Source organism: Desulfovibrio sp. SGI.169 (assembly GCF_050313595.1).
Lineage (GTDB): Bacteria > Desulfobacterota > Desulfovibrionia > Desulfovibrionales > Desulfovibrionaceae > Desulfovibrio.
In genome coordinates, this window is record NZ_JBNPLS010000010.1 from 1 (window position 1) to 54787 (window position 54787).

Here is a 54787-nt window from a genome sequence, read left to right on the forward strand (position 1 = left end):
CGTGGCCAGATAGTTTATCATGTCGTCAAGGCTGGAACCTTCCGGCAAAAGGCCACGCCGCACAAGTTCATGGGCCAGGCTGTCGTTGCTCAATGTCTCCCTGGCGCGCGCTTTCGCTCCGCGTGTTTTGGCAAACACTCCCTTGCCGTAACGCGCCGCGATGGCATTTACCGTGTCCTGGCCGTACGCCTCGCGAATCGCGGCGCGATCAAGCAGGCCATAGACAGTGTCCGCGATGGGGTTGCCACGTCTTCCTTCGCTCTCGATCTGACGCAGATCCATTGCTTCCCGGCCAGGCGCGTCATACAAAAAGGCAGCACGCACGCTTTCAAATTCGTCCGGGCTCATATCCCGGAATCCGGCCAACCGGCTTTCCAGCCATGCCCCAGGCTCCATGCCGAACATGGGGGCCATCACTTCGGCGTGCGCTCCCAGGACATCGCTCACGGCCTCCGCATCCTGAACGGAAAAACCCGCCCCTTTTAGCTGCTCCCTGAATTCTCCAGTCCAGTCCCGCCAGCGCTGCCGTCGGGCAATATCCATATCAGCATCGTCAACGAGCCCCAGAAACGTCTCAGCACGCGTTATCAGCGGCCTGCCCGGCCCCCCTTCCTTTCCGAATCCAGACAGAAAAAAATCATCAGGAGTTTCTTCAAAGGCGTGCCAACCGGAATTGAGAAAATCGTTGTCCAGGCTTCCATATTCACTTTCCACGGCCAGACGGGCTTTTTCCCGCTCGTCGGCTTCGCGTAACAGTTCTTCATGCCGCAAGCGAGCCTGCCGGGCCAGACGGTCTTGCGCCTCAATTCGACGGTTACCCAGATACCCGTGTATGCCGCCGCCGAGAGCGCCAAGACCGCCGCCCAGCGCAGCGCCGAATGCCATATCCAGAAGAAAATCGGTGAATCCCAGGTCTTCACCGCGCGCCCGAAGGTCGGGGAAAACAATGGCATCAGAAAGCGCCGCGCCCGCCGCTCCCTCCACAACTCCAGCCTTGGCCCCGGACTTGACGGCGGTTTTAATGCCTGTTTTTCCGGCTATAGATGCCGCATGCATGCCGCCACCCAACGGAAGCGCATTCACCGGGTCCGGCAGACTGCCCAGCAAGGTGGCTCCGAAGCTCAACGCTTTCATGCCCAAGCCGTACACTTCATCCCCATTGGCAATAAGCGCTTCACGATACCGCCGCTCATCGAAGTTTTCAGCCATGATCCGCGCTCGTGTCCGGGTCATGTCAGGACGATATGCAATCTCTTTCCTGTAGAAAGGCGAAGCCTTCCAGGCTTCCTCACTCATGGCATGAGCGTGGCGGACTCCAGGCGTATCCGGGAACGTGCCGAACATGTCACGCGCTTCCTGCTGGGGGAGATAGTCGGGGTCATATGTGCCCTCTGACTTTTCCGCTTCCAGAATGGCGTCTTCTTCCATCACCCGTCCAGTAAGGGTTTCGTCAAAGGCCTTTGCCGTATGCGCTCCAAGATATTCGCCTCGTGTGGGCTCCTGCAAAAGAGGCGCGCCCGCAAGGTTTCGAGGGTCAAATACGGGGCGATTGATGAATGCAGATTCAAAAACCATGCTATTCCTCGTTTTCTTCTGCCGCTTTTTGCATACGGGCATGAGGCCCTTCTTTGACTATGGCATGCAAATCAAAACGAATCGGCGTGCCGTCAGGCTGCAAAACAAGATTACCTTGCCACGGGTCCAGCAACATGGCCTCTCTTCCGTCACCCGCGCTGATGACAGTTCCAGTATTCACCATGCTGAGAAGGTTTGCGGCGTAATTTCTGCCCTGTGGCGTTTTGGGTTCTTTCACAAGATCGGCTATCAGCTTTTGGGCGATTCGCTCTCGATCCTGATTGATCGCGTAGGCCGCATCATCAGCGTCAATTCCTTCTGTTTTGGGAATTAACAATATACAATTACTGTCCGCCACCAGTGAAAAGGCGTTCTCCAGCCCCTTGCTGTCCATGCCTAACAGCAAGGCGTTTTTCATGGCGTTCTCCAGCCCCATGGCCATGTCGCGCAAGACTCTGTTGGTGGGATACTTTTGCGCGGCGGCATAAAACACGGACATGAAATCAGAATTGGCAACTGTATCTTCTGCCTGCTTCTTCGTGTCATTGTCGACTTTTGGAATATCCGAAGGTTTGAGCGTGGCCGCCGAAAGCCACAAGGCTGCGTCCTTTTGCGGGAGAATCGGCAAAACAGGCGTAATGGCCATGACAGCTTCCGGCATTTTCATTTCAGCCAGCATCTGTTGCGAGTATTCCCCGCCGGATTGCCGTATCTGTTGCAGCCATTGCAGTTGCTGATCAGGCGTAGCCTGCTTGTCATATTCCATCCGCATTTGCTTGGCCTGCGACTCAGAAAGCACGCGTGGCATAAAACCAAGCCCCTTGCCTATTTTTTCCTGCAAAATCAAACTGCGGCGCGTGCGCTCCTGAAAATCCACATCATCCTGCATACCAGGTAATGCGCTTACATAACCCGCCGGATCATCAATAAAGGTTTTTTTTCGACGTTCGATCTCGGTATCAACCCTGCTCCGCATGGCCACGGCATCTTTGGCGTTGTCAGGAGTTACCAATGTATCAATAGACTTGTGTGCAGCTGCGGCCTGTTCCAGCAACGGCAAGCCCTGCGTTCCATCCAGCACCGCCCAGGCTTGTTTGGACAAGGTAAGCTGTGCTTGCAGTTCGGCTGCTTCCTTGTGCGCTCCAAGGCTTGCCAGTTTGGAAATGGTTGCTTCGGCTGGAGAGAAATCCCCTTTGTCCATGCCATAAGCAATCTGGTTGTCAAAAGCGGATGCGGTCAAATTTGCTTCCTGCGTCTGCTTGCGTCTACCCGCATCAATCCAGCCCTGAAACTTCATCCTGTCGGCGGGTGAGAGGCCGAAGAGAGAGGGGGCCGCGCCAGGCGCGGAGTTGGACTTGTAAGCTGACAAGATATCAGCCTCTTCGCGTTTGAAGCGGGCCTGGACGGCTGCCCGGACCTCCGGACTGGAAGAGCTGAATCGCGTGCCGCGCTCGGCATACACCGCACGCACAAAATCATCGTCGCTCATGCCTTCGCGCCACGCGCGCCGAAGCAGTTTGCCGGCGCCGCCCCCTCCGTGCTGCACAGCGGTGGACCAGACCATTTCCTGTAACGCGGCGGAACCGGAAACCCTGGCCGCAAGAGATTCAGGCAGGGCGTCAAGAGCCGGTTGGTAGTGGGTTTTCTCCACATATTCCCGCTGCGCCTCCTCCAGCAATGCGGGGTTGGCGCTGGCTTCCTTTTTCCACTGAGCCGGGAATGCCCCCTCCTTGCCGCCGGTGTTGGCCGGGCCGGCGGCGCGTAAACGCCGGGCGATTTCAGCATGCTCGCCGCCCTTGCTTTCAAGCAGGGAAAGGAACTCGCCCAATGACCCCTGTTTGCTGGAAAGCTGGTATTTCCCGTACGACGTGCCGCCGTTCTCGTCATAACCGATAGCGGCAATGCCTTCCTTGCCGGACTCGTAGCGGGCCACGCCGTCACCGACACGCCCCCCGCCGCCGTACTGATGCAGCAGACGCTGAGCGCCGGCCATGTCGCCATTGGCGATGGCCTGCTGGATGGACATGCCCAGCACGGCGGAACGCGCGTCGGCAATCCCTTTGGCCATGGCTTCAGGGCCGTAGCCCTTTCGCCCAAGCGCGCTTTTTATGTGCCATTCGGCCTGAGCGGCGTTTTTGATGAACTCTTCGGGATTGTTGTAGCTCCGGGCCGCCAGTCTCGCGAACATATCGGCGGCGGCGCTGTTTTCCCGAAAACTCCAGGCATCGTACTGATCGCCCTTGTATTTCCGGGCTTTCAGCATATTGCCAGCGTCAAACTCCCTGATGCGCACGTCAAATAAATTTCCGGCCAGCGAGCCCTTGTAGTCGCCCAGCACTTCCTCGCGAATCTGCTGGCTGCGCCGGGCCAGCTCCTTGTCCGCGTCAAAAGCGGCATCGCCCTTGCGGGTCAGGATGCCATCTTCTCCGTACATGGCGTCATTAACTCGCGTATGGTACTCTACCAGCAGCTGAGTGGCCTTGGTCTTGGAGTAATCCTCATAGGCGCGTACGCCCGTCTGCACGGCCCTGTCCGCAGCTCCAGCGAGATTGCCCAGCGCTTTGGCGGATGACTCCGTCGCCGCCCCGGCTATCTGGCCGCCGGCATCGGAAAGCCTGGCCGACATATTCGCGCCGGGCGTGTAGGGTTGATTGCCGCCCTGATAGGTGGGCAGAGCCCCGCCGCGCCCCCTGTTGGGAATTGCCAGCATGTTGCCGTATACGCCCGCCATGCAAGCTCCTTATATACTGGCCCATCTCCCGGAAGGATGCCGCATCCCGGTCAATTTGCCATTCTGTGTCTTATCCCAGTTGGTCTCGACCGTTGTCGACTGTTGGGAAAGGTAATTCCCCCAGGTGCTCCCCATGCTGGCAATGCCGCCCAGGGCCGTTCCCGCCGCGCTCATCCATCCGGCATTGCCGGCGGCGTCAGCCCTGGCGTCATACCCTGCGGCCTGCGAGCCATGGTTCCACGCCTGAATCTGTGACTGATAGGCGCTGTCAACGCCCCGATTGTACAGATTGAGCGCGTCAATCTCGCCCTGGGCCGCCGTGTCGGCCTGCAAGTCAAGGTTGCCGCCCACATCCACGGCCGCGCCGGAAGCGCCTGCCGCCGCGCGTTGCCGGCCAATGAGTTTGGCCGTCTCCTGCCGCTTGGCGACCATGTTGTCATAGCCTTCCTTGCGCTGGGCGCTGGCCTGCTCTTCCGCAAGCTTCTGGTTCTGCCTGGCAACGTCAGCCTGATATTCCGCCTGCGACTGCTGGGCCTTGCTCTGCTGGATGGATGAATACACGCCAATGCCCGTGCTCAACGCCGTGCTGGCAAGAGTGATGGCGGTTACCGCTCCCGCGCTGAGTCCCATAGCTACACCTCCCCGAAATCCACATCCGCCATGACGGCCACCAGCCGGAAAGGCATGGGCCTGTCCTGCATCAGCCAGAGCGTTGTATCCGCGTCCTGGCCGGACGGAAGAATGATTTCAATGTCGCCGCTGAAAGGCTGACACGCCTCGCCGTAATTATTCGGCAGAAAGGGCAGGTCGAAACTCTCGCGGCCCTTCCACGCCTCCACGTCAAACAGATCTCCAGGTCGTGTGGCCGCGTATTTGCCGCCTACGGAACGAAACACCCGCAACAGGCACTTGCCATAGGCTCTGCGCTTGCCCAGGGTGGAACCACGTTGCGTGTCCGTTTCAATGGGCAGGGGCGACAGAATTGAGACATAGTTAAGCCCCACGGTGACAGTTTTGGCGGCATACGGCAGAATTATCTTCCCGTCCGTCACCACAAGCCCTTCCACGGGAGAGCCTTCAGCCAGTACGGCCACTTCGCGTCCTTCCAGGTGAGACAGCCCGCTGACTGCCTCCACGGCGTCGCCACTGCGCATGGTCAGCCCGCAATCCACAAAAAAGGCGTCTTCAATGGCATCCGCATCCCTGAAGCGCGAGGCCATGCGCTCCAGACAATATTTCTTTGCCCCGCCCGCCATGCGCTCCACAACCAGCATGATCACGTCTTCCCGCTCTCCGGAGATTGCGGCCACGGACAGCACCTTGCCGTCAGTGACATGACGGCTCCACCCGTAGACATTTTGCTCTTTCATGTAGGTCAGACAAAGCAGCGTCCCGTCATTGCGCACAGCCCAGATATTTGAGCCGGGAGACTGCTGGAACGCCCACTGCACGATACGATGCGATTCCACCAGATGCGGAGCGAGCAAAGAGAGGTCATTGCCCGCGTATCCATCCGACTCCCAGGAGTAGAACAGGTCGCGCACATGAGAGCCGGAACGCTGGCAGTGCATTACGGATTGCCCGATTATTATGGGCATCAGCCCTGAGCTGCCCCAATAAGACTGCACACTGATCTGAATATCACTGGAGGTGATGGCCGCGCCGCTGGATGTCGCCTTGTATTCCGCGCCGCTGGTGCCGATAAGCAGATCGCCGAAGCTGGCAAGCCACTTGATTTCGTCAATGCTGCCCGACGCCAGCATGTATTCCACAGGGTCGTCGTCCTGAAGGGGGCGCGACTTGCGAAAGTTTTCGTAATCGCCCGTTCTGGACATGAAAAACGAGGCGGGATTATCCTTGGTGCCCCCCAGCACAAGGCGCTGCTGATGAAACGTCACTGTGGAGGGGTTATTGCCGTTCTCGAAGGGGTTCCAGTCCTCCTTGGGCGTGGTGGCCGTATCCGGTTCAAAGTTCTGATCCTGAAAACTTGTTGTTTTGCTGACTCCCAGAAAGCCGTAATAGCCCGCGCTTTCGCGGTATATGTTGTATTCCGTCGCTCCCGGCACGGATGGCCAGGACAGATTGACATGATTGCCGACCACCCAATCCGTAGGATATTTGCCTGTTGTGGACCCCACAGGCGACGCCAGGGATTCGACCCCGTCAGCATCCACAGCGGTCACCACATAACGCAACGTGTAATTGAGCGTGGCGCTGTCGTCAGCATTATCCCGGACAAAGGAAACGGAAAGACTGGCCGGCGCGGCGATGCTCCTGTTTAACGCCACCTCTTCCAGCGCCCATTCGTAATCCGGCGCCGCGCCGGAACGCGTGAGCCGGCTGAACGCATAGTTTTTGTGCGCCAGATAGACAATATCCCCGGCCTGCGCCACAGACAGGCTGTACACATCATCGAGGGCATAGGGGCTTTTTATATCCACGTCCGCAATAAGGCCATCCGCGCTGGCGACCTTGATTCCTCCTTCCTGAAAGATCAGCACAAAGTTGTTTTCAGGCTCGGTGTTGAACTGGAACGGAATCAGTACTGACTCGGCTCCAAGGTCGGCCACAAAACGCGTGCCGGGCCTGCGTTCAATATCCCCGTGCAGATTGGGGATAAAATTTTCGCAGCATTGCAGGAAAGAGCCGAACTTCTGTAGATCATACCTTGCGCAGAGTGAAGGCGTCACTTCGCCTCCGGTGAAATTGCGAAAAGCTATGCGTGACATATGCTTCCCCTACCTCAACTCCGGCGGCGACTGTCGCCCAAGGCGCTCGGATTCGTAGGACTCCTTGCAATGGTTCCGGTCGCCGAAGAGCCTGGCCGCGCCGTCAATGAGCTTGCGCGGCCAGGCCCGACGCCCGGCGATGTCCCAGCGCCAGGCCCGGCTGGACAGGGTCTCGTCCGGCCAGCCGCCCAGGATGGCGTTGGCAAGCTGGTCAACGCCTATGAGAACGGCCTTGCCATAGCCCATGTCCCCCGGCACGGCTTACAGCCCCCAGCGGGTCAGCAGCTCTTGCACGGCCTCCACGCCGGGCGCGGACTCCACCAGCGCCTTGCGCGCGCTGCCCTCAGCCATTTTTGCGGCCTTGTGGGTCAGGGCCGCCGCATACAGCGGCAAAAAGGTCGCCGCCGTCAGTTGCAATACCACCAGTTCGCCGCCCGTCTCCGGCGTGTAATTGCGGTAGGCGTTCCAGGGCGTGGACGTAGGTATGGCGTCGGATGCGGCGGCAGCGCCCAACTGCATGGCGATGGCGCTGTCAGCGAAGTTCTGCTGGTCAAAGCTGTCATAGCTGAAATGCAGCGTTTCCGGCGCGCCCGTGCCGGGGTCGGTCTCATAGTCAAAGCCCGCGATGATGGCCGCGCTTGTGGCGGCGTCAACCGTGCGCAGGGCGTCGGATTTCACATCCTCCAACACAGGCGCGGGCAACTCGCTGAGCAGATACAACTTGCCGTCGGGGCCGGTCACAACTTCTTCCGGCGCGACTTCCGAACCGGGAAACTGCCAGTCGGCGGCCGACTCTATGTAAGCACGATCCTTGTCATACTTCAGATATTTCATGATGCGCTCCATTCGCTGCCTGCGGCTGGCATGAAAAAGCAATAGGTTTCTTTTATATTCAGTTTTTGAGTATATAACTTCATACCAGCCTGTACCGGAACAGTTGCTCCGGAACCATATCCAAGAGTAAATCCTATCTGATAAAGATATTTATTTGAATCAAGATCAAATAAATATAGGTAATTATCCACATTACTGGCTGAAGGAATGCCCCTGATGGCAATAAAGCCATCGGCGGGAACCGTATAGGGATCCTTCCCCTCCGTGTTTAAGGGTATGGCAACGGCCACCGCCCGAGATATATCCGGCGCGGCATAGCTCGGCACCTCAGCGGAAGCTACCTTGTCAGCCACGGCATTTTGGGCTTCAACCGCCTTGTTATACGCCGTCTTGACGGCATTGGCCGTTGCCGCCTGTGTGGTGCTGGCGCTGGTCACGGTATTGTTGAGCCGGACAAGGCCCTCCTTGGTGGTGGTCGCCGACACCACCTTGCCTTCCAGCGTTGCCACGCGCTCAACTATTCCTGGCGACGCCCCGGAGTTTTCCAGCGCATCAATGCGCTCATTCTGGCTTTTCATCTCCGTGCCCACCCGTGTCGCAAGGCTTTGAACATTGTCTGCCAAGGACATACTCACTCCCTGTGTTTACGCGCCAAGCGCGGTTTCAAACGCGGTCACAAAATTAGTCGTGGTGCTGCCCACATTGCCGGTCAGGGTGTTGATCGCCGAGGTATTGCCGGCGGCAACGCCTTCCACCGCCGTGACGCGATTCGTCAGGCTGGTTACATCGGACGCGGCGGACGCGCCGATATTGGCGCGGGCCTGCTCCTTCTGCTCGTCGGTCAACGTCTGGGCCGCGTCGTACTTCACGTGGCCGGCGGCCAGGGCCTCCAGAGCGTCAATGGCGCTCTGATTGGTCTGGATCAGGTCGGCCAGCTCCTTGAGCGTGTCGTAGGCTTCGCCCGCGCCGCCAAGCAGGTCGGCCTTCAGGGCGTTGCTGGCGGCCAGGATTTCACTGGCGATTTTGGAGCTGGAATAGGTTGTGCTGGTGGAGGCGTTGGCGTCGTCAATATTGGAGGCGTTTTCCAACGCGGCCTGAAGTTCGTTCAGGGCGGCCACCAGATTGCCCTTTTCCGTGGTGGTCAGGTCGGCCAGCGCGCCGATTTTGCTGTGCAGGGTTTTGCATTCCGCGCCCACGCGGGTGGCAAGAGAGGATACGGATTCAGACAGGGAAGCCATGACGTTACTCCTGTGGTTGGATGGTTGTGGCGGAATCGCCAAGAGCCGCTTCAAAGAGGGCGACAGGATCGGATTTTACCATCAGCGCATCCTCGACATTGCCGCCGTCCGACAGTATGACCTGCGCCCCCGTGGTACGGGGGTTGACCACATAAAGCTTGTCGCCGCGTTTGTGCGTGAGCGGCATGTCCAGAGATGGCAGAGTGGTGATATCCATAAAAACTCCTTGCGGTGATCATGCTGCGAGAAGCTTGCGACGTCTCCCGCAGAGAGTTGTTGAGGGCTGGTCGGGAGAAGACGGACAGGGGTCGGGGCAATGCGCGTCCAGCCCGATAAAGTAAAAGCCGTCAACCTCCGGAACCATTTTCAGGGTCTGCGCCGTGTTGAGCGGCAATGCGCAGGTGGCCGGCACAGCCAGCGAGGGGTCCACGAAATAAAAGCCGTCCGGCGCATCCTCCAGCAAACCGGCATCCCGAATCACGGCAATGCCCTTGCCGCAGGCCGCCGCCTGCGCCTTGCGCGCCGCGCGTTCGGCATCTGTTGCCGCTTCTTCGGCGCGGTCCGCCTGCTCTGTGGCCTCCTGGGCGGCATCCCCGGCAACGCCGGCCTGTGTCGCGGCGCTGTAGGCGTAGACCTGGGCCTCACGCACCGATGCAACCGCCGCATCCGCCATGGCCGCGCTTTCAGCCGCCGACTCCCTGGCTTTATCCGCGGCGTCGCTCGCAGCCTCTTCCGACGCCTGCACCTTGCGCGCCACGTTGCTGGCCACAGACCAGGCATTAAGGCGATTGCCCGCCGGTATATCCAGCAGCATCCTGACGGTGCGCGATGCGGTATCCGTTTCGCCCACCTCTTCAAAGGATACGCCCCTGTACAGCTCCACGCCTTCCCAGCTGAGGCGCAGAGCGTTGCGGCCTACCAGATAGGTTATCGGCAGAGACAATTCCTGTCCTGCGCTGAGCGCAGCCGTCAGCGTCATGGTTGCTTCCAGGTTTTCCGCGCCCTGGGCAATGGCGGCGATCTGTTCCGCGCGTTCCGCCGCGTCCTCGGCCCGGTCGGCCTCGTCGTGCGCCCGTTCAACCTCGCGCTCAAAGGTCAGCACATGCCCGCTGGCCAGGTCGTTAAGACGATCCGCCTGGGCGTCGCCCTCCTCCCGCACCTCCCGCAAGGCGGCGGCTTTGATTTCCGCCGTTTCAGCGGCGGACGCCTGCGCCTCTCTGGCGCTCCGCGCCGCCTGGGCGGCGGATGATGCCGCGTCGTCCTTGGCGTCAAGCAGCTCCTGCCCATACTGTTCAGGCGTGATGCTGCTTGTAGCCGGCATCTGAATGGACCGTGACGCCACTTCCAATAACTGCTGACGTTCAGCGGTAGCGGTATCCAGCGCCCGCTCAATAACTTCAGGATCAAAACGTGAGCCAGTGATAAGGTTCACATTTTGCACAAATGGCATGTCGCGGGTGATGGCCAGTGTCCAGCCGGAGGGCAACGGGCTGCCGTCTTTCTGATAGGTCACGCTGCCGCCAGAGTCTGACAAGTCCGCCGTCCACCCTGTCGCGGTCGTGATCACGCCATCAGGCGACGATATTGTGACCTTGAGCTGTGAGGAGTCCCACACCTTGAAAGAAAAAGGGAAAACCGTTGTCAGGCCATTCCCGGTGTAGGTATTTTTGCTGAGGGTACTTTCAATCGTCATTACCACACCCCCCTCATTGCCAGCCAGCCATCAGCGCTTTTCTTCTCAGCTCTCTCACTTGCTGCCTGCCCTTCGCTTTTTTGGACAGCCATTTGATAAAGCTGTTCCAGTTCCCGCACCTTGTCCGGATTGTTCTTGAGCAAAGGCACGACAATCAGGGCGGCAAGCTTCTTCGCCATGGCCAGCACAAACAGTTCATCCCAGCGCGAGATATCCTCAACATCAAAGGAGCAGGCGGCAAAAGCCGGAGAGAGGTCGCACAGCAACAATTGCCCGGCAGCATCGCTTTCCAGCCGGAATGGCGGCCTGTTGCCGGATCGCTGCCCTGAACCGTACACCGCATGCACCTTGAGGCATTTATCCGGCAAAGCATAGGCATACCGCCATTCATGGGCATACGCATCGGGCATGGATTTTTCCGCCAGAGCAACACGCCGTGTGGCAAAGCTGTACGGATAGTCGCGCAAAGCTGAACGGCGCGCCCTGTCCCAATACAAAGCGCACTGAATGGCTTCCGTTGTCCGTTCGGTGGCGGATGCTATGGTTCGCGTGCCGATGAAGCCAAGCGCCATATTGAAGATATCTATCTTGCTTGCCGTTGAAGCCATGATTGCGCCTTTCGCCCCCGGCCCGCGCGTGTCCCGCGAACCGGGGGCCGCCTGTTTTCGCTAGCCCTTGACCGCGCCGCCATCGATGTACATGCCGGGAACATAGGGCATATCCTCCTCGCGCGTCAGCGCCGCGAAGATTTTACCGGACCCGTCGCCGCCGGTGACGGCGTATTCCAGCTTCAGCCATGACTTGGTCGCGAAGCTGGGCAGAAAACGCCAGCTCAGGATTTTGCCGGTCTTGAGGTCATCCTGTTCCCAGGCCAGGCAGGCATTGGGCACATCCTCATATGTGCCGTCCTTGCTGTCGGCCTGCTTGAGCTGCACTTCCAGCGCCGTGACGGCGGCATCTTCCGCGAGAATCCGGATGCACATGGGAATGGGCCGCATGCGACCGGGAATCAGAAAGGATGTCAGGCCCACCGCGGCGGAATCGCCCGAAGCCAGGCTTGCCCCATCGGAAAAAACCAGATTGGAATCAATGATCATAACGCCTCCTATTTCAGCGCGGATTCAGCGGAAGAAATGACATCGCACTGGCGAATGGGCCGCCCGTGCAGATTCGGCACGGCCTTGGAGGCGAAGAACTCGCCATAGACCAGATGGACATTGCCCGCGTCGGTGGATTGCAGCTCAAGCGCGGTGAGCACATCCTGGTTGCAGTACCAGATTGCCTTGTCGCGCATGTTCTGGGGCATCATGTTCTTCGCCCTGATGGTCAGCCCCTGCAAATCGAGGAAGCCGGCTTCGCCCTTGCGCAGGGTGAGCTTTTCGACGGGAATGTTCGCAAGACGCACCACGCTGCGCCAGTCGCGCACGGCAAGGCCGCAGCGCCATTTGTACAGGTCGCCAATGCACTGGAATTTGTTTCCGCTGTCATCGGTTGTCATGTACTCGCCAAGGTCCTTGTTGCTCAGGCCGCCAGTACTGCCCTTGGGATAGATGCCATGACAGGTGTTGGCCCCCCAATTTACCAGATACATGGACGTGCATTTGTTGCCTGTGCCCCCGGCGTCAAGCACATGCGGGCTGTCCTTGCTCGGATAGCGCATGGCCAGGCCGTTGAACTCGTCCGGGTTCAGATTGCTGTTCCCGTAAAAGAGAGTGCTCGCCACTTTCTGGCGCATGGCTTCGGCAAAGGCCATGCCCTCGGAAAGGCGGAATGCCCTGGCCTTGTCGCCGTAAAGCTCGATCTCGGCCACGTCCAGTTCCATGCGGGCTTCCAGCATGCCGCACGCTTCCACAACCTGACTCCATTGCGATTTGGAAGGCGGCGTGCCACGGTACAGCCTGCGCCAGTAGACTTCGGGCAAACCCGTGCGAATGCGGGTCTTGTGCCCTTCACTCTGGTTTGACTCCATCCAGGTGATATCCGAGAGAATATCATTGGTCTGATTCATCAGCTCAATAATATCGCCCGCCGGCTGACCCTTGTAGAAATCCTCCAGTTCGGCCAGCGTGGCGACAAGCCCTTTTTCGTATGCCATTTGTTTCTCCTTGGCGTTTTAAGATTACATATTGGGATACATCCGCTCTTCCAGCGGGATGCGTCCTCCCTTTCCGCCCTGGCCCACAAAATCATGCTCGTTCATGGCTTTGCCCACACGGGCTATCGCCCGTATGATTGCCGGATTGTGCTGATACCTGGTTTCCCGCAGCATGGCGCGCAAACTGCCGTCAGGGTCAAAGACGTCAAGGGCGCGCCTGGCATTGGAAAGAGTGTCCTTCCAGTGGGATCCGCCAAACTCCTGATCAGCCTGTATCTCTTTTTCCCAGCCTTGCAGTGTGGCGTTCTCCTGTTGCCGCATGGCCCCGGTCACTGCCGCATGGAAATCCTTGTGCCAATGCAGCATGCCTTCAGCCTGTTCCTTGCTCAGCCCCAATTCGCGGGCCTTGGCCGTGAAGCTGGTCAGGTTCTCGGCTGGCAGGGGGAAGTCTTCGGGGGCCGCAAGCTCATACGCTTCGGGTTCGGCGGAAGCCTTGCCAGCATCCTTGTCCGCCTCATTACCTTGCGCGGAAGGAGCGCCGGGGTCATCCGCTATGCCGCCACTGTCCTGTCCTCCGTCATCAGTGGGGGGAGTGTCCGCAATGCCATTCATGTTCGCGCCTGCGGCGCTCTGAGCGCCATCGGCAATGCCGCCGCCATCGCCCGAAACAAGTTCTTCAGCCATTATTCACCTCTTTGAACAGGAAAGATGTTTCTTCCGCTTCCACGCACAAGGACAGCACGGAAAGCCCTATCACGCGCTTGCCTTCCTCAAATGCCGCCTGTGCGTGATCGTGCGGGTATTTCGCCTGAAAAGCGCCGCTAATCCGCATCAACCAACACAAAAAATATTGGCCGTCAGGGCTTTTTGCCAGTTCGCGCGCCACACTGGTAAGCCTTGCCTGATGGATGGCTTGCTTTTCCCGCTGTTCATCAGCGTTGTGCGTCGAATTAAAATCCCATGTATCCATTACACAGCCCCCATGCCGCCAAGCAACGCGCCCATCAAGGTTTGTCCGTCAGCGCCAACTGGCGTTTGCCCCAGGTTCTTGGCCGCCGCCGTCATATCCACAGCCTGCTGTGTCGCCGCCATAGCTTCCGCCTGCTGCTGTTGCGCGGCCTGAGCCTGGGCCTTGCGCTGCCTGATTTGCGCCACTGACTGATCATCCCGCACACAGCTTTCAGGCATGCCCACACGCTCCAGATATCCCTTGGCCAGGGCGTCGGTATCCAGAATGTCAATGACATCCGGCGCGGCTTGAGCCAGTTGGAAGACAAAAGCCATGCCCTGATCCATGGAACTTGTCGCCGTCAATTTCTGCGCCTGGGCCAGCACGGATTCAAAGGACACTTCCAGTTCGGCGAACTCCATGCCGTCAGGCAGTGCCGGCAGTGCCCCGTATTGCCCCATGAGCATGTAGGTGCGGATAATCAGCGGTTCCAGAAGTTCTTTGTGCAGACGTTCCACAACAGGGCCGACCAGGATCATCTTTTCCTGCTGCTTGGCCTGTATTTCCGTGGCTGTGATTTGACGGCGGTCGTCGTCAATGAGCATTCTGAACAAATCGACATAAAGGCCATCGCTGACAATTTTTTCAACGGCCTGAACTCCCTGCATGGTGTAATTGAGCGCTTGCGGCTCAGGTTGCTGAATGGGCACAATGGGAGCGCCGTTGCTGGTCAGCATGCCCATGTTGACGTAATTCATACCGCCCGGGTTGATATCCACTCCATAAGACTGCACGGATGAATCCGCCGCCATGGGGGGATCGGCAATCTTGTGTTGCATTTTGCGCAGCGTGGCGGTCATGGCCTGCAGCATCTTGCAATCCGGGGCCACGTCCATGGCCGGGGAACGCCCGTAGACATCCGCGCCGTTTATGTCCCAGCGCGGCGCAAAGGCCGGAAAAGAATCGTAACCGCCCTCGGAAAGTATGGAATCCTTGCCGCCTGTCCCGGCGTCAGACAGCCAGTAGACAGACGCAAAAGGCTTGCCCTGCGGCCCGAGACGGCCAGGCGTGTAATCTTTGCGCGGAAATACACCGTGAATGACGCTGAAACGCGTCACGCCGCCCTGACCGTTCACCGGCTTTGCGGCCAGGCGCACGCTTTCCGGCACAGCCTCGTCACCCCACTGGTCAACAATCTGCCGCGCGGTCATGTGCATGCGCCGGAAAAACGTGTCCACTTCATTTTTGCCGTTCACGTCCAACACATATTCGCCAGCGCGCACCAGATGAAAATGCAGGCCGCCGCCGTCCGCCGTTTCAATCAGCAGGCCAGTGCCAAAGGTTCCAAGATCCGCGTAGAGTCCATGCACGGCATTGTAAAAATTTGATTCGTGCAGCACCCGTTGCATTCTGTTTGTCACTTCTTCCAGCCAGCTGTTGAGCCCTGGCGTGCCATCGGCATCATGACCTTTGGCCGTCAATCTGAACCACGGGCGCACCGGGCTGGTCATGCCGCCTTGCATGCCTGCGGCCAGGGTGCGCATGGCCAGCACGCCGTAGGAATTGACCAGCCTGCCGTTGAGCTTGGGCTGGCGATGCGCGGTACTGTCAGTATCCGAACGCCAGCGATACGGCAAAAAGAGCTCGGAAAGCGAACTCCACGCCGTGTCCCACCCGCTGCGTTCCGTGCGCAAGGCTTCATAGCGCCGGTTAAGCTCATTGACATTCAGCGCCATAAGATCATCCCAGGGTTGTTTTGCCGCCGCTGTCAGTCGTTGCCAGTCCGCCGCGCGTCGTCATGATGCTTGAGGCCAGACCACGGTTTTTGCGCTGTTTGTCCTTTTGCGCCTGTGCCGCCGCAGTCGCGCCAGCGCTCAAACTCTTGGTAGCCTGCTTTTCCGGCGCCGGCTCAACGTCCGGCGCGCTGTATCCGCCGCCAAATCCCATGCTTATTCCTCCCGCTTGATGGTTGCCCGTATGCTGTCCGGCGTGGCCAGCACCAGAGCCCCATCCACAAACGCTTGTTTGCGCGTGTACCAGCACATGCCAGGCACGCGGCCCAACTCCCTGAATCCCAAACAGGACAGCATCTTGAGAATATGCCTGTTGGGGGTAGCCACTCTGCCCAGAAAAGACGCCACATCCAGATGCTCACAGGCCCAAAGCAAAGCCCCCCGACACAAATCCTCAGCCTGCGAGAAATAGGGCCTGAATGCCGTCAGCCCTATTTCAGCCGTCAGACTGCGCGCCGTCACAGGGCGCAAGGTCATGACCCCGGCTGGAACTCCGTCAATGGAACCGCCAAGCACCAGAGTATCCGGCCTGGAGAGCAGATTTACAAAAACATCCGGCGTCCAGTCCTCGGCATCCACATCAGGCCAGACAGCCCAGAGCAAATTTTCTTCGCGCAGCACGTCATAAATGTCGCGGTACTGGCGTTCGTGCAGCAAGACTGTGTAGGCCATCTCCATTGTCACCACTCCAGAGGATTGTAAGCGGTCTTTACCCTGCCGCGCTTCAGAGCAGGCGCGGCCACGGGAGCGGCAAAGGTCAGCGCCAGAGCGTCGGCCAGGTCTGTGGATCGGCCCAGGCGCTCCTTGATGTCCTCTTTTCGCTCGAGCTTGAGCAATCCCTTGTTGTCAAAGCTGTATGTCGGGGCCGACAACTCAGCTTTGAGGGCTTCATCGGGCGGCAATGCGCCCCCCGATACCAGCCAGTCCTTCATCTCCTGCCACATTTCCATGCGGCGATTGATAAAACGCTCAGCCCGTCGTGGACGACCGCCAAACGGCACTTCCATCACCGTCTGTCCCAGCTGGCGCAACCTGTCTATGACGCCCGCGCCACCGCCGGAATCAATAAAGACGGCGGCGGGATCGCGTTGCCGCATTTCAAGGGCGATGCGATCCGCCAGCGCCATATTGTCCGTCTTGCGCAGCACAACAGGTTCAAAAGCCACCAATCCCTGGCGGAAAAACAGCACGCTGGCGTCATCACCGAAACGGGCCACATCAACGCCAAGGACAAGCGGCGAAAATTCATAGTCCACAGGCTTGTAGTTGCGCCCCTGCGCCTCATCAATCAGCGGCAGCGCAATCAGCACATCGTCAGAGGAGGCGCTGAAATCACAAAGCATCTCCTGACGGAAAGCGTTGTCCGACAGTTCCCGGCGCATATCTTCCACATCTGACGCGGGAAGCACGTTGGTGGCCGTCACCGGGTAGGAGGCGGCGTACCATTCGGAATCGCCCGCAGTTTGAAGGCTGACCGCCTTGTAATACTGCTCGGAAAAAAGGTTGACGCCCTTGGGCGTTCCGATGAATACCGCCCAGCCATTGCGATCCGCCAATGCGGGGCGCACGACCTCTTCCCACACCTCCGGTTTCATCTGGGCCACTTCGTCTAGCACCACACCGTCAAAGTAGAGCCCGCGCAAAGAGTCAGGGTTGTCAGCGCCGAAAATGCGCACCTTTGCCCCGTTGCCGCGCGACGGAATGGAAATCATCAGCTCTGACTCATTGACAACGCGGCCCGGAAGAGGCGCTGTGTAATGCTTGAGATAGTCCCAGGCCACATTTTTGGCTTGATTGCGCAGAGGACCGACATACGCAAAAACCCCGCGCGGCTTGTCGCAAAGCGTCGCCATCTTGATCAGATGATTTATGACCAGCACCGTCTTGCCAAAACGCCGGTGAGCCACAAGAACCGAGAAACGATGGCTTTCCAACGCATCATGCACTTCTGAATAGCGAGGTTTGTACGGGATGGTGATGCGCGTCATTTTTGCCATATGAGCTCCAAACCGCCGGAAACTTCAGTTTCCACCACCTGCTTGGGATTTTGCCCCAGGGTGTCGCGGATGACCTCAAAGGCTCGCACGTCGCCGGCCAAGCCTTTTTCCACCAGCGCCATTGTCAGGGCTTCGGCTGTCGTCATGTCGCCATTCCTGCCGTCAAGCAACGCCTCAAGGTGCTCCCTAAGTTCCTTCTTCCTACGCCGCGCCTCGCCGCTCTTTTTGCCGCCGGTTTTGCCGCGTGTTCTTGCTTCGCTCTTGCTTCTAACCGGCTGGAGGTTGTTTTGATTGTAGCCGCGCGCCATCACTCCCACCCCCGGCGCTGACTTATTTTTGCAATCTGCTTTTCATTGTCGGTCATACGTTGCGCCAGTTCGCGCATCTGCTCATTAATCTTTTTGTGCTCAGCCATGTGCGGCTCGCGGAGCAGATAATCCAGATCAAGCTTGCTTTTCAGTTCTTGTAGCTCTTTCGCCAAGGTTGCCCAGCGCTGTTTGTCGGCTTCCCGGTCAGTGTGGCGCTGACGGTTCCGGACAAAGGAGTCCACGCCATTGCCGCCCAAGATCAGGAGCAGCAGGACAAGGCCGAAGACATTACCGTCCATCTACTTACCGCCTTGCCACTGGCTTATTCGCCGTAAGTGGCGTTCCAACGGATGAGCCGAAATAGTAGCCTACCACTGTATCAGCCTTGGCGCTGGCGTAGCCAATAACGCCGCCTATGATGCCAATCTGCGCCGCGTCCATGGCCGCCACATCACCGCTGAAAGCCCACCAGACGCAAAAACCGAACAAACCGATGACAAGTATTGCAAGCAGGCGCGGAGTCCATGAATCTCCGGTAGCTGCCTCCCGCTTGCGGGCGCTGGCTCTGTCAGCCATGGCAATGCGCTCCAAGTCCACGTCCAGCTCTTTAATCTTGGTTGTGAACTCCAGCTCAGCTCGCTTGATGGCCAGCAGTTGATCGGGAGACGCGCGTAACACCGCCGCCGCAACATCGTCCTCGTTTGACCCGTCCCCCAGCCCTAGAGCCTTTCCAATAGCTGACACGCCCAAACCGGCCAGAGGCCCGCCCAAGGCTGTGGCAATGGCTGGAGCCACAGTGGCGACAATATTTTTCCAGTCAGCCATTTCAACTCCTACGCCAAAAGCATCTTTTCAAGCGCATCGCAGCGATTGAGCCAGCCCTTCAGAAAAACTTTCTGCGACGGTTTGGCGACGACTAAATCATTGTAAAAATCGCGCCTGGCCTGAATAACGGCGCTGACAACGGCATCCGTGTCCTGTTGCAATGCCTTTCGGGTCAGCGGGCCGATTTTTCCGTCCACATCCAGTTTGGCGCTATGAAGCACACAGCGGTTATATCCGCGCTGTGCAAACTTTACAGACTGAGAGCGCCCGCAGTTGACGGCGGCGTCGTAAAGCATGGTTGCCGGACGTTGCGGCAGGCAGTCCAAACCCAGCGCATCCCAAAATTCCATACGGAACATGGCCCGCGCCTGATCCGCGGTCACAAGCCGCATGCTCTGCCTGGTCACAGGCAGAACGACGCCGATTTGCTGAAGAAAATTTCGCCCGCCCTGCGTGGCGGCAATGCCTTGCACAAAATTGATGCTTGCGCCGTAAGCCGTGAGGCCGCCCTTGTCTGCGGGATGGTCGGAGAGGCCGCCTTCCCATCGGGCGGTAAATTCGTGGGATGCGAAAAAGTCTGACTTTGCCACGGACTACGCTCCTGCTTGCACAAAAGCGTAGCATGACAGTCAGGGCTATAGGCAAGAGTCCGGGGTATTTTCTGGCTGATTTATTTTCAGGTCGCGAACGCGTATCCAGCGGCTGCTTGCTCCAGATTTGACCATGCGGATATGGACGCCGCAATGTGAGCACTCGCACCAGCGGTTAATGACATACCCCTGGACTGTGGTGCTTTTCACGATCAGGGCGTCCTCGCCACACTCCGGGCAGCACGAAAACAGCTTTGGCCTGCCGCGCCGTCCCATTCAGACTCCCTTCCCGGCAAGGTACCGTTCAATCACCGCCTTAGCCTCTTCAAATCCTCGGCAAACAGTCGCGGCATAGCCGAATGATCGCAGCAGCCTGAGCATGTCGGCCTGTGCTTGTGATACATGGCTCTTCGCCCGCCGTTTCATCTCGATCCACAATCCTGCGTATGGGCCTCGCGGCAGGGCAAGACACAGATCCGGCACGCCGCGGCGCACGCCTTCGGCCTTGAGCAGCGCTCCTGTGGCAAGGTTACGCGCGCCGCCGTTTGGGATGGCGAAAAGCAGGGGCAACATTTCGCTTTTTGCAAACTGGAGATTCCACCAGCGGAAAAGGGCTGCCTGTTCGGCATGCTCTGACGGAATGACCATGCGTCTCCTACCAGTTTTCCGCGTCGGCATAGGCCGCCTCCCGCAAATGGTCGCTCCGGGGCGTCTCTTTATGTCCCAATGCCTTGCGGGCCGATGGGGGAAGATACCGTGGCGCGGCGTGGCCATCCATGGCCGGATCGCTGAGTCGCAATCCGGCGTCCACGGCCATACGCGGCGTCCAGGGCTGGATATGGGCCAAGTCTGACCTTGGGTTACAGGCGCATTTGAGGCAATATCTCTTGCCGTCAGCCTCCCATGCCCAGAAAAATCCGGGCATGTCCGGCGAGCAATTATGACACCCGCCCTGACTTTCCGTAGCCTTAAGCTGCGGGTGTTTTTCCAGGTATTCGGGCCAGAGCGCATGCCGCAGGTGATAGCCCAGATTCTTGGGCATGTCGGGCTGGTTTTCCAGACGCTCCAGCGCATAATCCATGAATCCGTCTGGCATGGATTCAACACGCTTGAAAATCGCTTCAGCGACAGATGTTCCCGGATACGCCTTGCCAAAAGCGGCGTATATGCCGCGCAACTTGTTGGAAAAATGAAACTTATTCACTGGTGAACCTCTCTCCTGCGCGCCTTTTCGGCCTCATAGCGGGCGGCTTCTTTTATCGCCGCCGCGTAGTTCGCCTCGTCCTCCCGCTCCTGCCAGGATTTTGCTTGCGGCGAAGCTCTGGCCTGGATGGGAGCAAGCCATGTTCGAGTTTTCAGGTATCTGGCCAGGCTGATTTCATAGCCTGGATTCCAGACCTTTGCCGCCTTGCGAGCCGCCAGGTCGTCCAGAATCTGGAACAGGCCGGGAAAGACGGATGCCCCCGTGGGGTCGCGCGCCGCCTTGAGCTGCTTGTACTCGGCAAAGCCGTCAAGCGGGCCTTCAGCCCGGATTTCGCGGCTGTAGAAATCACGCAGCTCCACGAACTCCATGCCTGGGCCGGAGAAGTTCGCGGGGTCGGGCGCTCTCTGGTCTCCCCGCTCTTCACGGCCTTGCCCTGACGACGGTTCTCCGTTCCCCATGCCCGGAGGCAAGGGCGAAGCCTTCCCCCCCTTTGCGACTTCTCTCGCGCGCGCGCGATCTTGGTTCACAAGACTCTCTACAGGGGGGGATGTATTTATATTTCTTATCTCTTCTATTCTCCTCTTAGGCGTAACATTCGTGACATCCTGTGACATGGCGTGACAATCCGTGACATCCTGTGACATGGCGGCATGTTCGACGCGCGCTTTTTCCAGGGCCACGCGTTCCGCTTCCAGTTTTTCCCGCTCTCTCTGGAGGCGTTTGCGTTCTCTGGCAGCCTCTGATTCTTCTCGCGCCTGCCGCTTGTCCCAATTGGCAATACGCTGCTGTTCGTCAATCAGCCCCTTGGAGCGCATGGCGTCAATGATGGAGCAGGCCGCACCGTCATCCAGGCCAAGGACAACATCAGCGCCCTCGCAATCGAAACCGGCTACGCTTCCATGTTCATCACTTTGCCCCGCACGCTCCAGCAGCATTGCCCATACGGCCAGCACAGCGGCAACATTCTGGCCCGTGCGGCGTGCAACAACGGCAAATTTGGGGTCAACCGCAGAGCCGATAAACCATTTCAGCCAGTTCATAACTCCTTCCCCGTTGCCCGCTTCAGCAGACTTTTTCGTATTTCCGCCTCATGCTCCCGCACAAAGGCCGTGATCTCGTCCGCCCCGGCATGTCCGGGCGGCACTTCGATTCGTAGCCATCCTTCCGGGTGTTCCGGCGTTTCCGGCATGGGCGTCAGCCGCACGCGCGGATAGCAGTACGTCATGATTTCAGGTGGCCGCATTATCTAGACATACCCTAGTAATACAAAGATATTACTGACTTTTCCCAGCACATGGCACATGCTTTATCTCCATGCGGCGCAGCTCCGGGCAACAGGCAAGCTGCGCCGCCCCCAGCTTCGCCGCCAGCCGCAAAAAGGAGGAGATCGACATGTCCACCATGTCCGCAGCTTCACGAAATTCCTGTTCCTCTGTTTCCGAACAGCGGAAATTTAGCGCCCGTTCCCGTTTTTCAGCCATGAGCAGGCTACCCCTTGCCTGCTGCGTACAGCCACAGACAGACCAGCGCGCCGAAGAATGCCGCCACGGACACGACGAACCACGCGACAGGCTCCCAGCCGTAAAGCGCGATGAAGCTACGCGGCATCCCCGCCCCCTTCGCCCTGCCCGGGTTCGGGCGGCGTGGTGGGGGTGGCTATTGCTCCTCGCTCAATGAGGAATTCGGCCAATCGCTCCCCAGTACTCTTTTTCTTCTGTCTCAGAAGATATCTGTTGAGCGATATGACATTGACTCCAATCTCAGCGGCAAGCCGAGTTTGGCTCCACTTCGATTCCCGGAGGAAAATCTTTGTTTGCTCGCTAATATTCATAGCAAAATCTTAGTTTATTCACTACATAAAAACAAGCCCAAAAAGTAAATGGGCGATTTGCCAGATTTTAGCGCATACGCTAAGAATCTAGAAAAAAGGTAGAAATATTATGGCTGCTGAAAAACTTAGAAAATATTTCAACTCCATTATTGGCGAGGGAAAGCGTTTTTCCACCCAAACCGAAATGGCTAGATATCTGGGGCTTGGGCAAACCACCGCCACGAAGCTCTACGGCTTTTTAGATGGTGCGGATACTCGTTTTTCAGCTGTTGTAGACTGGCTTGAAAAACTGGGGGGCCAAATCGTATTGCCCGATGAGGAATTAGAGCAGTTTGAAATGATCCCCAAGGTTCGCGCCGTCGCCGGGGCTGGTGAAAGCCTGGTTACGTCCGGAAAGGTGACAGGGCAGTATGCTTTTCGTGAGAGTTTTCTAAAACGCGAGCATATCCACCCTGAAAAAAGCGTCCTGATGTGCGTCGCGGGCGATTCGATGGAACCCTTAATTCGGGAGGGAGACACTATTTTAGTGGATGAATCCGAAAAGGGTAAAGAGTTGCGTGATGGGCATATCTTTGTGGTGGGGTTGAGTGATGCCCTGATGGTTAAGCGCCTTGCCAAAATTCCTAATGGTTGGCGGCTTTGTTCTGAAAACAAGGAACGTCCGGATATTGATGTACAGGGGGATGACTTCAATACGTTCCGCGTCTATGGCCGTGTCCGCTGGTTCGGGCGGGTGGTGTAGCAGCCGCGTGATTTTGGTGGGCGGACGTGCGGGAGAAATGATGGGGTCAGAATACATTGCGGCTATATGTGGGCTTGCCGGGGCTGTTATTGGCGCTATGTCGGTTGCAATTGTAACATATATAACACAGCGGCAGGAAACTCGCAGGAGATTAGTTTCCTCTCTTGTGTCCGCTGGCCTTGAACAATGGAAAGAATATTTTGCGGCGTATAAATCCGGCCACATACGACAAGGCTCCACCCTTTACCCGCCGGAAGTCTATATTTTCCATATTGCGCAATTTGCGCCGCTTGTGGAAAAGGCGGGGAGTATTTCTGACGCGGAGCTTGCGAAGGAGATCAGGTCGCATTTTGCGAAGATAAATCTCATCACTCACGAATGCCAGATAGCGGATGCGGCCCGTAAGACTGCACCTGAAACTTGCAACACTGGTGATATCGCTTCCGAACATGGGTATTAATGGCTTTTCTGTTTCAATCCACGGCATGACTGACTCCTTTGCCCCTCCCCGTGAGGGGCTTTTTTGTGCCCGTTGACCGCCCCGCTTCGCGCGGGGCTTTTTGTGCCCACTGACCGGGCTATTAGCAATAAATTTAATACCCTTATATTATTGAGCAATTAGCGCAATTGCAAATATTTTTATCTATTTTTTAGTTTAATTGCTAAAAACTTGTTGCAATATTATAGCGCATTCGCTATTCTGACTTTGCCAACGGGGACTGGCGGCGAACAAGGCCCACGGGCCGGAGTAGCCACAAGCCGGACCCCGGAGGCGACCCCACAAGTACCGAGCACGGCAACGCGCAAGCGGTCAGGGCGGAGGGCGGATGCCCGACGAAGCCCGGATGCAGCGGGAAGCGACGCGACGGCAGGGAAGGGGTGGAAGACAGAAAGCAAGCTGGCCCGGCAGGAAGGGGCGAGGTGGATCAAAGGAGTTGAAGGCTCTGGGCTGCCAACAGAACCACGGGTAGACGCCGTGAATGAGCAGCCCGTGAAACCGACAAATTTTTGTTTCACACCACCATCTTACTGACAGCGGCAAGGTGGTGGGAATGGAACGAAAATTTACAAAGCAGGTGAAAATACGATGTTTAATGCAGAAAAATACGAGATTTTTTCAGCAGCACTTGAAGACGCAAATGAGGAATTACGTGCAGTACATCAGACAATGAATATCAGTCGCATATGGCACAAAAATCCCATAGCGTGTCTCCGTCTCGATGAACGAGAGGCCGAGTTGTGTTGGTGGGTCGGTAAGTTGAGCTCATTGTGCGCTTTGTATAAAAGGAAGACCGTATAATTTCCACATTGCGCGCGCCGCGTCCCGTTATGTGACGCATTCGCAGAACCCCGCGGGGTGACAACCTGCAAAAGAGTTCGACAACCAGAAAAGTGCTCTCCTGTCGGAGAGCGGAAAAATTTCATCTTGATGAATTGAGAGGCTAGCACATGATCCGGGTCTGCATTTACCACTACGACATGGGGGTATTTCGCCGGGCATGGATACAATCCGTCACTCCAGACGAGCTTGCGAAACTCCAAAAATCAAAATGCAAGCGGATTCTCATCCTTGGAGAGGATGATTGGTATGGGGCTAACGCCCCCTCAAGGTTGACAGTCTAGCGCCTGACCCCGCACCAGCCCGGAGCCCTCCGGGTTGGGAACGGGGCCGGGACACCGGCCAGAGCTTTTTGACAATACATACTCGGCCGGTGTCTGGTGCGGCACGCTTCGCGAAAAATGCGGGAAGGAAGTGATCCTCACCGATGCGCGCCGCATGTGGCGCTGGTGGTGCAAGGAGAGCATCAGCCTGTCCGGCGTGGTGTGCTACGGCATCACCCAGGAAAAAAGCAAGATCGCCGCTCCGGTGGATCAGGTGTGGCTTGAGGCCATCGAAATTATGCCTATCAAGGGCGATGCGAAAAATAGTATCATGGAGGCCCCCATTGTCCAGGCTGATTGATTTCTCCGGCAACGGCTACGGCTCCGGCAACGGCTCCGGCGACGGCAACGGCTCCGGCTCCGGCGACGGCGACGGCTAGTCCAAAAGACAGGGCGTCAATCCCGGCCCCCAACCAGGGGGCCTTTTCTTTTGCCCCCTCAATCCGGCAGCCCCGCTGCCTCTTCCACACTCGTCGCCACTCAGGTGGCGGCGGGGAATGGAGGAATTTACCATGCGCGAACTGACCAAAGATGAAATTGCCATTTTGCAGCGTCATGCGAAATGGCTCCAATCGGATGGGGAAGAAGGCGAAAAAGCCGACCTGAGCTACACCGACCTGAGCTTCGCCGACCTGAGCGGCACCAACCTGAGCGGCACCAACCTGAGCAACGCCAACCTGAGCGGCACCAACCTGAGCTACACCGACCTGAGCTTCGCCGACCTGAGCAACGCCAACCTGAGCAACGCCAACCTGAGCAACGCCAACCTGAGCAACGCCAACCTGAGCAACGCCAACCTGAGCAACGCCAACCTGAGCAACGCCAACCTGAGCAACGCCAACCTGGATTTTTCTTGCTGGCCGCTTTGGTGCGGGAGCAGAGACGTCAAAGCTGATGATCGGCTTGTGGCTCAGCTCCTTTTCCACGTCACGCGACTAAACGTGACGCAGTGTTCCGGCGGCGTGCGCGAGGCTATGGAGCATATCCAGACAATGGCCGTCAGCGACCTGTTTTGCGAATACCGGAATGACATCAAAAAAATCGGGGAATAGGAGGATAGCCATGCTGATGCAATCAACTCTCCACCACGATACCAATCCCATCCCGCCCTGGGGCCTGGACAAGGATGAGATGACCTGCGGCAACTGCAAGTATTGGGATACCGCCACCACGGCGGATATGGGCATTTCACCGCTGCGCCAATTCGGCCTCTGTGGTTGTTACGCCATCGAGGCGGACGCCGGGCACGGTTCCCTCGTCCTGCTGGGGCCGGAAAGCCACTGCCGGCAGCACGCGGCGGCATTCGAGGCGTCTGAAGACTTCCTCGCCACTCTTCGCGACGCCGAGGACTCGAGAAATGTGGGCTGAAATATCCCCGCTCCGCAACTGGCGCGGCTACGGCATGGCCGTCCTCATCGTCATGGTGTGGGCGGCCTCAAATTTTCTGGAGGTGGCGTTGTGGCCGTGATTATTCAGTTTAAGCCTCGGCTACGCCGTATGGTCGTCGGCTACCTTCCCCTGCCTGGCGGGGGATGCGGGCGGTTCTGCGGCCATGATGTCCATGAGGTCATGCGCTTGTGGCAAGCCGCGCGGGAAAAGGACAAGCGGCAGGCACAGTTCGGCGTGGCTGGGCGGTGCGATGCAAGGAGACATTTGAATGTATAGCGATTCATTTTATCCCACCCCCCCGGACATTGCCCAAAAAATGTTGGCGCGTCTGGACATTGGAACAATCCACAAGGCGCGCCTGCTGGAACCGAGCGCCGGAAAGGGCGACTTGGCTGAAGCATTTTTACGGCATCAAGGGGGAGACAGGTATTCCCGTTTTGCCGTGGAGCGCATGGCACACACCGTCCATTGTGTCGAGATACATCCTGAGTTGCAGGCCGCTCTTCGAGGCAAGGGATTTACGGTCATAGCGTCTGATTTCCTGACTTTCTGGCCGGATGAGCGGTACAATCTCATTCTGATGAATCCGCCCTTCCGTGAGGGCGCACAGCACCTGCTCCACGCCTGGGAAATCCTGCCACATGGGGATGTCCTCTGCCTCCTCAATGAGCAGACGCTTCTCAACCTGCATACCAGCCAACGCCAACAGCTTGCGGCCATCATTGAGGCCCACGGCGAGGTAGAGCACCTTGGATCCTCCTTCGAGGAGGCCGAGCGCAAAACATCTGTTCGGGTGTCCCTCGTCCATCTACACAAGGCGGCGGAACAGCCGAAGTTTCAATTTGCCGATGGGCTGGAAATGGAGGCGACTCCCACATTCGACGCGAAAGATCCGCTGGCCGGTGAGATAGCCACGCAAGACATGGCGGCCAACCTCGTGCTGGCGTATCAGCACGCGCGGGAAGCTTTCATGGACGTTGCCCGGTCTGTGCAAGTCCTGGCGCACTACTCCCGCATCATTTCCACCAGCTCTGAGAGCTCAAAAGCGCTTGGGGAAGCTGTCTGCCGCCTCATGGATTCCGGAAGCCTGACCTATGAGGCTCAGGAGGATGCCTACAATATCTTCGTCCGGGGACTGAAAAATTGCGCCTGGAACCGCGTATTCAAGATGACAAAGGCCGAATCGTTGATGTCGGTTCGCATCCGGAAGGACTTCGACGAACTACGAAACCAGCATATGTGTATGGCGTTCAACGAGCGGAACATCGCGGTACTCATCGAAACGCTGTTCTCCAACCGCCATGCCATTTTGCGGCAATGCGTTTTGGATGCCTTCGACTACCTGACGGAGTTTCATAAGGAAAATCGCCTCCTTGCCGAAGGCTGGAAAACAAATGATGCGTGGCGAGTGAACAAAAAATTCATCTTGCCGTATATCGTATCGTTTGAATGGGGGCACTTCTCCCTGAGCTTTTCGAATTCCGAAAAGCTGCGAGACCTCGACAGGGCAATGGCATCGCTGGAAGGCAAGCGGCTGGAGCAAGTCAGCATTACCATCATTGACGCCATCCAAAGCCTTATCCGGGAGTGCCGGGAGCACGCATCGGGTGTGGAGGTGTCGAGTGACTACTTTCACATCCGCATTTTTAAAAAGGGCACGGCTCATTTCGTTTTCCGCGATACTGGCCTCTGGGAACGTTTCAATCTCGAAGCGGCCAAGGGGAAAAACTGGCTTCCGGATGACTGTAAGGCCAGACATCAGGACGAGCGCCGAAGGAATCGCATGGCTGACAGGTACGGCTTGCCTCTGACTGGATATGCACAGGTGGGGCAGGCGGAATAATGCAATCCAAGGAGGTATAACGTGTGCCGTTTTTGCAGCCAATGCCCGCACGTGTCAATGGACTGCGCAAACGCTGACTGGTGCCCCTCTGGCCTTGCCGTGGAAGTCTTCGGCAGGGGGCGGGAACAGTGAGCAACACCTGTAATCAGCTGTCCGTCCGTGCATCCTCCCTGGGCGAGCTCTTCGATTGTCCGGCCCGCTGGGAAGCCAAACATATCCGCAGGCTGCGCCTGCCGCGTTCGGCCGCAGCACAGCTTGGCACAGCCGTCCATGCCGGGACTGCGCTCTTTGACCAGAGCCGCCTCGATGGCAATCCGCTTTCCGCCGACGAATGCGCCGGGGCCGTGGTGGATGCCCTGCAAAAGCCGTCAGAGGATGTGGATTGGGAAGACACCTCCGCCGCCGAAGTGGAACGCATGGCCCTGCCGCTGCATGGGCTGTATTGCCGCGAGATTGCGCCCCGCCAGGACTATGTGGCCGTGGAAGCCGCCTGCGAAAGCCTGACGTTCACGGACATCGGCCTGACGCTCACCGGCACTGTTGACCGTGTGCGCGCGACCCAGGACGGTCTGGGCATTGCCGACATCAAGACCGGCAAGACCGCCGTGGCTGCTGACGGCACTGTCAAAACGCAGGGCCACGCCGCGCAGCTTGCCGTCTATGAGATCCTTGCCGGGCATGCCATTGGCCGTCCCATTGATGCCCCGGCCCAGATCATCGGCCTGCAAGTCGCCAAAACGGACAAGGGCCGCAGGGCAGGGGTCGGCACGATCCAGACCGCCCGCGACGTCCTGCTGGACGACGGCGAAAGTCCCGGCCTTTTGCGCCATGCCGCCAACATGCTGCACAGAGGAGACTTTTACGGCAACCCGCGTTCGCAACTCTGTAACCCCAAGTATTGCCCGGCCTATGCCGGCTGCCGCTGGAGGAAGTGATATGAGCCAGACAACCCTGACCCGGATTCAGGAGGACACCGCACCGGCCGTGTCCGTGGGCTTCGACACGCTCAAGGGCTTTGAAGCCATGCAGCGCATGGCAAACCTGTTCAGCGCGTCCAGCATCGTCCCGGAAGTGTACCGCAGCAAGGGCGAGAAGGACTACACCAGCCGGGGAAACTGCGTCATCGCCCTGGACATGGCCCTGCGCATGGGCGCGAATCCGCTCATGGTCATGCAGAACCTGTATGTGGTGCATGGCCGCCCCGCATGGTCGGCGCAGTTCCTGATAGCCACGCTCAACCAGTCCGGCAAGTTTTCCGCCCTGCGCTACGAGTTCCAGGGCGAGGAAGGCCAGGACGAGTGGGGATGCCGCGCGGTTGCTACCGAACTGGCGACAAAGGAGCGGCTTGTGGGGCCGCGGATCACCATCGGCCTCGCCAAGAAAGAAGGCTGGTACAGCAAAAAAGACAAATTCGGCAAGGAAACGAGCAAGTGGCAGTCCATGCCGGAACTCATGCTGCGCTACCGCGCCGCCGCCTGGTTCGTCCGCGCCTATGCGCCGGAAATCGCAATGGGCCTCCAGACCGTCGAGGAAGCGCGCGACGCGGTTATCACCGTGGAGCCTGTCCACTCCGGCGAGACCATGACGCTGGATGACGTGCGGCCCACGCCAGGGACGGAAACTCCAGCTTGGGAAGAACCGGCCGCGCCGGAACCGCCGCAGGCTGCTCCTGCATCTGAATCCCCCAGGGCCGAATCGGAACGGAACAAGGCTTCCGGCAAGCGCGCCGCCCCTGTCTCCGGAAAGAAGGAGGCTGCCCCCGCCGAAAACGAGCCGTCCGCCGCTCCACAGCCGGCGCCGGAACCGAAGGCCGCTGCGACCGAACGCCAGTACCCCTGCCCCCGTAAGGACGGCGCTCTGGTGGAAGACGAGGATTGCTTCCACTGTCCCGAACGCGACGGATGCCCCGAGCGCTGAATCTTCCTCCCAACGCCGCGCCCGCCCGGCATAACAGGCGGGCAAAAATCATTCAATCATAAGGAGAACCAATGAACATCGATGATCTGACCATTGGCGAGGCAAAACTCTTCGGCAACGAATCGCCGTCCGTAAAAACCTCAACTCTGGACAACTTTGCCAACGGTCAAAATGTTGTCGTCCGCACCCTCTCTGCCGGCGTCTGGTGCGGTACGTTGACGTGCGCGTGCTTGACGTCAGGGAGATGCGTAACAAATCCGCTCCCGCCGCCGTGGAGACCCTGGCGAGATCCTAGCCGGGGTGGAGTGTAACGGGGTGTGTATCGAACCTTAGCACATGGGGCGCCATCCCCACATCTGGGTAGCCCGCCGGGCGGCGTTGTTGCCCGGCATCAATCTCTCCTCCCCTCTGACTTCCCGCGTCCCCGGACGCGGGGAGGATTGAGCGGAGGCGCGGACTAGACGGTAGTTGCGCGCGTAAAACCAGGTGGAATGTCGGTTCGTATCCGACCCGCGCCCCCGCTCTCAAATCCAGACGCGCAAAATGTATCGCCAAGTGATTGAAGGAGACCTCAGATGGCTATCTGCTACTGCCAAGACAAAAAATGCGAAAGGATATTCTCTGGGGAGGAAATCGTGGGGATCGACCTCTTTGCTCCCGATGCTCGACTTCCGTGCGGGCATAAACCCTCCCAGCTTGTTTTTTGCGCGAGCGCATTGCGAGACGACAAGGAAAAAGCTGCCAAATGGGAGGAACTGGAACCACGCCTCAATGCTATCCGAGATGAGGTGTGTGATATGTGCAGCGAAGATACCCCCTCCTGTGGACACAACCCATTCGGCAAAAAATGCCCGCGCTTTTGATGAGGTGTACAATGAATAACATCGACCTTTCCCCCGAAGCCCTGTCTCGCCTCAAGACGCTGGCGCAGAAGGCCACGCCGGGGCCATGGAAATCCGACGTCGATGGGTTCGGCGTCTATGTAGATTATGAGCCGGTCGTGGAACGTACCTATGGATACGGGTGTCGCAATGATTTTGTCTGTGACCTGAATGATGGCGAATATCATGAGTATGTAGACGAAAAGGAACAAGCCGCCACAGCCTCCTACATCGCCGCCCTGCACCCCGGCATGGTCCTTGCCATGTGCGAGGAGATTGAGCGGCTGCGGAACATGCGGCTGGATCAGGTAGCAGAGGTGGCTATCTCCCTGGCAACTGATGCGGTCAGTGCTGCCATGGGCGAAGATATAAAGCCGATCAAGCTCGGCACGGTATGCCCCTACTGCGGGTATGAATCAAAATCCATAGAGGATGCCAAGGCGCATGATGGCACATGCCCCAAGCACCCGGCAGTCATAAGGGCAGCGCGTCTCGAAAAAGAGGCGGACTGGCTGGCGCGGGAAATAAGCTCATGGGAACATGACCAGCTTGACGGCACGGACAAGCACATCCGGGAAGTACCGGAGCTACGCGAAGCCGCCCGCAAGGCCGTGGAGGAGAACAATGACTGAGCGTCCCATCCTTTTTTCCGACGGCATGGTGCGCGCCATCCTGTGCGGCCAGAAAACGCAGACGCGAAGGCCGGTGAAGCCACAGCCCGTCTGGCATCCAAACGCACGTCCTCCCCGTTGGGTATGGACGGGCTATGGACGCGAAGTCGCATGGGCTGATTACTTTGGCCCGCTTTTCATGCGGCAGTATTGCCCCATCGGCCAACCTGGCGACCGGCTATGGGTCAAGGAGACGTTTTACAAATACTATCCGAGCGAGGGCTGGCCTCGCCCCAAAGCGTTGTACCGTGCAGACGGCATTTCCCTCGAACCTGTGGACAGCGAGGGAATGCGCCAGCGCTGGACGCCCTCCATCCACATGCCCCGCGCACTCTCCCGCATCACGCTCGAAATCAACGACATCAACGTGGAGCGAGTGCAGGACATCAGTGAGAAAGACGCATGGGCCGAAGGAATGGAAGCTCTCGATGGGAGTTTCAACGAGTCCGCTCTTTGCGCCACGGCCAAACACTACGATTTGTGCGTTGAAGATACACGCTGCATCTATGCTCACCTCTGGGATTCCCTCTACGCCAAGCTCGGCCTGGGCTGGGACGCGAATCCCTGGGTCTGGGCCGTGGAGTTCGAGCGCGTGGAGGAGTAATGCAATCAATGATAGCCCCCCTCGAAAATAATGCAGTAATATCAATGGCTCGCAGCTTCAACACGAACACGGACAATTCCGCCGAATGGCTCACTCCCCCGGAAATCCTGCGGGCACTTGGGCCGTTCGATCTTGACCCTGCCGCCCCCGTCGTCCGGCCATGGGATATGGCCGCCCGGCACTACACCAAGCTCGACGACGGCATGGCGCAGCCGTGGGAGGGCCGCGTCTGGCTCAATCCGCCCTATGGGCGGGAGACGTTCCACTGGCTGGCCCGGTTGGCAGCGCATGGCAGTGGTCTCGCACTGATCTTCGCGCGCACGGAGACGCAGGGCTTCCATGAGCAGATATGGGCCAAGGCGCATGCCATCTTCTTTTTTCGTGGCCGTTTACGCTTCCATCGCGTTTCCGGCGAACGCGGAGGGACGGCCAATGCGCCGTCATGCCTGGTGGCGTATTCGCCGGAAGATAGCTCCCGGCTGTATCGGGCGCAAAAGGAAAGGGCACTCACGGGTGCTCTTATCAATTTGAGGTAAACATGAAATTCCCTTCCGAACACTACCCTACCCCCGGCGTTCAGCACACACGCTGTGTGCTCGCATTGACGGCGGTACAAGCCTGCCTCGAAGTATTTCGGCCAGCGGCAGACTGCGGCACAGCGCTCAAGCGGCAGTTGGGCAAGATCAGCCGGTGGATTGAGGCCTGCGCCCGGCAAACGCGCTCCAAAAAACTGTCCGCAGGGGCCAAGCGTGATCTGGACAAGAGGTTTCGCGTCCTCCAGGGGTACATGATTACAGAGGATATGCCGGACGAAACCCGTTTCCGTCGCTGGGCCGCCTTGATCTGGGCGGCCCTTACCTTTGTGGAGGATGCCTGCAACACCTGTCCGGTCTATACGCGCGGTCGCGGAAAAGAGCACTGGCGCTATCTGCGTCAGACGGTCAACACTCTGGCCGAAAAGTTGCGGGAGCTGGAACCCGGCATGGATGAGGACGGCACGGCTATCTATGAGGAGGCGGCATGACCGACAGACTTTTACGGCGCGCTGACATCGCGGCCATGCTGGGGACTTCCCCCGGTGTGGCCGCTTCCATTTTGGCGGAACGTGGCGTGCATCCCATTGATTTCGGCTTTGGCCGCAGCCGTGGGCCGCGTTGGCTGGAATCAGCGGTACGCCAGACGATGCTTGATATGCATCAGGCAGCTCAACCTAAAGTCAAAGAGAGACGCCCGGCCAAACAGACAAATGCGCCAGCCGTATCGCTCACCAACATGAGCATCAACGACATTTACCAATTGACCCAAGGACCATGCGTCCAGTAGCCTGTTGCCGGGCACATTTGGCGCATGATGGAGGAGACATCATGGCCATCCGGTACAGAAAGGGCCGCGCGTTGCCGTGGCAGTGCTACTGGAACAATCCGCTGACCAAAAAGCGGGAGTGCGCTAACTTCCTCACCGAGGAGGACGCCAAAAAGTACGATTCCCTCATCAAGCACCGCATTCGCTTTGAGAGGGAATCGTTCAAAAAGGAGGAAGAAGAGCCAGAGGAAAAACAGACCGTTCTTACCTTGGAGGGTGCATACCTGCTGTACCTCAAGCAAAAACAGTTTAGCAAGACAGGATTACAATGGCAAATGAAATGTATGCGTTATCCTTTGTTAAAAATAGGTATGAAACCTATCAATGAAGTATCACGCAAAGACATTGAAACTGTCATGTTAGATATGCTGCAATGGAATGTAAAGCCTGTAACCGTGCGTGAGTATCTTAAGGTACTGAGAACTGTCTTAAACTGGTGCAAGACTGAAATGTTTTGCGGACACATAGATTTCCCTAAATTGCCTCCGGCAAAATATGAAAAATTCATCCCGCCAACGCCGGAAGAAATACGGGAAATACTCAACAGTGCATCACCGCATATTAAGCGCGTTATTGTTATCGGTTCGCAACTTGGTGTACGCGTGGGAGAAAGCGAGCTATTGAGGCTAACATGGTCTGATGTAGACTTGGAACGCTGTGTTGTACGCGTCCATGGAGCGAAAAAGAACCCTAACGCGCCCTGGCGGGAAATACCTATCCGTCGTAGCCTGCTGCCAATTTTTCGTCAGTGGCAAGCAGAAGATGCCGCGCAAGGCATTATTTATCTTGTGCATTATAAGAACGGCCCTATCCGTAGGATTTGGCATGCGTGGCATAACACGTTACGCCGAGCAGGAATTATCCGCCGCATCCGTCCTTATGATCTGCGCCATGCTTTCGGCACTGAGCTGGTAGCAGCGGGGGTAGATGTGGGGACAGTGGCAAGCCTTATGGGGCACAGTAATCCGACAATGCTTTTAACGCACTATCAATACGTCATGGATAAACAAAAAAGAGCTGCGGTTGAATCACTCCCTGACGTGCCAATATGTGCCCAAAATGCATGTGCCCAAAGCGATGGGTATCAATAACTTGTGTAATTACACAATGATACAAGCGGTACAGATGGGCCATGCTGGCCCAGCGCCTGCCCGGCATTCTGCCGCCGCTTTCGTTTGAAGAGGCGCTGGAAGTCACCAAGGTTTACAGCGTGGCGGGCCATCTGCCGCCGGAAAGCGGGCTTGTTTCGGCGCGGCCGTTCCGCTCGCCGCACCATACCGTGTCGGATGTGGCCCTGGTGGGCGGCGGCAGGCAGCCGCGCCCGGGCGAGGTCAGCCTGGCCCATCGCGGCGTGCTCTTTCTTGACGAATTGCCGGAATACGGCAAAGCCGCTCTGGAGGCCCTGCGCCAGCCATTGGAAGACGGCGTGGTGACGGTGGCCCGCGCGGCGGGCAGCGTCACCTACCCGGCGGCCTGCATGCTGGTGGCGGCCATGAATCCCTGCCCCTGCGGCTATCAGGGCGACCCCGCGCATGCCTGCACCTGCCGGCCCGAACAACTGGCCCGCTACCGCAACAAACTTTCCGGCCCGCTGCTGGATCGCATTGATCTGCATGTGGAAGTGCCCGCCGTGCCGTATGCGGAGCTGCGCGCGGCAACGGGCGGCATCTCTTCGGCGCGGATGCGGCAACGGGTGCTGGCCGCGCGGGCCGTGCAGGCAGAGCGCTTTGCCGGGCTTGCCATCCGCTGCAATGCGGAACTTTGCGGCGGCCCGCTGGAGCGGCATTGCGCGCTGGATGCCGCCGGCCACAACCTGATGGAGGCGGCCATGCGCCGTCTTGGGCTTTCCGCGCGGGCATACACGCGCGTGCTGCGCCTGGCCCGCACCATTGCCGATCTGGCGGGTGACGAGCGCATCCGGCAGGAGCATCTGGCTGAGGCCGTGGCCCTGCGTGTGCTGGATCGCGGCGGCGCGGAGCGCTGACGCGCGTTTGCCCGCCATGCTGAAGCCCGGCGCGCGAGCGCAGCGCCCCGCGCCCGGACTGTCGCGCGTTTGCAGCTCGCGCCGCGCGGGGCTGCGGGTCAGGGGTTCTGGGCCAGAATCAGCTCCACTTCATCCACGCTGAGCCCGGCGTTGCGGGCGATCTGACGGCTGGAAAGGCCCTTGCGGCGGCCGTTGAGAATGATTTCACGCAAAAATTGCGGCGAGCGGCAGATGCCCTCGGCCTGCTCCAGCAGGCGGCGCAACTCTTGGGCGCGTTCCTCCAGCTTTTCGTCCAGGCTGCGCAGTTCGGCCTGACGCTGGGCGAAGGTGGCCACGATTTCCCGCTCCAGACGGGCGTTCATTTCAATGCGGGCCAGCAGATTTTCCTGATTGTCCTGCAGGGTGTTGAGCAGGCCCTCGGAGCGGCGCAGGCGCAGATAAAAGAAGAGCACCCCGCCCAGGATAAGCAGTTCCAGCAGGGAGAGGGCAATAATCAGCGTGAAAAAAAGCGTATCGTTCATACCTTGACGTTCAGCAGATTGCCCACCAGCGGCGAAGAGACGCGCGGCTCATCGCCTTCGGCCTCGCGCGGCGGCCTTCTGCGGCGACGGTTGCCGAAGCGCGCGCCGCCGCGCCCGTCGGGCGAGATATTGGGTTCTTCGGTTTTTTCCGTTTTTTCGATCTGTTGTTGTTCCTGTCGGGCCATTTCCGCGGCCAGAACGCGCGACATGGCCAGCGAGGCCTGGGGGGCCACGACGGCGGCATTGGCCAAAGGCGCGGCCAGCCCCGTCTGGGCGTAGAGCACGGCCATAGTGGCGTCAACGCTCATGGCGATTCCCCGGACGTTCTCTGGAACGCCCTCATTATTTGGACGACAACTTTCCCTTATTCATTCAGATAACTTTCAAGCAGAATATCTTCAATCTTGCCCTGGTTCAGATAATCGTTGAGCACGGGGATCAGATCCTGCTTGATGGCTGCGGCGTTTCTGGCGTCCATCAGATAGTCGCCGCTTTTGCTCCGCAGATAGTAGTAGATGGCGTCACGCAATGAGATCATTTTGTGATCCATCTCTTTGTCCAGGCCGTCCTGCTTGCTCAGGGTGGAAAATTTGCAGATCAGAAAGCGGGTTTCGCCCTTGGCGTCGACGCCGGGCACCAGAAACGGCGCAAATTCCTTGATATAATCGCTGTCGGCCCGCGTGGCGGGCTTGGAAGGCACCACAATGACTTCCGGCGCGGGAGGCGCGGGGGGGGGGGGCGGAGGCGTGCGCAGAAAAAACCACCAGACGGCCGCGCCCAGAATCAGCAGCAGGGCCGCGCCCGCGGCGGCAATGATGGTCAGTTTTTTCTTTTTGCTGTTGCCGGCCTGGGCGTCGTCAACTTCAGGCAGGGCGGGGGCGTCGTTCTCCCGCACGGCGGGGGCCTTCTCTTCCGGCATCTGCAGAAAGGGGGCGTCGTCCAGATCAAGTTCCACCTTGGTCTGGCCGGGGTCTGGCCCTGGGCGAACCTGCGTATCATCCCCGGGGGGAGTTTTGAGATCAGTTTCGTCTGCCACGAGCATGCTCCCGGATGGCCCGAAAAAACGCGGCGCTTCCCGCGCCGCCCCGCGGTCTGACCAGCCGCCGCCCTCACGTCGCCGCTCTGAATGCCGTCAGGCCGCGCCGTGAGGGGCCGGGGCGCCGGCCGGAAAAATGGCCCGTTTGCGCCAAGGCGGCCCGTGCGGCCCGGGCCGCGTTACGGAAAAATCTTGTCGATCTTCTGTTTCATGGTGTCGGCGGTGAAGGGCTTGACGATGTAATTGGACACCCTGGCCTGCACCGCTTCGATGATGTTTTCCTGCTGGGCCTCGGCCGTGACCATCAGAAAGGGAATATCCGCAAACTGCTCGCTGGCGCGCACCTTGCGCAGCAGTTCAATGCCGGTCATCTGGGGCATGTTCCAGTCGGAAACGATGAATTCGATCTTTTCACGGTTGAGTATTTCCCAGGCGGTGGTGCCGTCGTCGGCCTCCACCACATTGTTGAAGCCGAGCTGGCGCAGAATGTTGCGCACAATGCGGCGCATGGTGGAAAAGTCATCCACAATGAGAACGCGCATATTGGGATTGTAAGGCATGATGCATACTCCTTCGGTGATCCGGGCGAAGCGGCGAACACTGACGCGCGCATGCCGCGGTGCAGAGCCGTCTGGCCGTTTCCGCTACATTTCCGCAGAGTCGCCGTACAGGCTGACAAATTCCTTGCGCAGGCGGCCCAGGGCCTGCGAATGCAACTGTGAAACGCGCCCTTCGGTGATGCCCATGACTTCGGCCGTTTCACGCATATTTAATTCGTCGGTATAATATAGCGAGAGTACCAGCTTTTCTCTGGGCGTCAAGCGCTCTATCAGAGGCACCACGCGTTCCACGAGTTCGCGCATGGCCGTATTGTTGTATGGCGCGCCGCCGCTTTCCGGCCCTTCGCCGGCCAGAGTATCCTGAATGGCGTCCAGAGAGAGCCATAGCTGGTTCTGCAGGGCTTCCAGCCCCTGACGCACATCGCGCAGCTCCAGGCCGGTGATGTCCTGAAGCTCTTCTTCGGTGGCCTGGCGGCCCTGTTCATGCTCCACCTTGCGCAAAGCCTCGTCCAGCACGCGCACGCGCTGACGCAGGGAGCGGGGGAACCAGTCCAGCCGGCGCAGTTCGTCCAGCATGGCCCCCTTGATGCGGTTTTCCGCGTAGGTTTCAAAGCGAATGCCCAACTGCGGCCGGAATTTGCCCAGGGCTTCCATGAGCCCGAGAGTGCCGGAGCTGATCATTTCGCTCAGTTCCACGCTGCGGGGCAATTTGGCTTTGAGCCGTAATGCCAGAAAGCGTATCTTGGGCGCATAATGCCGAACCACATCCTCCTGTTCAGCCGAGGAGAAATTTTCCCAGGCCGTGGCGCCGGTTTCGAGCGCTTCCCAGGGGCTGGCCTGTTGTACCTGCGCTGTGCCGGTTTTCATGTGTCGTTCCTTTCCGGTTCGTGCCTCTTCTTCCTCCGGCATGCCCGCATGCCTGTAATGTTGCCGCCGCCCTCAGCCCGCCCGGGCGGACGACGGAGAAATGAACCTGTCAAAATTTATGCAAGTTCTGTTCCGTTAACGAAACAGCAATTTTTTCCAGAAAAATTTGATGTTGCCGTCCAGATTTTTCGGAACCTCCCAGGCGGCGATAGTTTGGGCCAGCTGCATTGTGGCCCTGGCGGCCGGGCTTTGGGGGTCGCTCTCGCAGAAGGGCAGTTGCCGCACCACGGCCTTGCGCACGCCCGTGTCGCGCGGAACCACGCCCACCAGATCCAGGGAGACGCCGCTGAGAAAATGGTCACAGGCCTGATGCAGGCGGATAAACATATCCCTGGCGGTGGTGATGTCCGGCGCCATATTGACGCAGACCTTGAAATGCTCCACTCCGTGGGTGAGCTTGAGCACCTTGATCAAGGCGTAGGCGTCGGTCAGCGAGGTGGGTTCGGGGGTGAGCACCACCAGGCGTTCCTGGGCGGCCATGTTGAAATAGAGCACATTGTCGCTGATGCCCGCGCCGGTATCCACAATAAGGTAATCCAGCTCGTCTTCCAGTTCGTCCACGGCTTCCAGCAGTTCCAGCTTCTGACCGGTGGAGAGGGTGAGCATTTCGCTCATGCCGGACGAGGCCGGGAGAATGTCAAAGCCGTATGGCGTGGGGAAGAGGATGTCCCGCAGGGACGCGCCTTCGTGGAAAAGGTGAAAGAGGTTCTTCTGCGGGGTCAGGCCCAGCAGCACGTCCACGTTGGCAAGACCCAGGTCGGCGTCGATCAGGGTCACCCGCTTGTTGAGCCGGGCCAGGCAGAGCGCCAGATTGACCGAAAGATTGGTTTTGCCGACGCCGCCCTTGCCGGAAGTGACGGAAAATACCAGTGGAAATGTGCCGCTCATCTGTCTGCTCCGCATTGTTTGTATGGGTCGGGCAAATATGTTTTGAATTTGCCCCGGCGGCTGCGGGAACAGCCGCCAGCCACGAAGACCGCGCAATTCGCTTGCCTTGTTAAGCGCCAAAGTGGACGCGTTTCAACTTCACCGTCACTGTAACACGCATGGGCTCTGAATCAGGGCGCTCAGGCCGCCTGGCCGGGAATCTGACGTTTGAAAATCAGCCGCCAGATCAGCGGTTCCGTGGCCGGGGCGAGGCTTTCCTTGAGTTCCGCGCCGAACGACAGCGCTGAAACCGGCAACCCGGCCACGCAGGCCACGTTGACGATGCTGCCGAAGCTCACGGCCTCGTCCAGCTTGGTCCAGACCAGACTGCCCGGCCCCCCGCTCCGATAGCGCTGCAAAAATTCCCGCGTCTGGAGGGCGCTGCAAAAAGGCGAAAGCGTCAAATGCGTGGCGGCCTCCTCCTTCAGACCAGACGCGTCCAGTCCCATTTCCGTCCGCCATTGGTCGAGATTTTGCCCGCGCGACAGGCCCGGCACATCCACAAACACGGCGCGCGCGTCCCTGGCGGCCGCCAGGGCGCGTTCCATGCCGGCTCTGTCGGAAGCTTCCAGATAGACGAAATTGGAAAGCTCGGCCCAGTGGCGCAGGGTCAGGCGGCCGTTGCCGCGCAGACAGTCGGCGTTGATAAAGGCGATGCGCGCCTCCGGTTCGCTCTTGCGCAGATGCAGGGCGAAGCGGAGCGCCGTGGTGGTTTTGCCGAAACCAAAAGGCCCCACCATCAGATGCAGGCGCTGGCTCCACTGCGCCGGGCCCCAGGCCTTGACCGGCACCATGCCGCACAGGCATTCCAGCACCGAAGCGCCAGGTTCGGCCAGCAGGCGCTTGTACAGATCCACGGCCACGGCGTCGGAAACGCCCTCCCGCTGCAGGTATTCCAGGGCCACGCGCTGCCGGGGGGTGAGGCGCTCCAGCTGTATGGCGGGCTTCATCAGGGCGAAAAGCTGATCCTTGATCTGCATCCACTCCTTATGCCATTCGCCCCAGCCGCTGGGCGCGCCCGAAGCGGCCTCACTCGTGGTCTGCCGCTCAAGCCCGGCGGTGATTTCATGCTGGACCACGCCGTTTCTGCGGTAGGTGCGGTTGCCCAGAATGACGGCCTCAGGGCCCATTTCAGCTTTGACCTGGGCAAGAACCTCTTGTGATGTGGCGCCGGTGAATGTTTTTACCTGCATGGTCCGTTCCTTTGCCGCGCGGCATGCCGCCGGTCGTCGCCGTCATGACGTTTGTCTGACGGCAAAAAGAATAATGCAAAATAAGGGCCAAAATAAAAACGCATTCCATCGCCAAGGCTGAAATGCGTTGCATGGATGGCCCACAGCCGTCAGGCCCGCGCGCGGGCATATGTTATGCCGGGCGCGCGGCGCTGTCCAGCGGCCATGCCGGCGCTTTTGCCAACGGGCCTGTTGTCGTGTATGGCAGAAGGCAAGGAGCGAACATGAACGAGCACATTCGTTTTGACCGTGACGCGCTTGAGCTGCATTTGCTGGATCAACGCCTGCTGCCCGAGGAAGAGGCTGATTTTGTCTGTCGAACGCCCACGGAGGTCATTACGGCGCTGCAAGACATGGTGGTGCGCGGCGCGCCCGCCATTGGCGTCACCGCCGCCTGGGGCTGCGCCCTGGCCGTGGCTGTGGCCGGTGACGGCGCGGGCTGGCAAGAGCGTCTGAGCGCCGCGCTGGAGGATATGGCGCGGGCCAGGCCCACGGCGGTCAATCTGCGCTGGGCCGTGGAGCGCATGCGCGCCCGCTGGCGCGCCGCCGGGAATGTGCGTCGCCCCGCCCTGCTGGAGCTTTTTTTGCGCGAGGCCCGAACCATGCAGGATGAGGATGTGGCCGTTTGCAAGGCTTTGGGAAGTTTCGGCGCGGCCTGTCTGGAAGACGGGGACACGGTGCTCACCCACTGCAATGCGGGCGCGCTGGCCACGGCGGGCTACGGCACGGCTCTGGGCGTGATTCGCGCGGCGGTGGAGCGGGGCAAGCGCATCCGCGTCATTGCCGACGAAACCCGGCCCTTTTTGCAGGGCGCGCGTCTCACGGCCTGGGAACTGCAACGGGACGGCATTCCGGTCAGTGTGGCCTGCGACAATGCCTGCGCCCTGCTGATGCAAAAGGGCCTCATCCAGCGCGTGGTGGTGGGCGCGGACCGCATCGCGGCCAACGGCGACGCGGCCAACAAGATCGGCACGTTCGGCGTGGCCCTGCTGGCGCGACATTTCGGCATTCCCTTTTATGTGGCCGCGCCGCTTTCGACCATTGACCCCCAGACCAGTGACGGCGCGGCCATTCCCATTGAGGAGCGCCCGACCGACGAAGTGACCCACATGGGCGGACGGCGCGTAACGCCCGCGGGTGTGCCGGTGTACAATTTTGCCTTTGACGTGACCCCGGCGGCGTTGATCAGCGGCATTGTCACCGAGGCGGGCGTGCTGCGGCCGCCGTACGGCCCGGCCATCAGGGCCGCTCTGGCGGGGGCGCGTCAGTGAAAGAGCTTGTCCTGCTGGTGGAGCCGGCCAGAGAGCCCGCCGCCCTCTCGCCGAAACAGGTCATAGCCCACTGGAGCGCCTGGGAAGCGCCGGAAGGCCGCATTTCCCTCTCCGCGCGCCTGCATGCCGATCTCGTGACCATCCGCGCCGAGCATATGGCCTGGGCCTATGATCTGGGCCGTCTGCCCGTGGGCCGCAAGGAAACGCAGGCCAGGCTCAAGGCCGGGGCAAGCCTGTCCATGTGGTGGTGCTCTCTGCTGTACGAGCGCCATCCCAAGATGACCCCCGGCCTCCACGTCATCTACAAATTGCGCGCCCTGGAACGCCTTATGGACGAGCAGGGCTTCACGGCTCTGCGTCTTTGCGGCGGCGACGGCGTCTTGCGCCGCAGCCTGGCGGATTTCTGCGCCGCTTCGGGCCGTCCGTTTGTGGCGTTTCATGAGCCGGGGCCGCGCATGGCGCGCGCGCAAAGCCTGCTGCGGCGGCTGTACAACGCCTGCCCCGCGCCTTTGCGCGCGGCGGCTCGCTACGCGCACTGGTGGTGGAGCGTCCGACGCGGGCTGCCCGGCCTTCGCAGGCGGGCGGACAGCCTGCCCGCGCCCGCCACAGGCCGGCGGGCCGCCACCATTGCCACCTATTTTCCCAATGTGGACATGCGGGCCGCCGCTGAAGGCCGTTTTCGCTCCCGCTACTGGGAGACGCTGCACGACGCGCTGAATGAGCGGGCGCGGCGCGAGGGGGGGCAGTTCGTGCACTGGCTGTTCATCCGTTTCCCCGCGCCCCAGCTCAGTTTCGCCCAATGCCGCGAGCTGCGCGACCGCTTTCGCGGGGAAGGTCTGGACGGTCTTTCCTTTCATTATCTGGAGGAATTTCTGCGCCATCGCGATCTCTGGGCGGCGCTGTGGCGCTATCTGCGCCTTTGCTGGAGCAGCCTGCGTCTGGAAAAACATGTGCGGCCGGCCTTTCATTTCGCCGGTTCACGGCTCAATTTCTGGGCCTGCGCCAAAGCGGACTGGGTTGAATCTTTCCGGGGCTGGCGCGGGCTGGAACGCTGCCTGCAGGATCGGGCCTTCCGTCGCTATGCGCGTTGGGCCGGGGCGCAGCGCTGGACGCTGTTCCCGCTGGAAAACTGCCCCTGGGAGCGCATGCTGACCCAGGCCATGCGCGAGGCGCACGGCCCGAACGGCGGGCCGGTGATCGGCGCGCAGCATTCCACCATCCGTCCCACGGATTTTCGCTATTTTGATGATCCGCGCACGTTCGGCGCGCGGGATTGCGCGCTCTTCCAGCCTGACGTCGTGCGGGGAAACGGCGGCTCCGCCTGCCGGCAATGGCTGGAGGCGGGCATGCCGCCCGAACGTCTGGGCGAAGTGGAGGCCCTGCGTTATCTCTACCTGGCCGGAGCGCCGGGGCGGAGCGAAAGCGCGACCGCCACGCCCGCCAGACGGCTGCTGGTTCTGACCAGTTTTTTCAGTGACGAAACCGAGGCGCATCTGGCCCTGCTGGCGCGCGCCGCGCATGCCGGGCTGCTGGACGGCTGGGAACTGGCAGTCAAGCCTCATCCCTATCTGCCGGTGGCCGAGCGGCTGCGCGCGCTTCTGGGGCGACGCATGCGCGATGTCCGCCTGGCGGATGGCCCCATTGCCGACGAGCTGCGGCCCGGCGTGCTGGTCTGGGCCTCCAATTCCACCACCGCGGCTCTGGACGCGGCGCTCAAGGGCCTGCCGGTCATGGTCATGCTGCCTGACGATGATTTTGACCTCTGCCCCATACAGGATGCGCCGGGGCTGTTGCGCACCGGCTCCCTGGAGGATGTGCGTCTGGCTTTGTCCACGGCCGCGCCGCTCAGGCTGCCCGCCGACTATCTGAACCTGGATGCGGCCCTGCCGCGCTGGCGGCGTCTGCTGGGCCTGTAGGCGGGCGGGGTCAGCCCGGCCATGTCGAAACGCGCAAGCGGCCGTTTTCTGCATGCGGCAATGAGCGGTTGCCTGCTTTCGGCGCCTCTTGGCCCGTCCTTCCGCGCAAGCGGAAGGACGGGCCGCATTTCTGTCGCTGGAGCCTATTCCGCGCTGACCGTGCCCACGGACTGAAGGCGGATGTCCGAGGGAATTTCCGCCTGTGAAATCACGGGAACCGTGGGCAGAAAGCGGGTGATCAGCTGCGCCAGATGGGGCCGGACAACGGGGCTGGCCAGAATGACGGGCTGGCCGTCGGTGTTCACGGCATTTTCCACGGCGGCGTTGATGTTTTGCATCAAACGCTGGGCCACCGCCGGATTGAGGGAAAGGAAGGCGGCGCCGTTGTCGGTCTGGCGAATGCTCTCCTGCACCATGCGCTCGGCGTTGCCGTTGAGGGTCAGCACGGGCAGCACGCCCTGACTGTCCAGATAGGGCCGCACAATGGAGCGGGAGAGTTTTTCGCGCACATATTCGGCCAGCATGTCCGGATTTTTGACGCTGCCGCCAAAGTCGCCCAGGGTTTCCACAATGGTCAGCATGTCGCGGATGCTGACGTTTTCGCGCACCAGCAGTTGCAGAACTTTCTGCACGCCGCCCAGAGAGATGGCACCGGGCACCAGGTCTTCCACGGCCTTGGGCGAATGCCTGGCCACGGTGTCCAGCAGGCCCTGGACGGCCTGACGGTCCAGAAAGTCGGCCAGATGGCGCTTGAACACTTCGGTCAGGTGGGTGGCAATGACCGTGGCCGGGTCCACCACCGTATAGCCTGCCAGCATGGCTTCCTCGCGCTGGCTGTCCGGAATCCAGAGCGCGGGCAGGTTGAAGGCGGGCTCGCGGGTTTCGATGCCGTTGATGCGCGTGGTCACGTTGCCGGGGTCCATGGCCAGGAAGTGATCCACCAGAATTTCCGCCGAGGCCACCTGATTGCCCTTGATCAGCAGAGAGTACTGGCCGGGTTTCAGTTGCAGGTTGTCGCGCAGGTGCAGGGAGGGAATGACCACGCCCATATCCAGAGCGAACTGCCGCCGGATGGAGCGAATGCGCGCCAGCAGGTTGCCGCTCTGTTCCTCGTCCACCAGGGGGATCAGGCCATAGCCCACTTCCAGTTCCAGGGTGTCCAGCGGCAGCAGGGCCTGCACTTCTTCGGGGGTGTCCGCCGTGGCCGGCGCTTTGCCCGAACTCTTGCCCTTGGCGTTCTTTTTGCCGCTCTTTTCCTCTTCTTCCTCGTTTCTGGCGCTCAGGCGCGACACCAGGAAAAGCAGGACGGAAAGCGCCATGAAGGGGATGGCGGGCAGGCCGGGCACCAGAGCGAAAATCAGCAGCACGGCGGAAACCATCTTCAGAGCGTGGCTGTTGAAGGTGAGCTGGGCCAGAAATTCCTCGCCCATCTTGGCTTCCGAGGCGGCGCGCGAAACCAGCAGGCCCGTGCCCGTGGAAACGATGATGGACGGAATGGTGGACACCAGACCGTCGCCGATGGTCAGCAGGGAATAGGTGGTCAGGGCGGTGTTCCAGTCCATGTCTTTCTGAACCACGCCGATGATGATGCCGCCGACAAGGTTGACCATGGTGATCAGCATGCCGGCGTTCACGTCGCCCGACACAAATTTGCACGCGCCGTCCATGGCGCCGTAAAAGTCGGCCTCTTTGCGCAGGGCGTGGCGGCGGTTGTTGGCCTCCTCCTCATCAATAAGCCCGGCGTTGAGGTCGGCCTCAATGGCCATCTGCTTGCCGGGCATGGCGTCCAGAGTGAAGCGCGCGGCCACCTCGGCGATGCGCGTGGTGCCCGAAGTGATGACGGTTTTGTTCAGAATGAACATGATCATGAAAATGACGCCGCCCACCACATAGCTGCCGCCCACCACAAATTCGCCGAACGAGCGGATGACGCTGCCCGCGGCTTCCGCGCCCATGTCGCCGTTGAGCAGAATCAGGCGGGTTGAAGCCACGTTCAGGGCCAGACGCAGCAGGGTGGTCACCAGCAGCAGGGAAGGAAAGATGGTGAACTCCAGCGGCGAGTTCATGAACATGGTGGTGACCAGCACCAGCAAGGAGATGGAAATGCTCACGCAGAGCATGATATCCAGAAAGAAGGTGGGCAGAGGCACCAGCATGACAAAAAGGATCACCACCACGCCTGCCGCCAGCATCAGTTCGCCGTGTTTGGAGAAACGGCTGTAATCCATTTGCGGAAGTCCGGTTGTCGCCATTTTTCTGACACCTCATTCTGTGCTGCGGGCGGGGCCGCCCTGGGGAAAATGTCTAGTTCTGCCGCGCGCCGGGCTTGAGTTTCCAGATGCTGGCCAGCAATGCGGCCACCGCCTTGTACAGCTCTTCGGGAATCATGTCGCCCACTTCCACCGCCTTATACAAAGCGCGTGCCAAGGGCACGTTTTCACGGATGGGCACATTGTGTTCGCGGGCCACGGCCTTGATTTTCTCCGCCAGATGGTCCGCGCCCTTGGCCAGCACCACCGGGGCGGCGGCCTCCTGCGCGTTGTAACGCAGGGCCACGGCGATATGGGTGGGGTTGGTCACCACCACGTCGGCCTTGGGCACATCCTGCATCATGCGTTTCATGACCACTTCCATCATTTTGCGGCGCTGCTGCCCCTTGACGACCGGGTCGCCGTCAGCCTGCTTGCGTTCGTCCTTCACTTCGTCCTTGGTCATTTTCATGCCTTCCTTGTAGGCATAGCGCGACTGCCAGACGTCAAAAGCCGTGATGGCCAGAATGGGCAGCAAGGCATAGTAGGCCAGCTTGAGGCCCATCTGGAGCATGTAGGCGGCCACGCCCTCGGCCGTGGCGTAATACATGGGCAGAAAATTCTGATATTCCTGATAGATAAGATAGCCTGGAATCAGGGAAAGAATAATGGAAAACAGCAGGCTCTTGATGGTGCGCAGAACCGTCTGGGGAGAAAACATCATCTGCTTCAACCCCTTGAGCACGTTGAAGCGCTGCCATTTGGGCTTGAAAATCTTGGTCGTCCAGAGCTTGCCCACCTGAATGCGCTGGGCCAGAGCCGCCAGAAAGGCCAGAAAAAGCAGGATGGGCAGAATGAGCACGCACAGTTCCAGGGTCAGCTCAATGCTCAGGCTATAGACATTTTGGGGGTTGGGGTCAAATTCCCAGGAATGGGTCAGAAAGCGCCGGAAAAGGCCCTTGATGCCCTCGGACATGGGGCCCAGCCAGACATAGAGGGCGATGAGCCCGCCCGTGAGGCTGACGGCTTTGCCCAGTTCCTGGGATTTGGGGACGTTGCCTTCCTGACGCTGTTTGTTTCTGCGTTTCGGGGTGGCTTCTTCCGTTCTGCTGGGGTCTTGCTGTTTGCCGAACATAAGGCTTGCCCTCGGCGCTTTCCGCTGTTGCGATTTTGGCGATCAGCGGGAAGGCAGCAAAAAGCGTGCCCCTTTTGTGTTGCCTGTGTTTCGGCCGCGGGCCCTGCCCTCCGGCGCGGCGTCAAAAGCCGGGCCGCGTCAGCTTTCGCCGCCCGTGTCGTCCCCCCACCACCATTGGGCGCGGCGGCAGAGCAGGTCAATATCGCCGGCGGCGGCCAGATTGAGCATCTGGCGGTACTGGCGCACGGCTTCGTGGCTGTGCGGGTTGGCCTCGAACAGACCGGCGAAGAGCCGGGCATCCTCGGTAAGCATTTTGCGCGCCGCGTTCTGGCGTCGGCGGAACGAGGGCGTGAGGAAGGGCAGCAGATCCTCCTGCCCGGCCAGCAGGGCGAAGTAGGCCAGGTTGGTGATGAAATTCATGTTCTGAATGCGGGCCATGGCCTGGTCGTGCTTTTCAGCCGTGGTGCGGAAGGTGCGGCAGCCCAGGGCGGTAAAAAAGCCCTCGGTCAGACGCAGATGCTCTTCCGTGGCGTTATGGCCGGGGGTCACGGCCACAGGCAGATCCGCCTCCTGGCCGGGGTTGGGACCGAACAGGGGGTGGGCGCCCACCACCGGGCCGGGCCAGGCTTTTTCCATCTGGCGCAGGGGTTGCTCCTTGACGGAAGTGATGTCGGCCAGCACCGCCGTGGGCGGCAGATGCGGGCTTACCCGCCGCGCAACCTCGCCGAACACGGCGGCGGGCACGCAGAGCAGGGCCAGCTCCGCATTCAGGCAGGCCGCGTCCAGACATTCCGGGGTCAGGGGCTGATCCGCCCCGGCCACCGTCAGGCCGGCGGCGGCGGCTCTGGCGCACAGCATGGCCCCCATGCGCCCGCCCGCGCCGATCAGCGCGGTTTTGGCGGGCACGCGGGAAGAATGGGAAAGGGCGTTCATTGCAGGCGGCTCCAGACTTCCCAGAATTGCGGGAAGGATTTGCGCACCACCATGGGGTCGTCCAGGCGGGTCTCCATGCGCAGGCCGGGTTCCTGCAGGGCCAGCAGCGCCAGGGACATGGCCATGCGGTGGTCATTGTGCGCGCAGAGGTTCAGCCCTTCGGGCAGACGCGGCGCGTTTTGCCTGCCGCAGCCGCGCCCGGCCAGGCCGCTGACCAGCATGCCGTCCGAAAGCTGATCCACGGTGACGCCGGTTTTGGCCAGTTCTTCGGCCGGGGCGCTGATCCGGTTCGATTCCTTCACGCGCAGATGGGCCACATTGCTGATGCGCGTCGAGCCCTGGGCAAAGGCGGCCAGCACCGCCACCGTGGGAACCAGATCCGGGCAGGAGCCCATATCCAGAGCCACGCCGTGCAGGGCCGAGGGGTACACTGTGACGGCTTCGGCATCCGCCTCCACGCGCGCGCCCATCTTGCGAAGGATGTCCAGCATGGCCCGGTCTCCCTGAAGGGAGTCAGCCCGCAGGCCCTCCACGCGCACGGGGCGGCGGCCCAGCGCTCCGGCGGCCAGAAAGTAGGACGCGCCGGACCAGTCGCCCTCCACCGTATAGTCGCCGCTTTGGTACGCGCCGGGCCGCACCTGAATGCGCAGGCAGGCGGGGCGGGCTTCATCCAGGTCGCGCCAGGCCCCTTCCGGCAGGGGATGCCAGGGGGCCTCCGCATGTTTGCGCGTCTCCACGCCGAAGTGGACGCCAAAATCCGTCAGGCATTGCAGGGTCAGACCCACATAGGGCCAGGACACGGCCTTGCGCCCGGCCAGCTCCACGCAAAGCGGCGCGGGGCAGAGCGGCGCGGCCAGCAACAGGCCGGAGAAATACTGGCTGGAAACATCCATGCCCAGCCGGAGCACGCCGCCGTCTCCGGCCAGGGCCGGGTTCAGGCCGTGGGCCTGAAGCCGCAGGGGCGGGCAGCCCGGCGCGCCCTCAAAGACCACGCCCGCGCCCAGTGTGGTCAGGGCTTCGGCGAGTTCGCCGATGGGGCGCTCATGCATGCGCTCCGCGCCATGAATGCGGAACAGGCCCTCCCCGGCGGCCAGCACGGCCGTGAGCAGGCGGCAGGTTGTGCCGGATTCGCGCACGTCGCAGGACAGGGGCCGCCCCTGACCGCCGCGCGGCGCGCCGCCGAGGCCGTGAACCCGCCAGGCGCCGGCCCCGTCGCGGGAGGTTTCCAGCGGTTCCAGGCGCGCGCCCGCGCTTGCGAGGATGGCCCTGGTGCACTCCAGGTCCGCGCTTTCCAGAACATGGCGCACTGTGGATGCGCCCCCGGCCAGGGCCGCGCCGATCAGATAGCGGTGGGACAGGGATTTGGAAGGCGGGGCTGTAACCGTGACCGCCGAAGTGTGTTCTGTGTTCTGAAGCATGGTCTTATATCCCTTGTTCGTCGGAGGCGTCGTCCCCGCTGAGGCCCATGCGGTCCAGTTGCGGGCCGGTGGGATAGCTGCCCAGAATGCGAAAACTGGTGCAGACATTGCGCAACTGTTCCAGCAATGCCGCGTAGCGCGGGTTTTCCAGATTGCTTTCCACATCCGCGAAGAAGACGTAACGCCAGCACTGGCCGCGCAGGGGGCGGGATTCGAGCTTGCGCATGTTGATGTCGTGCCCGGCCAGCAGGTCCAGCACTGCGGAAAGAGCGCCGGCCTTGTCCGGCAGGGTGAAGAGCAGGGATGTCTTGTCCGCGCCGTTGTGCCCGCCGGGCGTGGGCCGGGGCTCAGCGCCGCGGGGGGGCTGGGCCGATTTGGGGCCAATGATCACAAAGCGCGTCCAGTTGCCGCTTTCGTCTTCAATGCGCCGGGCCAGCATGCCCAGACCGAGCATGTCGGCCAGCTTGCCGTGGCCGATGGCCGCCGCGTCCGGCTGAACGGCGGCGCGCTGGGCCGCCGCCGCCGTGGACTCCACGGGAATCAGGGCCGCGCCGGGCAGGCGCGTGCGCAGCCAGCCGCCGCACTGGGCCAGGGGCTGCGGGTGGGAATACACCGTGCGCACGGCGGCCAGGGAGGACGCGTTGCTCAACAGGCAGTGCGAAATGCGCGAAAAAAGTTCGGCCTGAATGAAGACCTCGTGCTTGAGAAAAAGATCAAAACTCACGCCCACCGTACCTTGGAGGGAGTTTTCCAGAGGCACCACGCCCAGTTCGCACTGGCCGGAACAGACCTCTTCAAAAATCTGGGCGATGTCTCCGCAGGGGTGAAAGCTGGCCGCATGGCCGAGATACTCCACACCCGCGAAATAGGAAAAGGTGCCTTCCGGGCCGAGATAGGCCACGTTCTGCGGTCGTTGCAGGGCGCGCGAGGAGGAAAATATCTCGCGCCAGATGGCCCTGAGGTGTTCTTCCGGCAGGGGGCCGGGGTTTTGGGCGGCCAGGCCGTCCAGCACCTCGCGCTCACGCATGGGCTTGAAGATGATGCCTGGCTCCGTGGCCTTGATGCGCCCCACCTCCACGCTCAGTTCCGCGCGACGGTTGAAAAGGCGAAGCAGCTCCTGATCCACCGTGTCGATTTCTCCGCGGATGGCGGCCAGACGTTGCGAACCGCCCGCGGCCCTGCCCGCCCGCGCGCTGTCCTGCCGATCCCGGCCCTGGGGCCAGTGTGATTTGGCGTCGTCCATGCCCTAAACCTCCTGGATTTCTTCGCGCACACGCATGCCGAAATGGCGTCCCGCCTCGTCGACGCGGCAGAGCACCGTATCGCCGGGCTTGAGGCCCACCACGCTCAGCGGCGTGCCGTCCGGCGCGGTCAGCCGGATGGTTTCGGCGTTCTGAAGGAAAACCGCGCCCGTTTTGGGGCCGTCTTCGCTCTCCACCCGGGCCTCGATCAGCAGCATGGGACGCACTTCTATCTTGACGCGGCCCAGCGTGGCCACGCCGGTTTCGCCGTCCGCGCCCACGATGAGTACCTCCTGCCCGGCGCGCAGCTCGCCCAGATAGGTGGTTCTGTCGCGGGGCAGGCGCGTGTAGGCGTGCACGGCCCCGGCGTTGACCCGGAAGGGCCGAGCGGCCACATATTCATTGTGCTCGGTTTCGGCGTGCACCAGAAAGGTGAAGGCGCTGGAATTGCCCACCAGCATGCCCTGGCCCCGGCGCAGCAGCGAGAGCGTGTCGGCGCAGACGCGGTGCCCCAGACCCACAGGCTCCACACGGGTGATCACGCCGGGGAGCAGATGCTCGCGCCCCTGGGAGAGCTTGCACTGGGCCACGATGGCCTTGAGTTCGCCCACGGCTTCGGGCAGAACCACAATGCCGTCCACGCCGCGTTCGAGAATCCCGGCGGCCAGGCGGGCTTCATCCAGAGTTCCGGCCTCGGCCAGCACAGCGTCGCTCTGGGCCAGCAGGTTCTCCACCGGAATGACCTCCCAGCCGCGGGCCAGGGCCACGCGCTCGCCGTTCTTGAGGCGGGCCAGCGCGGCTTCCTCGTCGGCCTTGGCCGTGAGCGCCGCCACGGCCACATCCTCGTCGGCCCAGACCGGGCAACGCGAGAGCCCGGCCACCTGCTCCACCCGCGCGCGCGGCACAATCACGCCATCCACGCCCGATTCCAGCGCCAGAGTGACCTGACCCTTGTCAAAGGGAACGCAACGAAAATAGATGCGGGACATGGCCTTACTCTCCCACAATCAGCATGGCCTGATCAACGGAAGCGCCCTCGTGCACGATGCCGCGCAGGGCCTTTACCAGAGCGACGCGGTTGGGGTGCTGGAAGACGTTGCGGCCCACGGAAATGCCCGCGCCGCCCGCCTTGAGGGAGTCATGAACCATTTCCAGAATCTGACGGGTGGACTCCATGCGCTCGCCGCCCGCGATGACCACAGGCACGCAACAGGCCGACACCACATCGGAGAAGCTTTCAATGTCGCCGGTGTAGGGCACTTTCACGATATCCGCGCCCAGCTCCACGCCCACGCGGGCGCAATGGGCCACCACGGCGGGATCATAGCCGTTTTTCACCTGCGGGCCGCGCGCGTAGACCATGGCCAGCAGGGGCATATGCCAGTTGTCGCAGGCTTCGGCCACCCGGCCCAGATCGGCCAGCATCAGGCGTTCGTTGGGGTCGCCCAGGTTGATGTGCACGGAAACGCAGTCCGCGCCGTGCTTGATGCCTTCCTCCACCGTGCCCACCAGGGTTTTGGTGTTGCCGCAGGGCGAAAGGGCCGTGGAAGCGGAAAGATGCACGATAAGGCCCACATCCTTGCCCGCGTTGCGGTGGGAACAACGCACCAGGCCCTTGTGCATGAGCACCGCGTCCGCGCCGCCCTCGGCCATGTCGTTGACGGTTTCGCGCATGTCCACCAGACCTTCCACAGCGCCAAGGGTGACGCCGTGATCCATGGGCACAATGATGGTGCGGCCGTTTTCGCGGTTGAAGATGCGTTCCAGACGGACTTTTTTGCCGAGGTACATGGTGAACTCCTTTTGGGTTGCTGCCTGATCCAGTTGCAGCCAATCCGCATGCGGCCGAAACGAAAAAAGGGCCGCCGGCGGTATGCCTGCGGCCCTTTGAACTTGCGGACAACGAACGTCAGCGAAGTTCCCGACCACAGGCTTCGGTAAAGTACGCAAAAAAATACCAGCTGAAGCCGGCGGCGCACATGGAAGCGGTGGCGGGAACAAAGTGAAACATGACGTTGATACTCCGTATTGAAAATATTGAGTAGCGCCAGCCCCGGCGGATGTCAACAAAAAATTTGCGGAAATTTTCTCATCCCGCGGAATTTGAAAAAAAAAAGCCCGCCGCGGCCTTTCACATGGTCAGGCTGTCGCTTCCTGCGGGGAGCGGGGGCGGGGTTTGCGCGTTTCCAGGCGCTGGCGCACAAAGTCCGCGGGCTTGACGCCCGCGGGCACGGCGCTGAGGGGAAATTCCGCGCGGGCCAGGCCCCGGTGCCCTCCGGCGACGCCCACGTCATGAAAGCAGCCGTCCGCCAGGCGGCCGATATGGCGGCCGCCGTCGCCGCGAAAGATGACAATGACGGTTTTATCCAGCACGCCGCTCACGGCAATCCACCTGAGGCCGTGCACCTTGGTGAAAAAATCGGCCACAGCCACCAGCAGGTCGGCGCTGTTGACCTCGCCGAGGGCCGCATGCGCCCCGCCGCCCCGGCAGTCGGCCAGAGAGCGGAAAGCGCGTGAAAAGAGCGGCAGCCACGCGCGCAGGTACTCGCTGCGGCTGATACGGCGCAAAAGCCCTGTGTCCGCATGGCGGAAAAGCCACTGGTAGGCGCGCAGATCCTCTTCGCCGCCGGAACGCTCGAATGTCGCGGTGTCCGTGCGGATGCCGTACAGCAGCGCCGTCGCCAGCAGCGAGGCGGGCCGCACGCGCAGGGCCTGGAGCAGGCGGGTCAGTATGCTGCTGGTCGCGCCCACGCCGGGGCGGATATGGCAGAAAGCCCCTTCGGTGAGGGATGCCGCCAGGTCCGTGGGCGGATGGTGGTCAATGACGCAGCCAAAGCGCAAGCCCGCGAAAGCCCGGTTGTGCGAAGGCTGCGAGTCCACCATGGCAAAGTGGTCGTAGGCGGCCGCCTTTTCCGGCTGCCAGGGTCTGGCCGGAATGCGCAGATAGCGGATCATGGCCAGGTTGTCCGGCCGGGTCACCTCGTTGATGCGCATGATGTCCACGCTGTGCACCTTATGCAGCATGAGCCGTTTGAGCGCCACAGCCGAAGCCAGGGCGTCCGGGTCGGCGTTGATGACAATGCACCAGCGTTCATTCCTGTCCAGATTTTGCCGCCATTGCTTGAAATCGGCGATATATTCGGCATTGGGCGGCATGCCCCCTCCTTCTCTCTTGCCCCGTCGGGGCGGCTATGCCTGCGCGTCGGCGGCGCGGGCCAGCGCCGCCAGCGCCGCCAGCGAAACCGCCACGCCCGGCCAGTGAAAAATCTCCGCCAGATGCACGGCGGAGCGCGGCAGCCGGGCCATGATGGCGGTTGCCGTGCGGCGTTGCGACGGGGTGAACCGCGTCAGCGGAAGATGTTCATCCCGCCTGCCGGGAGCGCTCCAGTGAACCAGAGCCGCCGTTTCCGGCAATGCGGAATCCAGAAGCCGCTTCTGAGCGTAGCCCAGGAGATGCCCCACGTCCAGACAGAGCCCCAGCCCGTGGTCGGATAAAAAACTCTCGCCCAATTCCAGCACGTCGCAGGAATCCACATTTTCCAGCAGCAGCGGCACAGGGCTGCGCGCCTGCCAGCGTGAGGCGAAGGCGCGCAGCAGGGCGCGCTTGCGGGCCGGCGCGCCCTCAGGCGGATGCAGCACGGCCAGGCCCGGCTTCAGGCGAACCGCCTTGGCGCAGACGGCCAGGGCCAGATCGACCGCCGCCCCGGGCGTCGCGGCATGGCCGGTCGGCCAGGGCAGATCCACTGGCAGATGCACATGACAGCGCAACGGCAGGTCGGCCAGAGCCGGCGCAATGTCCTTTTCGTCATAGGCCAGACAGGGTCGGGCCTCGAAAAGACAGAGAGCCGTTTCATCCACCTTGCCGCTGAGAAAACGCATGTTTTCGGCCAGCGTGCCGGGCAGCACAAAGGAGGGCGCGGCCAGACGGCCCGCCAGGGGATGGCGGGGGGTCTCACCGGTCGGGGCGCTCACGG

General features: G+C 60.5%; 61 protein-coding genes and 1 pseudogene (1 of these 62 cut by a window edge). 17 read left to right on the top strand and 45 right to left on the bottom strand.

Annotated elements, in window-relative coordinates:
• From ACQRA4_RS06815 to ACQRA4_RS06945, 27 genes are all read right to left on the bottom strand, one after another.
• On the bottom strand, window positions 1–1575 hold a 1575-nt coding region (locus tag ACQRA4_RS06815), incomplete at its 3' end, for a hypothetical protein (RefSeq protein WP_427822344.1).
• Between the two features lies 1 nt (window position 1576).
• Entirely contained in the window at window positions 1577–3913 is a 2337-nt protein-coding gene (locus ACQRA4_RS06820) for a hypothetical protein (protein ID WP_427822345.1), read from the bottom strand.
• A 402-nt stretch (window positions 3914–4315) separates the two neighbouring features.
• Window positions 4316–4936, bottom strand: a complete 621-nt coding sequence (locus ACQRA4_RS06825; RefSeq protein WP_427822346.1) for a hypothetical protein — start codon at window positions 4934–4936, stop codon at window positions 4316–4318.
• 2 nt (window positions 4937–4938) lie between these two features.
• A complete protein-coding gene (locus ACQRA4_RS06830) occupies window positions 4939–7035 on the bottom strand; it encodes a hypothetical protein (protein ID WP_427822347.1) in 2097 nt (698 codons plus the stop codon).
• A gap of 9 nt (window positions 7036–7044) precedes the next feature.
• Complete coding sequence (locus ACQRA4_RS06835; RefSeq protein WP_427822430.1) at window positions 7045–7281, bottom strand: pseudouridine synthase; 237 nt, start codon at window positions 7279–7281, stop codon at window positions 7045–7047.
• A gap of 15 nt (window positions 7282–7296) precedes the next feature.
• Window positions 7297–7869: a hypothetical protein gene (locus ACQRA4_RS06840; protein WP_427822348.1), complete on the bottom strand. Its 573-nt coding sequence runs from the start codon at window positions 7867–7869 to the stop codon at window positions 7297–7299.
• Window positions 7866–8498, bottom strand: a complete 633-nt coding sequence (locus ACQRA4_RS06845) for a phage tail protein (RefSeq protein WP_427822349.1) — start codon at window positions 8496–8498, stop codon at window positions 7866–7868. Before ACQRA4_RS06845 ends, ACQRA4_RS06840 begins: the two co-directional genes overlap by 4 nt.
• A 15-nt stretch (window positions 8499–8513) precedes the next feature.
• Window positions 8514–9107: a hypothetical protein gene (locus ACQRA4_RS06850; protein ID WP_427822350.1), complete on the bottom strand. Its 594-nt coding sequence runs from the start codon at window positions 9105–9107 to the stop codon at window positions 8514–8516.
• A 4-nt stretch (window positions 9108–9111) separates the two neighbouring features.
• Window positions 9112–9324, bottom strand: coding sequence for a hypothetical protein (locus ACQRA4_RS06855; RefSeq protein WP_427822351.1), 213 nt, complete (start codon window positions 9322–9324; stop codon window positions 9112–9114).
• Between the two features lie 18 nt (window positions 9325–9342).
• The gene (locus ACQRA4_RS06860) at window positions 9343–10800 is read right to left on the bottom strand and encodes a hypothetical protein (protein ID WP_427822352.1); all 1458 of its coding nucleotides are present in this window, start codon (window positions 10798–10800) and stop codon (window positions 9343–9345) included.
• The gene (locus tag ACQRA4_RS06865) at window positions 10800–11408 is read right to left on the bottom strand and encodes a hypothetical protein (RefSeq protein ID WP_427822353.1); all 609 of its coding nucleotides are present in this window, start codon (window positions 11406–11408) and stop codon (window positions 10800–10802) included. Before ACQRA4_RS06865 ends, ACQRA4_RS06860 begins: the two co-directional genes overlap by 1 nt.
• Before the next feature lie 60 nt (window positions 11409–11468).
• On the bottom strand, window positions 11469–11897 hold the full coding sequence (locus ACQRA4_RS06870; RefSeq protein ID WP_427822354.1) for a Bbp16 family capsid cement protein: 429 nt from the start codon (window positions 11895–11897) through the stop codon (window positions 11469–11471).
• Between the two features lie 8 nt (window positions 11898–11905).
• Window positions 11906–12895: a major capsid protein gene (locus ACQRA4_RS06875; RefSeq protein ID WP_427822355.1), complete on the bottom strand. Its 990-nt coding sequence runs from the start codon at window positions 12893–12895 to the stop codon at window positions 11906–11908.
• Window positions 12896–12919: 24 nt separating this feature from the next.
• The gene (locus ACQRA4_RS06880) at window positions 12920–13579 is read right to left on the bottom strand and encodes a hypothetical protein (protein WP_427822356.1); all 660 of its coding nucleotides are present in this window, start codon (window positions 13577–13579) and stop codon (window positions 12920–12922) included.
• On the bottom strand, window positions 13572–13865 hold the full coding sequence (locus ACQRA4_RS06885; protein WP_427822357.1) for a hypothetical protein: 294 nt from the start codon (window positions 13863–13865) through the stop codon (window positions 13572–13574). Before ACQRA4_RS06885 ends, ACQRA4_RS06880 begins: the two co-directional genes overlap by 8 nt.
• A complete protein-coding gene (locus tag ACQRA4_RS06890; RefSeq protein ID WP_427822358.1) occupies window positions 13865–15580 on the bottom strand; it encodes a portal protein in 1716 nt (571 codons plus the stop codon). Before ACQRA4_RS06890 ends, ACQRA4_RS06885 begins: the two co-directional genes overlap by 1 nt.
• Before the next feature lie 213 nt (window positions 15581–15793).
• On the bottom strand, window positions 15794–16315 hold the full coding sequence (locus ACQRA4_RS06895; protein ID WP_427822359.1) for a hypothetical protein: 522 nt from the start codon (window positions 16313–16315) through the stop codon (window positions 15794–15796).
• Window positions 16316–16317: 2 nt separating this feature from the next.
• Window positions 16318–17634, bottom strand: coding sequence for a hypothetical protein (locus ACQRA4_RS06900; RefSeq protein ID WP_427822360.1), 1317 nt, complete (start codon window positions 17632–17634; stop codon window positions 16318–16320).
• On the bottom strand, window positions 17622–17942 hold the full coding sequence (locus ACQRA4_RS06905) for a DUF5681 domain-containing protein (protein WP_427822361.1): 321 nt from the start codon (window positions 17940–17942) through the stop codon (window positions 17622–17624). The genes ACQRA4_RS06900 and ACQRA4_RS06905 overlap by 13 nt, the downstream gene beginning before the upstream one ends.
• A complete protein-coding gene (locus ACQRA4_RS06910; RefSeq protein WP_427822362.1) occupies window positions 17942–18241 on the bottom strand; it encodes a hypothetical protein in 300 nt (99 codons plus the stop codon). Before ACQRA4_RS06910 ends, ACQRA4_RS06905 begins: the two co-directional genes overlap by 1 nt.
• A 4-nt stretch (window positions 18242–18245) precedes the next feature.
• Entirely contained in the window at window positions 18246–18767 is a 522-nt protein-coding gene (locus ACQRA4_RS06915; RefSeq protein WP_427822363.1) for a hypothetical protein, read from the bottom strand.
• A gap of 8 nt (window positions 18768–18775) precedes the next feature.
• Entirely contained in the window at window positions 18776–19357 is a 582-nt protein-coding gene (locus ACQRA4_RS06920; RefSeq protein ID WP_427822364.1) for a glycoside hydrolase family 108 protein, read from the bottom strand.
• 276 nt (window positions 19358–19633) lie between these two features.
• Window positions 19634–20005, bottom strand: coding sequence for a VRR-NUC domain-containing protein (locus ACQRA4_RS06925; RefSeq protein WP_427822365.1), 372 nt, complete (start codon window positions 20003–20005; stop codon window positions 19634–19636).
• A gap of 7 nt (window positions 20006–20012) precedes the next feature.
• Window positions 20013–20561 (bottom strand): hypothetical protein, encoded by a 549-nt coding sequence (locus ACQRA4_RS06930; RefSeq protein ID WP_427822366.1) that lies wholly within the window; start codon window positions 20559–20561, stop codon window positions 20013–20015.
• A complete protein-coding gene (locus ACQRA4_RS06935) occupies window positions 20558–21601 on the bottom strand; it encodes a hypothetical protein (RefSeq protein ID WP_427822367.1) in 1044 nt (347 codons plus the stop codon). The genes ACQRA4_RS06930 and ACQRA4_RS06935 overlap by 4 nt, the downstream gene beginning before the upstream one ends.
• The gene (locus ACQRA4_RS06940; protein ID WP_427822368.1) at window positions 21598–21786 is read right to left on the bottom strand and encodes a hypothetical protein; all 189 of its coding nucleotides are present in this window, start codon (window positions 21784–21786) and stop codon (window positions 21598–21600) included. Before ACQRA4_RS06940 ends, ACQRA4_RS06935 begins: the two co-directional genes overlap by 4 nt.
• Window positions 21787–21835: 49 nt before the next feature.
• Window positions 21836–22042, bottom strand: coding sequence for a plasmid mobilization protein (locus ACQRA4_RS06945; RefSeq protein ID WP_427822369.1), 207 nt, complete (start codon window positions 22040–22042; stop codon window positions 21836–21838).
• Between the two features lie 459 nt (window positions 22043–22501).
• Between ACQRA4_RS06945 and ACQRA4_RS06950 the strand changes: the two genes are divergently transcribed.
• Window positions 22502–23134: a S24 family peptidase gene (locus ACQRA4_RS06950; protein ID WP_427822370.1), complete on the top strand. Its 633-nt coding sequence runs from the start codon at window positions 22502–22504 to the stop codon at window positions 23132–23134.
• 151 nt (window positions 23135–23285) lie between these two features.
• Here ACQRA4_RS06950 and ACQRA4_RS06955 read toward each other — a convergent pair whose 3' ends face one another.
• Window positions 23286–23621, bottom strand: coding sequence for a hypothetical protein (locus tag ACQRA4_RS06955; RefSeq protein ID WP_427822371.1), 336 nt, complete (start codon window positions 23619–23621; stop codon window positions 23286–23288).
• A 1170-nt stretch (window positions 23622–24791) separates the two neighbouring features.
• Here ACQRA4_RS06955 and ACQRA4_RS06960 point away from each other — a divergent pair.
• From ACQRA4_RS06960 to ACQRA4_RS07025, 14 genes and pseudogenes are all read left to right on the top strand, one after another.
• A complete protein-coding gene (locus ACQRA4_RS06960) occupies window positions 24792–25097 on the top strand; it encodes a DUF6948 domain-containing protein (RefSeq protein WP_427822372.1) in 306 nt (101 codons plus the stop codon).
• Window positions 25098–25308: 211 nt separating this feature from the next.
• Window positions 25309–25848 (top strand): pentapeptide repeat-containing protein, encoded by a 540-nt coding sequence (locus ACQRA4_RS06965; RefSeq protein WP_427822373.1) that lies wholly within the window; start codon window positions 25309–25311, stop codon window positions 25846–25848.
• Window positions 25849–25858: 10 nt separating this feature from the next.
• Entirely contained in the window at window positions 25859–26164 is a 306-nt protein-coding gene (locus tag ACQRA4_RS06970) for a hypothetical protein (RefSeq protein ID WP_427822374.1), read from the top strand.
• A gap of 289 nt (window positions 26165–26453) precedes the next feature.
• Entirely contained in the window at window positions 26454–28028 is a 1575-nt protein-coding gene (locus ACQRA4_RS06975; protein ID WP_427822375.1) for a DUF4942 domain-containing protein, read from the top strand.
• Between the two features lie 128 nt (window positions 28029–28156).
• Complete coding sequence (locus ACQRA4_RS06980; protein WP_427822376.1) at window positions 28157–28963, top strand: RecB family exonuclease; 807 nt, start codon at window positions 28157–28159, stop codon at window positions 28961–28963.
• A gap of 1 nt (window position 28964) precedes the next feature.
• On the top strand, window positions 28965–29945 hold the full coding sequence (locus ACQRA4_RS06985) for a hypothetical protein (protein WP_427822377.1): 981 nt from the start codon (window positions 28965–28967) through the stop codon (window positions 29943–29945).
• 575 nt (window positions 29946–30520) lie between these two features.
• Window positions 30521–30808: a hypothetical protein gene (locus tag ACQRA4_RS06990; protein ID WP_427822378.1), complete on the top strand. Its 288-nt coding sequence runs from the start codon at window positions 30521–30523 to the stop codon at window positions 30806–30808.
• 11 nt (window positions 30809–30819) lie between these two features.
• On the top strand, window positions 30820–31458 hold the full coding sequence (locus ACQRA4_RS06995) for a hypothetical protein (protein ID WP_427822379.1): 639 nt from the start codon (window positions 30820–30822) through the stop codon (window positions 31456–31458).
• A complete protein-coding gene (locus ACQRA4_RS07000; protein ID WP_427822380.1) occupies window positions 31451–32101 on the top strand; it encodes a hypothetical protein in 651 nt (216 codons plus the stop codon). Before ACQRA4_RS06995 ends, ACQRA4_RS07000 begins: the two co-directional genes overlap by 8 nt.
• A gap of 44 nt (window positions 32102–32145) precedes the next feature.
• The gene (locus tag ACQRA4_RS07005; protein WP_427822381.1) at window positions 32146–32637 is read left to right on the top strand and encodes a DNA N-6-adenine-methyltransferase; all 492 of its coding nucleotides are present in this window, start codon (window positions 32146–32148) and stop codon (window positions 32635–32637) included.
• Window positions 32638–32639: 2 nt separating this feature from the next.
• Window positions 32640–33125: a hypothetical protein gene (locus ACQRA4_RS07010; RefSeq protein WP_427822382.1), complete on the top strand. Its 486-nt coding sequence runs from the start codon at window positions 32640–32642 to the stop codon at window positions 33123–33125.
• The gene (locus ACQRA4_RS07015; protein ID WP_427822383.1) at window positions 33122–33424 is read left to right on the top strand and encodes a hypothetical protein; all 303 of its coding nucleotides are present in this window, start codon (window positions 33122–33124) and stop codon (window positions 33422–33424) included. The genes ACQRA4_RS07010 and ACQRA4_RS07015 overlap by 4 nt, the downstream gene beginning before the upstream one ends.
• Window positions 33425–33465: 41 nt before the next feature.
• Window positions 33466–34554, top strand: coding sequence for a tyrosine-type recombinase/integrase (locus ACQRA4_RS07020; RefSeq protein WP_427822384.1), 1089 nt, complete (start codon window positions 33466–33468; stop codon window positions 34552–34554).
• A gap of 41 nt (window positions 34555–34595) precedes the next feature.
• Window positions 34596–35447: pseudogene (locus ACQRA4_RS07025) on the top strand (YifB family Mg chelatase-like AAA ATPase); the annotation flags it as partial.
• 98 nt (window positions 35448–35545) lie between these two features.
• Here the strand turns inward: ACQRA4_RS07025 and ACQRA4_RS07030 are convergent.
• The 7 genes from ACQRA4_RS07030 to ACQRA4_RS07060 form a co-directional block, all read right to left on the bottom strand.
• The gene (locus ACQRA4_RS07030) at window positions 35546–35968 is read right to left on the bottom strand and encodes a hypothetical protein (protein WP_427822385.1); all 423 of its coding nucleotides are present in this window, start codon (window positions 35966–35968) and stop codon (window positions 35546–35548) included.
• Complete coding sequence (locus ACQRA4_RS07035; protein WP_427822386.1) at window positions 35965–36276, bottom strand: hypothetical protein; 312 nt, start codon at window positions 36274–36276, stop codon at window positions 35965–35967. Before ACQRA4_RS07035 ends, ACQRA4_RS07030 begins: the two co-directional genes overlap by 4 nt.
• Before the next feature lie 56 nt (window positions 36277–36332).
• Window positions 36333–37004 (bottom strand): flagellar basal body-associated FliL family protein, encoded by a 672-nt coding sequence (locus ACQRA4_RS07040; protein ID WP_427822387.1) that lies wholly within the window; start codon window positions 37002–37004, stop codon window positions 36333–36335.
• A gap of 179 nt (window positions 37005–37183) precedes the next feature.
• Window positions 37184–37564 (bottom strand): chemotaxis response regulator CheY, encoded by a 381-nt coding sequence (locus ACQRA4_RS07045; protein ID WP_427822388.1) that lies wholly within the window; start codon window positions 37562–37564, stop codon window positions 37184–37186.
• A gap of 84 nt (window positions 37565–37648) precedes the next feature.
• The gene (locus ACQRA4_RS07050) at window positions 37649–38431 is read right to left on the bottom strand and encodes a FliA/WhiG family RNA polymerase sigma factor (RefSeq protein WP_427822389.1); all 783 of its coding nucleotides are present in this window, start codon (window positions 38429–38431) and stop codon (window positions 37649–37651) included.
• 135 nt (window positions 38432–38566) lie between these two features.
• Complete coding sequence (locus ACQRA4_RS07055) at window positions 38567–39379, bottom strand: MinD/ParA family protein (RefSeq protein ID WP_427822390.1); 813 nt, start codon at window positions 39377–39379, stop codon at window positions 38567–38569.
• Window positions 39380–39558: 179 nt separating this feature from the next.
• The gene (locus ACQRA4_RS07060; RefSeq protein ID WP_427822391.1) at window positions 39559–40611 is read right to left on the bottom strand and encodes a flagellar biosynthesis protein FlhF; all 1053 of its coding nucleotides are present in this window, start codon (window positions 40609–40611) and stop codon (window positions 39559–39561) included.
• A 263-nt stretch (window positions 40612–40874) separates the two neighbouring features.
• Here ACQRA4_RS07060 and mtnA point away from each other — a divergent pair, with 263 nt between their 5' ends.
• Window positions 40875–41921 (top strand): S-methyl-5-thioribose-1-phosphate isomerase, encoded by a 1047-nt coding sequence (gene mtnA, locus ACQRA4_RS07065; protein WP_427822392.1) that lies wholly within the window; start codon window positions 40875–40877, stop codon window positions 41919–41921.
• A complete protein-coding gene (locus ACQRA4_RS07070) occupies window positions 41918–43837 on the top strand; it encodes a TIGR04326 family surface carbohydrate biosynthesis protein (RefSeq protein WP_427822393.1) in 1920 nt (639 codons plus the stop codon). The genes mtnA and ACQRA4_RS07070 overlap by 4 nt, the downstream gene beginning before the upstream one ends.
• 143 nt (window positions 43838–43980) lie before the next feature.
• Here the strand turns inward: ACQRA4_RS07070 and flhA are convergent, their stop codons facing one another.
• From flhA to ACQRA4_RS07120, 10 genes are all read right to left on the bottom strand, one after another.
• Entirely contained in the window at window positions 43981–46089 is a 2109-nt protein-coding gene (gene flhA / locus ACQRA4_RS07075) for a flagellar biosynthesis protein FlhA (RefSeq protein WP_427822394.1), read from the bottom strand.
• 52 nt (window positions 46090–46141) lie between these two features.
• The gene (gene flhB, locus ACQRA4_RS07080; RefSeq protein WP_427822395.1) at window positions 46142–47221 is read right to left on the bottom strand and encodes a flagellar biosynthesis protein FlhB; all 1080 of its coding nucleotides are present in this window, start codon (window positions 47219–47221) and stop codon (window positions 46142–46144) included.
• A gap of 138 nt (window positions 47222–47359) precedes the next feature.
• The gene (locus tag ACQRA4_RS07085) at window positions 47360–48154 is read right to left on the bottom strand and encodes a prephenate dehydrogenase/arogenate dehydrogenase family protein (protein WP_427822396.1); all 795 of its coding nucleotides are present in this window, start codon (window positions 48152–48154) and stop codon (window positions 47360–47362) included.
• Window positions 48151–49572, bottom strand: a complete 1422-nt coding sequence (locus tag ACQRA4_RS07090) for a 3-phosphoshikimate 1-carboxyvinyltransferase (protein WP_427822397.1) — start codon at window positions 49570–49572, stop codon at window positions 48151–48153. The genes ACQRA4_RS07085 and ACQRA4_RS07090 overlap by 4 nt, the downstream gene beginning before the upstream one ends.
• Before the next feature lie 4 nt (window positions 49573–49576).
• Entirely contained in the window at window positions 49577–50815 is a 1239-nt protein-coding gene (pheA, locus tag ACQRA4_RS07095) for a prephenate dehydratase (protein ID WP_427822398.1), read from the bottom strand.
• Window positions 50816–50818: 3 nt separating this feature from the next.
• Window positions 50819–51802 carry a 3-dehydroquinate synthase II family protein gene (locus tag ACQRA4_RS07100; protein WP_427822399.1) on the bottom strand — a complete coding sequence of 328 codons (984 nt, stop codon included), beginning with the start codon at window positions 51800–51802 and terminating at the stop codon, window positions 50819–50821.
• A gap of 4 nt (window positions 51803–51806) precedes the next feature.
• A complete protein-coding gene (locus ACQRA4_RS07105) occupies window positions 51807–52604 on the bottom strand; it encodes a 2-amino-3,7-dideoxy-D-threo-hept-6-ulosonate synthase (protein WP_427822400.1) in 798 nt (265 codons plus the stop codon).
• A 348-nt stretch (window positions 52605–52952) separates the two neighbouring features.
• On the bottom strand, window positions 52953–53969 hold the full coding sequence (locus ACQRA4_RS07110) for a DHH family phosphoesterase (RefSeq protein ID WP_427822401.1): 1017 nt from the start codon (window positions 53967–53969) through the stop codon (window positions 52953–52955).
• A 33-nt stretch (window positions 53970–54002) separates the two neighbouring features.
• Window positions 54003–54785, bottom strand: a complete 783-nt coding sequence (gene cbiR, locus ACQRA4_RS07115) for a cobamide remodeling phosphodiesterase CbiR (protein WP_427822402.1) — start codon at window positions 54783–54785, stop codon at window positions 54003–54005.
• Window positions 54782–54787, bottom strand: partial view of a sulfotransferase family protein gene (locus ACQRA4_RS07120; RefSeq protein ID WP_427822403.1) — the 3' portion only. It continues 870 nt past the right edge of the window; only the last 6 of its 876 coding nucleotides appear in the window; its start codon lies off the right edge, out of view; its stop codon occupies window positions 54782–54784. Before ACQRA4_RS07120 ends, cbiR begins: the two co-directional genes overlap by 4 nt.

What these genes read in the sequence shown, in the direction of transcription:
- ACQRA4_RS06825 (WP_427822346.1), bottom strand. Translation starts at nt 4,936, where the DNA reads ATGGGACTCAGCGCGGGAGCGGTAACCGCCATCACTCTTGCCAGCACG.
- ACQRA4_RS06830 (WP_427822347.1), bottom strand. Translation starts at nt 7,035, where the DNA reads ATGTCACGCATAGCTTTTCGCAATTTCACCGGAGGCGAAGTGACGCCT.
- ACQRA4_RS06835 (WP_427822430.1), bottom strand. Translation starts at nt 7,281, where the DNA reads ATGGGCTATGGCAAGGCCGTTCTCATAGGCGTTGACCAGCTTGCCAAC.
- ACQRA4_RS06840 (WP_427822348.1), bottom strand. Translation starts at nt 7,869, where the DNA reads ATGAAATATCTGAAGTATGACAAGGATCGTGCTTACATAGAGTCGGCC.
- ACQRA4_RS06845 (WP_427822349.1), bottom strand. Translation starts at nt 8,498, where the DNA reads ATGTCCTTGGCAGACAATGTTCAAAGCCTTGCGACACGGGTGGGCACG.
- ACQRA4_RS06850 (WP_427822350.1), bottom strand. Translation starts at nt 9,107, where the DNA reads ATGGCTTCCCTGTCTGAATCCGTATCCTCTCTTGCCACCCGCGTGGGC.
- ACQRA4_RS06855 (WP_427822351.1), bottom strand. Translation starts at nt 9,324, where the DNA reads ATGGATATCACCACTCTGCCATCTCTGGACATGCCGCTCACGCACAAA.
- ACQRA4_RS06860 (WP_427822352.1), bottom strand. Translation starts at nt 10,800, where the DNA reads ATGACGATTGAAAGTACCCTCAGCAAAAATACCTACACCGGGAATGGC.
- ACQRA4_RS06865 (WP_427822353.1), bottom strand. Translation starts at nt 11,408, where the DNA reads ATGGCTTCAACGGCAAGCAAGATAGATATCTTCAATATGGCGCTTGGC.
- ACQRA4_RS06870 (WP_427822354.1), bottom strand. Translation starts at nt 11,897, where the DNA reads ATGATCATTGATTCCAATCTGGTTTTTTCCGATGGGGCAAGCCTGGCT.
- ACQRA4_RS06875 (WP_427822355.1), bottom strand. Translation starts at nt 12,895, where the DNA reads ATGGCATACGAAAAAGGGCTTGTCGCCACGCTGGCCGAACTGGAGGAT.
- ACQRA4_RS06880 (WP_427822356.1), bottom strand. Translation starts at nt 13,579, where the DNA reads ATGGCTGAAGAACTTGTTTCGGGCGATGGCGGCGGCATTGCCGATGGC.
- ACQRA4_RS06885 (WP_427822357.1), bottom strand. Translation starts at nt 13,865, where the DNA reads ATGGATACATGGGATTTTAATTCGACGCACAACGCTGATGAACAGCGG.
- ACQRA4_RS06890 (WP_427822358.1), bottom strand. Translation starts at nt 15,580, where the DNA reads ATGGCGCTGAATGTCAATGAGCTTAACCGGCGCTATGAAGCCTTGCGC.
- ACQRA4_RS06895 (WP_427822359.1), bottom strand. Translation starts at nt 16,315, where the DNA reads ATGGAGATGGCCTACACAGTCTTGCTGCACGAACGCCAGTACCGCGAC.
- ACQRA4_RS06900 (WP_427822360.1), bottom strand. Translation starts at nt 17,634, where the DNA reads ATGGCAAAAATGACGCGCATCACCATCCCGTACAAACCTCGCTATTCA.
- ACQRA4_RS06905 (WP_427822361.1), bottom strand. Translation starts at nt 17,942, where the DNA reads ATGGCGCGCGGCTACAATCAAAACAACCTCCAGCCGGTTAGAAGCAAG.
- ACQRA4_RS06910 (WP_427822362.1), bottom strand. Translation starts at nt 18,241, where the DNA reads ATGGACGGTAATGTCTTCGGCCTTGTCCTGCTGCTCCTGATCTTGGGC.
- ACQRA4_RS06915 (WP_427822363.1), bottom strand. Translation starts at nt 18,767, where the DNA reads ATGGCTGACTGGAAAAATATTGTCGCCACTGTGGCTCCAGCCATTGCC.
- ACQRA4_RS06925 (WP_427822365.1), bottom strand. Translation starts at nt 20,005, where the DNA reads ATGGTCATTCCGTCAGAGCATGCCGAACAGGCAGCCCTTTTCCGCTGG.
- ACQRA4_RS06935 (WP_427822367.1), bottom strand. Translation starts at nt 21,601, where the DNA reads ATGAACTGGCTGAAATGGTTTATCGGCTCTGCGGTTGACCCCAAATTT.
- ACQRA4_RS06940 (WP_427822368.1), bottom strand. Translation starts at nt 21,786, where the DNA reads ATGACGTACTGCTATCCGCGCGTGCGGCTGACGCCCATGCCGGAAACG.
- ACQRA4_RS06945 (WP_427822369.1), bottom strand. Translation starts at nt 22,042, where the DNA reads ATGGCTGAAAAACGGGAACGGGCGCTAAATTTCCGCTGTTCGGAAACA.
- ACQRA4_RS06950 (WP_427822370.1), top strand. Translation starts at nt 22,502, where the DNA reads ATGGCTGCTGAAAAACTTAGAAAATATTTCAACTCCATTATTGGCGAG.
- ACQRA4_RS06955 (WP_427822371.1), bottom strand. Translation starts at nt 23,621, where the DNA reads ATGCCGTGGATTGAAACAGAAAAGCCATTAATACCCATGTTCGGAAGC.
- ACQRA4_RS06965 (WP_427822373.1), top strand. Translation starts at nt 25,309, where the DNA reads ATGCGCGAACTGACCAAAGATGAAATTGCCATTTTGCAGCGTCATGCG.
- ACQRA4_RS06970 (WP_427822374.1), top strand. Translation starts at nt 25,859, where the DNA reads ATGCTGATGCAATCAACTCTCCACCACGATACCAATCCCATCCCGCCC.
- ACQRA4_RS06975 (WP_427822375.1), top strand. Translation starts at nt 26,454, where the DNA reads ATGTATAGCGATTCATTTTATCCCACCCCCCCGGACATTGCCCAAAAA.
- ACQRA4_RS06985 (WP_427822377.1), top strand. Translation starts at nt 28,965, where the DNA reads ATGAGCCAGACAACCCTGACCCGGATTCAGGAGGACACCGCACCGGCC.
- ACQRA4_RS06990 (WP_427822378.1), top strand. Translation starts at nt 30,521, where the DNA reads ATGGCTATCTGCTACTGCCAAGACAAAAAATGCGAAAGGATATTCTCT.
- ACQRA4_RS06995 (WP_427822379.1), top strand. Translation starts at nt 30,820, where the DNA reads ATGAATAACATCGACCTTTCCCCCGAAGCCCTGTCTCGCCTCAAGACG.
- ACQRA4_RS07000 (WP_427822380.1), top strand. Translation starts at nt 31,451, where the DNA reads ATGACTGAGCGTCCCATCCTTTTTTCCGACGGCATGGTGCGCGCCATC.
- ACQRA4_RS07005 (WP_427822381.1), top strand. Translation starts at nt 32,146, where the DNA reads ATGGCTCGCAGCTTCAACACGAACACGGACAATTCCGCCGAATGGCTC.
- ACQRA4_RS07010 (WP_427822382.1), top strand. Translation starts at nt 32,640, where the DNA reads ATGAAATTCCCTTCCGAACACTACCCTACCCCCGGCGTTCAGCACACA.
- ACQRA4_RS07015 (WP_427822383.1), top strand. Translation starts at nt 33,122, where the DNA reads ATGACCGACAGACTTTTACGGCGCGCTGACATCGCGGCCATGCTGGGG.
- ACQRA4_RS07020 (WP_427822384.1), top strand. Translation starts at nt 33,466, where the DNA reads ATGGCCATCCGGTACAGAAAGGGCCGCGCGTTGCCGTGGCAGTGCTAC.
- ACQRA4_RS07030 (WP_427822385.1), bottom strand. Translation starts at nt 35,968, where the DNA reads ATGAACGATACGCTTTTTTTCACGCTGATTATTGCCCTCTCCCTGCTG.
- ACQRA4_RS07035 (WP_427822386.1), bottom strand. Translation starts at nt 36,276, where the DNA reads ATGAGCGTTGACGCCACTATGGCCGTGCTCTACGCCCAGACGGGGCTG.
- ACQRA4_RS07045 (WP_427822388.1), bottom strand. Translation starts at nt 37,564, where the DNA reads ATGCCTTACAATCCCAATATGCGCGTTCTCATTGTGGATGACTTTTCC.
- ACQRA4_RS07050 (WP_427822389.1), bottom strand. Translation starts at nt 38,431, where the DNA reads ATGAAAACCGGCACAGCGCAGGTACAACAGGCCAGCCCCTGGGAAGCG.
- ACQRA4_RS07055 (WP_427822390.1), bottom strand. Translation starts at nt 39,379, where the DNA reads ATGAGCGGCACATTTCCACTGGTATTTTCCGTCACTTCCGGCAAGGGC.
- ACQRA4_RS07060 (WP_427822391.1), bottom strand. Translation starts at nt 40,611, where the DNA reads ATGCAGGTAAAAACATTCACCGGCGCCACATCACAAGAGGTTCTTGCC.
- mtnA (WP_427822392.1), top strand. Translation starts at nt 40,875, where the DNA reads ATGAACGAGCACATTCGTTTTGACCGTGACGCGCTTGAGCTGCATTTG.
- flhA (WP_427822394.1), bottom strand. Translation starts at nt 46,089, where the DNA reads ATGGCGACAACCGGACTTCCGCAAATGGATTACAGCCGTTTCTCCAAA.
- flhB (WP_427822395.1), bottom strand. Translation starts at nt 47,221, where the DNA reads ATGTTCGGCAAACAGCAAGACCCCAGCAGAACGGAAGAAGCCACCCCG.
- ACQRA4_RS07085 (WP_427822396.1), bottom strand. Translation starts at nt 48,154, where the DNA reads ATGAACGCCCTTTCCCATTCTTCCCGCGTGCCCGCCAAAACCGCGCTG.
- ACQRA4_RS07090 (WP_427822397.1), bottom strand. Translation starts at nt 49,572, where the DNA reads ATGCTTCAGAACACAGAACACACTTCGGCGGTCACGGTTACAGCCCCG.
- pheA (WP_427822398.1), bottom strand. Translation starts at nt 50,815, where the DNA reads ATGGACGACGCCAAATCACACTGGCCCCAGGGCCGGGATCGGCAGGAC.
- ACQRA4_RS07100 (WP_427822399.1), bottom strand. Translation starts at nt 51,802, where the DNA reads ATGTCCCGCATCTATTTTCGTTGCGTTCCCTTTGACAAGGGTCAGGTC.
- ACQRA4_RS07105 (WP_427822400.1), bottom strand. Translation starts at nt 52,604, where the DNA reads ATGTACCTCGGCAAAAAAGTCCGTCTGGAACGCATCTTCAACCGCGAA.
- ACQRA4_RS07110 (WP_427822401.1), bottom strand. Translation starts at nt 53,969, where the DNA reads ATGCCGCCCAATGCCGAATATATCGCCGATTTCAAGCAATGGCGGCAA.